The organism is Sanguibacter sp. Leaf3 (genome assembly GCF_001425965.1).
In the GTDB taxonomy this organism is placed as follows: domain Bacteria; phylum Actinomycetota; class Actinomycetes; order Actinomycetales; family Cellulomonadaceae; genus Sanguibacter; species Sanguibacter inulinus.
The window spans coordinates 857626-913424 of record NZ_LMRH01000001.1 but is presented as its reverse complement, the minus strand read 5'-3'; the positions used below and the strand labels follow the sequence as shown (position 1 = coordinate 913424).

Sequence of the window (55799 nt, the reverse complement as noted above, 5' to 3'; positions counted from 1 at the left end):
CCCAGCGTGGGGTCGACGACCTCCTCGACGAGGGCTACTCCCCGCCCGAGAGGCCGCGGAGCAACCACTTCGGCGAGACGGCTCTCGAGGAGATCCAGGGCGAGACCCTCGACCAGCGACTCGCCGAGGAAGAACCCGACATCTTCGACGCCCCGGACTCCGGCGCGACCCAGCCCGACCGCGCAGGACGCCTCGTGGCCGACCCCGACGCCCTCGACGGGCGGGTCAACGACACCTTCGCCGAAGACACCGGTGTCGACGGCGGAGCGGCGAGCGCCGAAGAGGCAGCCGTGCACATCGTCGAGGAGCCCTGAGCGCAGGGATCCCCGACCACCCGACGAGCGCGGCGACGCCGTCACGCTCTTCAGCACCGCAGGCCCGTCCGGCTCCGGACGGGCCTGCGGTGTCTCCGACGTCGTGCGGTGGGTACCGCGCTGCGCGGCGGCGCCCTCTCGAGCCGGGACCGTACGGCCTACTGCCAGATGTGCTCTTCGATCCTCCGGGCTCGTGAGCGCTCCGCCTGGGCGGCGACCTCGTCGTCGGAGGGGTAGAAGACCTCTTCGAGGGTGAGCCCGTGCGGGGGGACCACCCCGGCGAGGGGGTCGCGCACTCCCCCGCGCAAGATCTCCCCGGGCCACTCCACGGGGCGCTGGCCGTAGCCCACAGCCATCGATGCCCCCACGAGCGCGCGGACCATGTTGTGGCAGAACGCGTCCGACTGGACGCTCGCGACGACGAGCCCGTCGTCAGGCCCACCCACCCGGCGCTCCCACCGGAGCTCCTGCAGGTGCCGGATGGTCGTCGCGCCAGGCCTGGGACGGCAGAAGGCCGCGAAGTCCCGCACCCCCACGAGCGGCTCGGTGGCCGCGCGCATCGCGTCGACGTCGAGGGGCCGCCGGGACCACAGGGTCCAGTCGGCGCGCAAGGGGTCGCGCAGCTCGGCGCGGTCGACGATCCGATAGCTGTAGCGCCGCCACAGCGCACTGAACCTCGCGTCGAAGCCTGGCGGCGCGACTGTCACCGCCCGGACCACGACGTCGGCCGGCAGCACGCCGCTGATGCGGGAGAGCAGCGCCTGCTCGCTCGTCCTGTCTCCCCGACCCTCGAGCTTGATCCAGGTCTCGTCCGGGACGTCGATGTGCGTGACCTGCCCCCGGGAGTGCACGCCGGCGTCGGTGCGCCCGGCCACCGTCAGACGGACCCGGGTGCGCAAGACCTGGGCGAGACCGTCTTCGAGGGTCCCCTGGACCGTCCGCAGCCCAGGCTGGACAGCCCAGCCGGCAAAGTCTGTCCCCCTGTAGGAGATGTCTAGTCTGATGCGCATCACGTCCTCCATGATGACGCACCGCGGGCTGCCGGGCGGACCCAGGTGGGCCCTGCGCACAGCAGCACCTGGACAGCGGCAGCGAGGCCTGCGCCGCGGCAGCGGGACCAGGGCGACACCGGACCGAGGGACGTCACACCACCTGGCAGGGCCTCAGACCCGCCACGGGCGCAGCGACGGACGTATCCTGCACCTCATGTCTGCTTCCGGCTCTCCGGCCCCGCTCACGCTCTCCGTCGACTGCGGGGGCGGCGGCATCAAGGCTGCGGTGCTCGACGCCGCAGGGACGGCGCACGCGCCTGCGGTCCGGGTCCCGACGCCGTACCCGCTCTCGCCGGAGCTGCTCGTCGACACCGTCGCCGGCCTCGCCCGTGACCTGCCGCCCGCGGACAGGGTGAGCCTGGGGATGCCGGGGATGATCCGGCACGGTGTCGTGATCCACACGCCGCACTACATCACCCGGACAGGTCCTCGCTCGCGGATCGACCCCGAGCTGCGTGAGCTGTGGTCCGGCTTCGACGCGAGGGCCGCCCTCGAGGGGCGTCTGGGTGTCCCGGTCCTCGTGCTCAACGACGCGGAGATCCACGGCGCCGGCGTGGTCGCGGGGACAGGCCTCGAGCTCGTGCTGACCCTCGGGACCGGGCTCGGCAGCGCGCACTTCGACGGCGGCCGGGTAGCACCCCACCTCGAGCTCTCCCACGCACCCGTGCGACGCGGCACCACCTATGACGCGTACATCGGCGAGATCGAGCGGCACAGGCTCGGGGACGGTCTGTGGTCGAGGCGCGTCGCACGCGTCGTCGACGGCCTGCGGCCCGTGTTCCTGTGGGACCGGCTGTACATCGGCGGGGGCAACTCGCGCCGGATCACCCAGGCCGTGCTCGACAGGCTGGGCGACGAGGTCGTCATCGTGCCGAACTCGGCAGCCCTCGTCGGCGGCGCCAGGGCCTGGGACCTCTTCGGATAGCCGGTGCGCCAGGCGCGGGTGGGGGTGCTGCTCCCGGCCATCCGTGAGCCGCTCTGGCCGTCTAGGGCCGCGCAGACGGGTCGACAGCCTCGAGGGCCTCGAGCACGACCCGTGTGAAGGCGACGGGCGCGTCGAGGCTGACCAGGTGCCGGGCCCTCGGGACCACCACTGTCCGGACAGGCTGGCCAGAGCGCTCCGCGGCCCTGCGGAACGCTGCCTGCTGGGTGCGGAAGTGGTCGAGGGCGCCGTTGACGAGCCACACCGGGCACCGCGACCTCGGCAAGGAGCCGAGCGGGTCGAGGCCACCGACGGCATCGAGCGCCTCGGACATCACGCGGAGCGCGAAGCCGCCGGCCGCGATGTCGTCCTGTGCCTGCGGAGAGAGCGCCGCACGGACGACGAAGGCGTTCAACCGGGCCCCAGAGTCCGGTGTCCGCTCGATCCAGCGGGAGAGCCGCGCCCACGCGGCCCGCAGCGGCACCCGGGGGTCTGTGCAGCAGCCGGCGGCGACCAGCCCGCGCACGGCGTCAGGGTGCTTGTCCGCGAACTCGACCGACAAGAACCCACCGAGCGACAGCCCGACGAGGAGCACCTCGCCGCCCAGGTCGTCGACGGCCTCGGCGATCACGGCGTCGCAGGCGGCGAGCGTGAAGGGCTCCCCGAGGCGGGTGCCGTGCCCCGGGAGGTCGACCGCCCGGACACGACGCCCCGCGGCCTCGAGGGAGGCGACCTGCGCCCGCCACATGGTCGACGAGGTCCGGATGCCGTGGACCAGCACGACAGGGAGTCCGGCCTGCACCCCAGGCGCTGTCGGCACGTCAACCACAGGCCGTCAGCTCGTAGAGAGCGGCGTCCCCTGCCGTGGCGACGGGGACGAAGCCTGTCGACACGTCGACCTCAGACAGGGCTGGTCCGAGCGGGCTGCGCTTGGCGCCGTCGCGAGGCTTCGTCCGGTCGACGTAGAAGTGGGTCACCCCGAGCTCACGCACGGCCTCGCACACCCTCGGGTCTGTCGTGACGTCGTCGAAGTGGTCGACGAGGTACTGCCGGTCCGGGTCGAGCCCGGAGATGTTCAGCTGCGGGAGCACGACGTGGGTGCGCCCCACAGACCACGCGTAGGGCGCGCCGCTGAACGGGTCCCCCAGCACGACGGCGTCGTCACCGACGATCTCCGGCAGGTCGCGCATCAGCTCGAGCTCGTCGACGCTGAGCATGGTCCCCCACTGGATGCTCGCCGGGTCGTAGGCCTGGGCGAACCTCACGGCCCGCTGCGGGGCCTGGAAGGCCGCCGACGTCACGAAGGCGACCAGCAGCAGCGCGCCTGTCAGCGCGACCGGAGACCGGAGCCATGGCGCGCCGGGAGCCTTGTCCCGGACCCGTCCGCTCGCACGCACCCTGTCGACCACGGCCAGCGCGCCGACCGCCGCGAGGACCGCCGCAGGCACCGGGTAGAAAGCCTCGATCCGAGCTGCCTGGGTGTACCAGATCCCGGTGACCAGCCTCAGTGGGTTCTCCGGACCGGCGGCCAGGGCAGCGAGTGCCACGACGAGACCCGCGGAGACCACGAGCCAACGGTGCCGTCGCCGACGCAGGGGCACCACAGCCCCGACGACCACGAGCACCGACACCACGATGTTGCCGGGTACAGGGGTCAGGACAGTGTCGGTGAGGATCCGGGCGACCGACACGGGGATGCTCCGTTGCGGGGCCCGTGCGAAGCCGAAGACCATGTCGAGGACCGACGACCGGCTGAGCACGAGAGCAGCAGCCGTCACGAAGACCACCACGAAGACGGCCGGCACGAGCACCGCAGTCCTGCGCCCGCCGCGCCACGCGTCGCGGACGACGACGGCGAGCACCGTCACCACGAAGGGCGCGAGGACCACCGCCAACCCCACGAAGCCGCTCGGCTGTGCGAGTGCTACACCAGCAGCACTGCCCAGGGCCAGGGCCGTCAAGACCACAGAGGTCACCCGGGCGACAGGGGGCGAGGTCCGGTCCGCGCGGGACCGCCACGACCTCGTGGCCGTGACCACGGCGGCGGCCGCCCCAGGGATCAGCATGGTCGCGAGACCGTTGGGCCACTGCGCGAGGGTGGCCAGCTGCACGGTCGGGAACATCGAGAAGGCAGACACCGCCAGGGCCGAGAGCACGGTGACCGCAGGTCGGTGCGGGAGAACTGCGCGGGCGAAGGCCGCAGCGCCTAGGACCCACACGACACTCATGACGAGGGTCGAGGCATTCGCCGCAGCCGTGATCGACGACGCCGTCAGCGGACCGCCGAGGCTCACGACGAGCGACACCGCCGCGTGCCAGGCCGTCGGGTAGTAGACGCTCGCACCTGTGCCGTAGAGCCCGTTGAGCTGGCTCGCGTCCCCGGTCTCCTGGATCAGGGCGAGCCCGTTGAGGTGGTAGACGGCGTCCCACTGCTGGAGCGGGGCGTCCGGGGCCCCCATGCCGATCATGGTCGGGACGACAGTCACGACAGCGGACCCCGCGACCGCGGCACAGACCCACGCCCGCCACGACCACGTCGACGGTGCCCAGCGTCGGCCTGCGCCGCGAGACGAACCCTCTGACGGCGTCCCGGACCAGGCAGGCCCAGCACCGAGCCCGTCTGCGCCGGGCAGCAGACCGGTGACGCGCGCCCACCCAGAGCGGGTCGCGCGCCTGGCCAGGACGGCGACCGCAGCGACGACGACCAGGCACCCCAGCGCGAGAAGACCGACCGTCACGGGCGACCAGGCGACCCCGGACCTCGCGAGGACGACGGCGAGCACTGCGTAGAAGGCGACCGACAGTCCGGGGCCGGCACCAAGGGCCAGCCAGGCCGGGACGCCGGCGGCTCGCGCGACGAGCGCTCCAGGCGCGACCAGCACGGCCGCGCACGCCACGAAGGCTGGCACGAGCTCGATCCAGGACACGGACCGCTCCCCTCGTCGTCGTCTCTCGGCCCGTGGACGTGCTCGTGCACGCGCACCGGGGTCGACGTTAGCGCACGAGGCCCGGTCCGTGACGAGTCACGGACCGGGCCTCGTGGATGAAGCTCAGGCACTCGCCCCTGGGGACGAGGGCGGCGTCAGGCGTCCTTCTCGGACGACTCCTCTGCCGGTGCCTCGGCGTCAGCGGCCGGAGCCTCGGACGCGGGTGCCTCGTCAGCCTTGGCAGCCTTCGGGGCGGTCTTCTTCGCGGCCTTCTCGGCCTCGCGGACGACAGACTGCTTGGCGCTCACGGGCTCGAGGATGAGCTCGATGACGGCCATGGGGGCGTTGTCGCCCTTACGGTTGCCGACCTTCGTCACGCGGGTGTAGCCACCGTTGCGCTCGGACATGGCCGGGGCGATCTCGGTGATGAGGCGGTGCAGCGTGGTCGCAGCGTCGCCCTCTTCGCCGGGACGGTTGACCGTCTTGGAGTTGATGGTCTTGGCGACCTGGCGGATGTTGTGCAGGTCTCCGCGCTTCGCCTTCGAGATGAGGCGCTCGGCGAAGGGCTGCAGGCGCTTGGCCTTGGTCACCGTGGTGGTGATGCGGCCGTGCTCGAAGAGGCTCGTCGCGAGGTTCTTGAGGATGAGGCGCTCGTGGGACGGGCTTCCGCCGAGACGCGCACCCTTGGTGGGGGTAGGCATGGTGTGTGCTCCTAGAAAGGTGGGGGTGTGCCGGCCGCTCGCGCGGACGACTCAGACGTCAGGTGTACTGCTCGTCTTCCGTGTCGTCGCCGTCGTAGTAGTCGGCGGTCGAGGGGTCGAAGTCCAGCGGGGAGTCCTTGAGGGACAGGCCGAGCTCGGCGAGCTTGTCCTTGACCTCATTGATGGACTTCGCACCGAAGTTACGGATGTCGAGCAGGTCTGCCTCGCTGCGTGCCACGAGCTCACCCACGGCGTGGATGCCCTCGCGCTTGAGGCAGTTGTACGAACGGATCGTCAGCTGGAGGTCCTCGATCGGGAGCGCCAGGTCAGCGGCCAGCGCGGCGTCGGTCGGCGACGGGCCGATCTCGATGCCCTCGGCCTCGACGTTGAGCTCACGGGCCAGGCCGAACAGCTCGACCAGCGTCTTACCAGCCGACGCGAGCGCGTCGCGGGGGCTGATGGCCTGCTTGGTCTCGACGTCGACGATGAGCTTGTCGAAGTCGGTGCGCTGCTCGACACGGGTCGCCTCGACCTTGTACGTGACCTTGAGGACCGGCGAGTAGATCGAGTCGACCGGCACGCGGCCGATCTCGGCGTCGAAGGACTTGTTCTGCTGGGCAGAGACGTAGCCACGTCCACGCTCGACGGTGAGCTCGATCTCGAGCTTTCCCTTGTCGTTGAGGGTCGCGATGTGCAGATCGGGGTTGTGCACCTCGACGCCCGCCGGCGGGACGATGTCCGCGGCGGTGACCACACCGGAGCCCTGCTTGCGCAGGTACATCACGACGGGCTCGTCGTTCTCCGAGGAGACGACGAGGTTCTTGACGTTGAGGATGATCTCGGTGACGTCTTCCTTGACACCGGGGACGGTGGTGAACTCGTGGAGCACACCGTCGATCCGGATCGAGGTGACTGCAGCGCCGGGGATCGACGAGAGCAGCGTGCGACGGAGCGAGTTGCCGAGCGTGTAGCCGAAGCCAGGCTCGAGCGGCTCGATGGAGAAGCGGGAGCGGCTCTCCGAGATGACCTCTTCGGTCAGTGTGGGGCGCTGTGCGATAAGCACGTGGGTGTGTTCCTTTCAGCATGCGTCCGCTATATGACGCATCACGAACCCGGGACGAAGATCTCCTCGCCGGGACCTGCAGCTTGCTGCCGGGTGACGGTGCTCTGCCCACGTGCGGGGCACGTGGGCAGAGCACCGTCTCGGCGGTGACGACCGGTCAGGTCAGACGCGGCGGCGCTTGGGCGGGCGGCAGCCGTTGTGCGCCTGGGGGGTGACGTCCTGGATCGAGCCGACCTCGAGGCCAGCGGCCTGGAGGGAGCGGATCGCGGTCTCGCGCCCGGAGCCGGGGCCCTTGACGAAGACGTCGACCTTCTTCATGCCGTGCTCCTGCGCACGGCGTGCAGCGGCCTCGGCGGCGAGCTGCGCGGCGAACGGGGTCGACTTGCGCGAACCCTTGAAGCCGACCTGGCCGGAGGAGGCCCAGGAGATGACCGCACCGGACGGGTCCGTGATGGACACGATGGTGTTGTTGAAGGTGCTCTTGATGTGCGCCTGGCCGATGGCGACGTTCTTCTTGTCTTTACGGCGAGGCTTGCGTGCGCTCTGGGCGCCGCGAGTCTTGGGAGGCATGTGCTGTTTCTTTCCTTGCTCGAGGTCTTCGGATCGCGGGAGAGGTGTTCGGCGGCCGATGTAGAACCGCCGGCTCCCGGCGAACTACTGGCTGCTAGCGGGCCTTCTTCTTGCCGGCCACGGTGCGCTTGGGGCCCTTGCGGGTACGCGCGTTGGTCTTCGTGCGCTGTCCGCGCACGGGCAGGCCGCGGCGGTGGCGCAGACCCTCGTAGCAGCCGATCTCGACCTTGCGGCGGATGTCAGCAGCAACCTCACGGCGAAGGTCACCCTCGAGCTTGTAGTTGCCCTCGAGGTAGTCACGGAGCGAGACGAGCTCGGCGTCGCCGAGGTCCTTCACGCGGACGTCGGGGCTGATGCCCGTCGCTGCCAGCGTCTGCTGGGCGCGGGTACGGCCGACGCCGAAGATGTAGGTGAGTGCAACCTCGAGCCGCTTGTCGCGGGGGAGGTCGACACCGATAAGACGTGCCATGTGCCTTCCGGCTCCTGTACTGCATTCGGAGGTCTGCCGCACCATCTCTCGCGGATTTGCGAGCCCCGGCCTCCGAGCCGAGGGTGACGCCTGGTCACGGATCTCTCCGTGCCAGCCGTTGGTGGTGCGCTGGGTCGTGCGTGCCCGGTTGTTCAGCCCGCCGGACAGGCACTGGTCGATCTGTGAAGCATGTGCCCTAGAGCACCGAGGCCTCTCAGCCCTGGCGCTGCTTGTGACGCAGGTTCTCGCAGATGACCATGACGCGACCGTGCCGGCGGATCACCTTGCACTTGTCGCAGATCTTCTTGACGCTGGGCTTGACCTTCATCGTGGTTCCTCCGCCGCCGTGTGGCGCATGCGCGCAAGACAGCAGTTGATCGAGTGGTGGTTACTTGTAGCGGTAGACGATCCGGCCACGGGACAAGTCGTACGGGCTCAGCTCGACCACTACGCGGTCCTCGGGGAGGATCCGGATGTAGTGCTGTCGCATCTTGCCCGAGATGTGAGCGAGCACCTTGTGACCGTTGGCAAGCTCCACGCGAAACATCGCGTTCGGCAGCGCCTCGACCACGCTGCCCTCGATCTCGATGACACCGTCCTTCTTCGCCATATCCTCCGCTAACTCTCGTGACGAACATCCTGCCCACGGCCGCGTCGGCCACGCCCGGAACGGGTCCGGGAGACGTGGTCTGCAGCTGTTGCCAGCTGTCGAGACCGTGGGGTGGTGGTGGAAGTGCGCGAGCACTACACACCCAACGAAACATCCTACGGCACGAGACCCGAAACAGGAAAACTGTGCCGCACGTCATGCCATGTCGTCGTCGTCCTCGTAGTCAGCGTCGTCCTCGGCGTCGTCGTCCGGGCGCTCGTCGCCTGCACGCCCGGTGGGCGCGGCGCCCCTGCCGCCGCCCCTCCTCCCACGGCCGGCCGGCCCGCCTCGGCCGCCTGGTCCACCTCGCCGACCGGCATCCCCAGGGCCTCGCGCTCCCCCGGCGCCAGGTTCCCCGGCGGGGTCGTCGAGCAGCCCCAGGTCGCGCGCCTTCTCGACGGTCTCGACGCTCGAGTGCGTCCCGAGCTTCTGGTAGATGCTCCGCAGGTGCGTCTTGACGGTGTTGGCGGACAAGAACAACGAGCGGGCGACGCTCGCGAGCGACGGGCTCTCGGCCAGGCTGCGCAGCACCTGCATCTCGCGGCTGCTGAGCCTGGCGCGCGGCGACTCCCCGGGGAACACGCTGTCGCTCTCGGCGAAGCCCGGTGCGTCGAGGACAGCGCGGACCGCGGGGACCTGCGGAGCCAGGTCCTCCAGCACGTCGCGCGGGACCTTGAGGAAGCTGCGCAGCAGCCCGGTCGCCCGGAAGAGGGCGACAGCCTCTTCGAGCGCGACGGCAGCCTCGTGCCTGTGCCCGCGGCCGAGCTCGGCCGCGGCGAGCACCAGCAGCAGGTCGAGACGCATCCGCGGGCCGTTGAGGTGCGTGGCCAACCACGCAGTGCACCTGTCGACGGCGTCGTCCAGGTCCCCGGCGACGAGGTCTGTCCGGGCGCAGGCGATCGCGACGGCCTCGTACCGCCGGTCCATGCCCGCGACCGCTGCTCGGGCCCGCGAGACGTACCCGAGCCCGAGGTACAGCTCGACCGCTGCCCCTGCCAGGAGAGACTCCCGCAGGCTCCGTGACGCGCTGCTGCCCTCGAGAGCCTGACGCGCCGCCTCGACCTCCGCCAGAGCCTCGTAGTGGGTGCCGTCGCGCAGGGCGATCTGCGACCTCACAGCGATGACCACGACACCGAGCCCGGACGCAGCACCAGGATCGTCGGGCGGCAGCAGAGCGGTGCCGTCGGACGGTTCGAGGCGCTCGAGCGCGACGATCGCCCGGACCGTCTGGACCCCTCGTCCCTCCGCCGTGCGGCCTGCTGTGCTGGCCCGGCCGAGCTCCGAGACGACGGCGGGGACCTCGAGCAGCCACTCCTCAGCCTGCTCCAGATAGCCGAGCAGCGCACAGCACAGAGCGGCGCCGACCGCAGCCTCCCGCAGCACGAGCGGCCTGCCCGCGCTGCGTGCGAGACCAGCCCCCTGACGGAAGGCCGAGAGCGCGCCCTCGACGTCTCCGGCGAGGAACCGTGTCACCGCCCACTCGTAGAGCAGCGGCGCGAGCTCCCCCTGGGCGGCCGCGTCCGCCCCGTCGAGGATCGGCCCGACGCCCACCTGTGCCTGCTCGGCGAGGTGGGTCGCGGCGCCGTAGTCACCGGTGAGGCGCAGCGTGACGATCTGCGCCAGCCCCTCCTCCATCGAGCCGAGCGCCTGGGCCGCCGCGTCGGTCCCGTCGCCCTCGGTGGTCCCAGGCCCGGCTGCCCGCAGCCCGCGCGCGGCGTCGTGCGCCGCGCCACCAGGGTCGCCGCGCCGCGGGCGGAGCACGGGCAGCAGGTGCGCGTGCGCGATCCCGAGGCGAGGGTGGCGGGCCAGCACGGTCGCCGGCACCCGTTCGACCACGTCGGCGACGACCTCCGGGTGCTCCGCGACCAGGGTCGCCCAGTGACTGTCGACGAGCTCGGCACAGGCCTCCCAGGTCCGCGCCTCGAGCAGGTGCTCGACGGCCTCGCCGACCCGCCCCTGAGCCGTCCGCAGCCGTGCCATGCGGCGCTGCGCGACCCTGTACCGCCGCGGTTCCTCAGCACGGAAGATCTCCGTCGCCGCCAGGGCGACAGCCTCGACGTACCTGAGCCGCACCTGCGTGCCTGCGGTCTCCTGGACGAGCAGACCGACGTCGACGAGCCCGCAGACGATGTCCGCGCAGTCACGCAGGCCTGTGGTCCAGGTCGCGTCGTCGACCGTGAAAGGCCCGATGAAGCCCGTGAGCTGCACAAAACGCTTGAGCGCTGGGTCGGCGAGCTCGTCCCAGACCGATCTGAGATAGGGGAGCCCCGCCGAGAGGTCGAGCCTGTGGCCCGGCACTGCCGGTGTCGCCGGCACCACGGCCTGTCGACCTGTGGCCTCGACAGCAGGTCCGTCGGCCCGCGTCGCGAGGTCTGACCGGGACCGTCCTCCAGGGCGAGCCCGCGGACCAGAGCCGACGAGCACGGCACGCAGCAGCGCCGCCCATCCACCGGTCGCCCGGACGAGGGACCGGACCGACTCGCCCGAGAAGTCGTGACCGAGGGCCGCGACGAGGCGGGTGGTGTCGTCGACCCCGAGCAAGAGGTCCTGGGGTCCGAGGACCACCGAGTCGACGGTCGAGGCGAGGAGCGGCTCGGTGGTCCGCGGGCTCCGCGCCAGCACCACCACGTAGAGCAGGTCGAACCGCTGGACGAGCTCGAGGATCTCCCCGGCGACGTGCGGGTCAGGGTTGTCGTCGAAGTCGTCGACGACCACACAGAGCGGCTCGGTGCGTCCAGCGATCGCTGCGACCACGTCGCTCCGCCCGGGCACGAGGCCTGGCTCGACGGCGCTCAGCCCGGCGCGCCACAGCTCGGCCGCGAGCCGCGCCCAGAACGGGGCGGGCATCCCGTCCGCCAGGACCGACGGCAGCCTGCACGACACCCAGACGAGGTCGTGACCGAGGGTCCGTGCACGGGCCCACGAGCTGACGAGCGCCGTCTTGCCGTAGCCCTTGGGGGCGCAGATCACCGTGAGCGGCTCGTGGCGGTCGAGCAACGACGTCAGTGCGGGCTTGCCGACGAGGACCGAGGGCGCACGAGGGAGCCTCGGGGGGCGCGTGCCACCCCCAGCCCCCCGGTGCTCGGAATCCCACGACATCTGGTCGCCCTGCTCGTCGGTCCTTCTGCTCGAAGGACGGGAGGCCCTGGCTCGCCCAGGAATCGCGAGGCTACCGCCACGGCCTCGACGGTGGGAAGACGATCGGGCGGAGTTCGCCCGCCCGAACCGCGTCAGACCGGGGCGATCTCCACACCCAGGGCCGCAAGGCGGGCTGCGCCACCGTCTTCGGCCGTGAGGACCCAGAGCCCGTCCTCGAGGATCGCGACGGTGTGCTCCCAGTGGGCGGCCCTCGACCCGTCGCTCGAGACCACGGTCCAGTCGTCCTCGCAGACGTGGGTCAGCTGGTCGCCACGGGTGACCATGGGTTCGACCGCGAGGCACATCCCGGGGCGGATCTTCGCGCCGCGCTCTCGGGTGCGGTAATTCAGCACGTCCGGGGGCTGGTGCATCGCGGTACCGATACCGTGCCCGACGTAGTCCTCGACGATCCCGTAGCGGGCACCGTCACGCTCGGCGGCCTCGGTGATCGAGTCGTCGACAGCGTTCGCGACAGCGCTCAGACGCTCCCCCGACGCGAGAGCTGCCACGCCGGCCCACAACGCGTCGTCCGTGGCACGGATGAGCGCCAGGTCGCGCGGGTCTGCAGCGGCCTCTCCCCCGACGACGAAGGACACCGCGGCGTCGGCGTGCCAGCCGTCGACGATCGCTCCGCAGTCGACCGAGACCAGGTCCCCGTCGACCAGGACCCGGCCGCCGGGGATGCCGTGGATGACGGCGTCGTTGACCGAGACGCAGACCGTCGCCGGGAAGCCCTCGTACCCGAGGAAGGACGCCGTGGCACCAGCGTCGGCGATCACGGCCGCGGCCACGGCATCGAGATCTGCTGTGGTCAGGCCCGCAGCCGCAGCGTCTTCGACAGCCCTCAGGGCCGCAGCGACCACGAGCCCGGCCCTGCGCATGCACGACACCTGCTCAGGTGTCTTGTACTCGATCTTCTCGCGGCCGAACATCGTGGTCTTCTGTCTCTCAGGAGTGCAGCTGGTCGAGCGCACCGAGCAGGCGGGTGGTGACCTCGTCGACGGAACCGATGCCGTCAACCTGGGCCAGGGCGCCACGCTCGGCGTACAGCCGTGCGATCGGCGCCGTCTGCTCGGCGTAGACCGACAGACGGTGCCGGATGACGGGTTCGGTGTCGTCCGCACGACCCTCGATCTCCGCACGGCCCAGGAGCCGCTCGACGACGATCTCAGGGTCGGCGGTGATCTCGACGGCCCCGTCGAGCGTCAGCCCGAGGTCTGTGAGGATCGTGTCGAGCTCGGCCACCTGGGCCACGTTGCGCGGGTAGCCGTCGAGGATGAACCCCTGCTCCCCCGCAGCGACCTTGGAGGCGAGCTTGTCGCGCACCATGGCGTTGGTGACCTCGTCGGGGACGAGCTCGCCCTTCGCCGTGTACTGCTGGGCGAGCAGACCGAGCTCGGTCTCGCCCTTGATGTTCGAGCGGAAGATGTCGCCTGTCGAGATCGCCTCGATCTGGAGCGACTCGGCCAGGCGCGCGGCCTGGGTGCCCTTTCCCGCTCCGGGAGGGCCGAGGAGGACGATGCGTGCGCTCAACGGAGGAACCCTTCGTAGTGACGCTGCTGCAGCTGGGAGTCGATCTGCTTCACGGTCTCGAGACCGACACCGACGATGATGAGGATCGACGTACCACCGAACGGGATGTTGGTGCTGACGTCGAGCAGCAGGAACGTGATGGTCGGGATCAGCGCGATCAGAGCGAGGTAGATCGCTCCGGCCGAGGTGATCCTCGTGATGACGTAGTCGAGGTACTCGGCGGTCGGACGGCCGGCACGGATGCCGGGCACGAACCCGCCGTACTTCTTCATGTTGTCGGCGACCTCGTCCGGGTTGAACGTGATGGCCGTGTAGAAGAAGCAGAAGAAGAGGATGAGGAGCACGTAGAGCACGATGTGCAGAGGGGCCTCGGGCAGCGCGATGTTGCGCTGGACCCACTGCACCCAGCCGGCCTCGGGCGCCGCGAACTGGGCGATGAGTGCCGGGACCGCGAGCAGCGAGGACGCGAAGATCACGGGGATCACGCCGGCCATGTTGATCTTGATCGGGATGTACGTGGTCGAACCGCCGTACATCTTGCGACCGACCATGCGCTTGGCGTACTGGACCGGGATGCGTCGCTGGGACTGCTCGACGAAGACGACCAGCGCGACGACCACGAGGGTCACCAGGATGACGATGATGAACTTCTGCACGCCACCGGCACCGCCGGCGATCGAGAAGAGCGCGGGCGGGAAGCTCGCGGCGATCGACGTGAAGATCAGCAGCGACATACCGTTACCGACGCCACGCTCGCTGATGAGCTCACCGAGCCACATGATCAGGCCCGCGCCACCGGTCATCGTGATGACGATGAGCAGCGAGGTCATGAAGCTGTCGTTCGGGATGACGTCGCAGCCCGGCAGCAGCTGACCGTTGCGTGCCATGGTCACGTAGGTCGTGGCCTGCAAGACGGCGAGGCCGATGGTGAGGTAGCGGGTGTACTGCGTGAGCTTCGCTGTACCCGACTGGCCCTCCTTGTGGAGCGCCTCGAAGTGAGGGATCACGACGCGGAGCAGCTGGACGATGATGCTCGCGGTGATGTACGGCATGATGCCGAGCGCGAAGATCGACAGCTGCAGCAGCGCACCGCCGCTGAAGAGGTTCACCAGACCGAGGAGCTCTCCGCTGCCACCGTCGGCGAGGCAGGCCTGCACGTTCCCGTAGTCGATGCCCGGGGACGGCACGAAGGAGCCGACACGGAACAGCGCCATGATCGAGATCGTGAACAGCAGCTTGCGCCGCAGGTCGGGCGTGCGGAACGCCCTTGCGAATGCGCTGAGCACCAAGTCCTCCTGGTCCGCCGAGGCGGGAAGTCGTCACCGTCTGTGCGGCGTGTGGAGTCGGCACCGAGTGCTCGGCGCCTGTCGATCGCGTGCCGCTGACTCCAGCGGCGCGGGTGTGACTGGACGAGTCTAGTGGATGGCCTGGTCGGACCCGGACATCTGGACCCGCAGACGACAGCAGGGCCGGGAGCGCGTGTGCGCTGCCGGCCCTGCTGTGTGTGTCATGCCTGCGAGACGGAACCGCCAGCTGCAAGGATCTTGTCCTTGGCGGAGCCCGAGAGACGGTCGACCGTCACGTCGAGCTTCACGGTCAGCTCGCCCGTGCCGAGGACCTTGACGAGCTCGCCCTTGCGGACGGCGCCCTTCGCGACAAGGTCGTCCACCGTGACAGATCCACCCTCAGGGTAGAGCGCCGACAGCTTCTCCAGGTTCACGACCTGGTACTCGGTGCGGAACGGGTTCTTGAAGCCACGGAGCTTCGGAAGCCGCATGTGCAGCGGCATCTGTCCACCCTCGAAGCGCTCAGGAACCTGGTAGCGGGCCTTCTGGCCCTTGGTCCCGCGTCCAGCGGTCTTACCCTTGGACGCCTCACCACGACCCACGCGGGTCTTGGCGGTCTTGGCACCCGGAGCAGGACGCAGGTGGTGGACCTTGAGGGTCCCACCTGCACCGGCTGCGGCCACCGGCTCGACAGCCTCGGCCTTGGCGGCCTTGGTCGTCTTCGCCTTCGGGGCTGCCTTTGCGGGCGCCTCGGCTGCAGACTTCGCAGCAGGAGCCTTCTTGGCAGCCGTCTTCTTCACGGGTGCGTCGGTCTCGACGGCCGCGTCCTTCTTGTCTGACTTCTCAGCCATGATCACTCGACCTCCTCGACGGTGACGAGGTGCGCCACCGTGACGACCATCCCGCGGATCTCCGGGCGGTCTTCCTTCACGGCGGTGTCACCGATCCGCTTGAGGCCCAGAGTGCGCAGGGTGTCGCGCTGATTCTGCTTGCCGCCGATGGCGGACTTGACCTGGGTCACCTTGAGACGGGCCATCATGCACCTGCCTCTGCTGCCGGAGCCTTGCCCGCTGCCTGCGCACGGAGCATGGCCGCCGGGGCGACGTGCTCGAGCGGAAGGCCACGGCGAGCAGCAACCTGCTCGGGGAGCTCGAGGCCGCGGAGCGCCGCCACCGTCGCGTGGACGATGTTGATGGCGTTCGAGGACCCGAGGGACTTCGAGAGCACGTCGTGGATGCCGGCGCACTCCAGCACGGCGCGGACCGGTCCACCGGCGATCACACCGGTTCCCGGTGCGGCCGGACGGAGGAAGACGACACCAGCGGCTGCCTCGCCCGTGACGGGGTGAGGAACCGTGCCCTGGATGCGAGGAACCTTGAAGAAGTTCTTCTTGGCCTCTTCGACACCCTTGGCGATGGCCGCGGGAACTTCTTTGGCCTTGCCGTAGCCGACGCCGACGGTTCCGTCGCCGTCACCCACCACGACGAGAGCGGTGAAGCTGAAGCGACGACCACCCTTGACGACCTTGGCGACACGGTTGATGGTGACGACGCGCTCGACAAAAGCGCTCTTCTCAGCGGCGTCACCGCGACGACCGTCTCCGCCGCGGCCTCCGCCGCGACGGTCGTTCCTACGGTCGCTGTTGTTGTTCTCGGTGGTGGCGCCGCCCGTGGGGGCGCCGGTGGTGCTGCGCTGCCCTGCAGCCATCAGAGAGTCCTTTGCTTCGATGCGGAAGTGGTTCGCGTCATCACAGGGCCAGACCGCCTTCGCGGGCCCCGTCGGCGACTGCTGCCACTCGGCCGTGGTACTTGTTGCCCCCGCGGTCGAAGACGACTGCCTCGACACCAGCGGCCTTGGCACGCTCGGCGACGAGCTCGCCGATCTTGCGAGCCTTGGCGGTCTTGTCGCCGTCGAAGGCACGAAGGTCGGCCTCGAGGGTCGACGCCGAGGCGACGGTCTTGCCGACTGTGTCGTCCACGACCTGAGCGGTCATGTGACGAGCAGAGCGGGTAACCACGAGACGCGGCTGAGCAGCCGTGCCCGAGATCTTCTTGCGCAGGCGGAAGTGGCGGCGCTGACGCGCGACGGCCTTGCCCTTGCCCATGATCTTGAGAGCCATGGTTACTTACCAGCCTTTCCGGCCTTGCGACGGACGATCTCGCCCGCGTAACGCACACCCTTGCCCTTGTAAGGCTCGGGCTTGCGGATCTTGCGGATGTTCGCAGCGACCTCGCCCACCTGCTGCTTGTCGATGCCGCTGACCGAGAACTTGGTCGGGGCCTCGACGGCGAAGCTGATGCCCTCGGGGGCCGAGATGACCACCGGGTGGCTGAAGCCAAGTGCGAACTCGAGGTCGGAACCCTTTGCCGTCACGCGGTAACCGGTGCCGACGATCTCGAGCTTCTTCTCGTAGCCCTGGGTCACACCGGTGATGATGTTGGCCAGGAGCGTACGGGTGAGCCCGTGCAGGGCGCGTGAGGTGCGCTCGTCGTTGGGACGGGTGACCGCGAGGGCACCGTCCTCAGCGAGCGAGACCTCGATGGGGGCGGGGATGACGTGCTCGAGGGTTCCCTTGGGACCCTTGACCGTCACCAGCGCTCCGCTGATGCTGACGTCCACTCCGGAAGGAACCGGGACGGGGACTTTGCCGATACGGGACATGGCTATCTCCTCTCCGTCTTCCGATTACCAGACGTAGGCGAGGACTTCCCCACCCACGCCCTTCTGTGCGGCCTGCTTGTCGGTCAGGAGGCCTGAGGACGTGGACAGGATCGCCACACCCAGACCGCCGAGGACCTTCGGCAGGTTCGTGGACTTCGCGTACACACGAAGACCAGGCTTCGAGATACGGCGGATGCCGGCGAGCGAACGCTCGCGGCTCGGGCCGAACTTCAGCTGGATGGTGAGGTACTTGCCCACGGGCGCGTCCTCGACGGTCCAGCCGGAGATGTATCCCTCGGCCTGCAAAATCTCAGCAATGTGCGACTTCAGCTTCGAGAACGGCATCTGAACCGTCTCGTGGTAAGCCGAGTTCGCGTTACGCAGACGCGTGAGCATGTCTGCGATCGGGTCGGTCATCGTCATTGGGCTGTAGCCCTTCCTCGCCGGGGTATCCGGTCCGTGCCTCTACGGGCACCGTCCGGACCTACGACGTAGTTGTTACCAGCTGCTCTTGGTGACGCCGGGAAGCTCGCCGCGGTGCGCCATCTCGCGCACACAGATACGGCAGAGTCCGAACTTGCGGTACACAGAGTGCGGGCGACCGCACTTCTGGCACCGGGTGTAGGCACGAACCGCGAACTTGGGCTTTGCGGCTGCCTTGTTGACCAGGGCCTTCTTCGCCATGTCAGAGCTCCTTGAAGGGGAAGCCGAGACGCTTCAGGAGCGAACGGCCCTCAGCGTCGGTGGTCGCGGTCGTCACGATGGTGATGTCCATACCGCGAACGCGGTCGACCTTGTCGGGGTCGATCTCGTGGAACATGGACTGCTCGTTCAGACCGAACGTGTAGTTGCCGTGTCCGTCGAACTGCTTGGGCGAGAGCCCACGGAAGTCACGGATACGCGGGAGCGCGATCGACAGCAGACGGTCGGCGAACTCCCACATGCGGTCGCCGCGCAGCGTCACGTGGGCGCCGATGGGCATCCCCTCGCGAAGCTTGAACTGGGCGATCGACTTGCGGGCCTTCGTGACCTGCGGCTTCTGACCGGTGATGGCTGTGAGGTCGCGGATGGCGCCCTCGATCAGCTTGGCGTCCTTCGCAGCGTCTCCGACACCCATGTTGACGACGATCTTCGTGAGACCGGCGACCTGGTTGACGTTCTCGTGCGAGAACTCCTCGTGGAGCGCCGGGAGGATCTCCGCGGCGTAGCGGGCCTTGAGGCGAGGCTGTGCCTTCGCGTACGTCTCGGTGCTCATCAGATGTCCTTCGCGGTGTCGCCGTGACCGCGGGTCACGCGGACACGGACCGTACGAGTACGACCGTCTCGCTCGACCTGCTCGGTGCGGGCACCGATGCGCTTGCCGCGCTTTGCCTCGGCGTCGTAGAACTGCACGTTGCTGACGTGGATCGGAGCCTCGACAGACTCGATCCCGCCCGTGCGGGTCCCACGCTGGGTCTGGCCGACCTTGACGTGCTTGGTGACGCGCTGGACACCCTCGACGATGACGCGGTCGGAGTCCGTGAGGACCTCGAGGACGCGACCAGTCTTGCCCTTGTCACGACCGGCGATCACGATCACCGTGTCGCCCTTCTTGATCTTCGCCATGTTCAGAGCACCTCCATCGCCAGCGAGATGATCTTCATGAACTTCTTGTCGCGCAGCTCGCGGCCGACAGGGCCGAAGATGCGGGTTCCACGGGGCTCGCCGTCAGCCTTGAGGATGACAGCGGCGTTCTCGTCGAACTTGATGTAGGAACCGTCGGGACGACGGCGCTCCTTGGCGGTCCGGACGATGACGGCCTTGACCACGTCGCCCTTCTTGACGTTCCCGCCGGGGATCGCGTCCTTGACGGTTGCGACGATGGTGTCGCCGATACCGGCGTAGCGACGGCCCGACCCACCGAGAACGCGGATGCAGAGAATCTCCTTGGCACCCGTGTTGTCGGCGACTCGAAGTCGCGACTCCTGCTGAATCATGTGGTGAACTCCTGTCGTCGAGCTGGTTCTCGTCGTAACGAGCCTTGCCGAACGGATAGCTGACAAGCACTGTAGTAGCTCGTCTCACCCCTGTGGGGCGGACCCGTGGTGACCACAGGTCCGCCCCTCAGGCGTCAGATCTCTACTTCCAAGTGCTGGTGTTACTTGGCCTTCTCGAGGATCTCCACCAGTCGCCACCGCTTGGTAGCGGACAGCGGGCGGGTCTCCATGATGAGGACGAGGTCACCCGTACCAGCAGCATTCTGCTCGTCGTGCGCCTTGACCTTCGAGGTGCGTCGGATCACCTTACCGTAGAGCGGGTGCTTGACCCGGTCTTCGACCTCGATGACGACGGTCTTGTCCATCTTGTCGCTCACCACGTAGCCGCGCCGCGTCTTGCGGTTCGGCCGGCTGGCGGCGACGTCCTGCTCTGCAGCTGCCTCAGCAGTTGTCTTCTCGCTCATGTCAGCCTCACTCACTCACGCTCGGTGCGGTACGGATGCCGAGCTCGCGCTCACGCAGGATCGTGTAGATCCGCGCGATGTCGCGACGAACAGCCTTGAGCCGACCGTGGCTCTCCAGCTGGCCGGTGGCCGACTGGAAGCGGAGGTTGAAGAGCTCCTTCTTGGACTTCTCCAGCTCGGCGACAAGCTTCTCGTCGTCGAAGCCGTCCAGCTCGCTAGGAGCCAGATCCTTGGTTCCGAAAGCCATCAGTTGCCACCACCCTCGCGCACCACGAAACGGCACTTCATCGGGAGCTTGTGGATAGCGCGACGCATAGCCTCCCGGGCCAGCTCTTCCGGGACACCGGCGAGCTCGAAGACGATCCGGCCGGGCTTGACGTTCGCGATCCACCACTCGGGGGAACCCTTACCTGAACCCATTCGGGTCTCCGCAGGCTTCTTGGTCAGCGGACGGTCAGGGTAGATGTTGATCCAGACCTTGCCACCACGCTTGATGTGGCGGGTCATGGCGATACGAGCAGCCTCGATCTGACGGTTCGTGACGTAGGCCGGCTCGAGAGCCTGGATTCCGTACTCGCCGAACGCGATCGTGGTACCACCGGTCGCGGCGCCGGAGCGCCCCGGGTGGTGCTGCTTGCGGTGCTTCAGCCTGCGCGGGATCAGCATGCTCAGGCCTCCGTTCCGGTCGGAGCGGCCGGGGCAGCCTCTGCCGGAGCAGCAGCAGCCTGGTCGGCCTGGGCGGGCGCCTCGGCAGCGGCCGGACGCTCGTTACGACGGCCGCCACGAGCGGGACGCTCGCCGCGCGGGCCACCACGGGGCGCACGAGGCGCCTGGTTCGCCTGCGAAGCCGCGAACTCCTTCTCCGTCATGTCACCCTTGTAGATCCACACCTTGACGCCGATACGGCCGAAGGTGGTGCGGGCCTCGAAGAAGCCGTAGTCGATGTTCGCGCGGAGGGTGTGCAGCGGCACACGGCCTTCGCGGTAGAACTCGCTGCGGCTCATCTCTGCGCCACCGAGACGACCTGCGCACTGGACACGGATGCCCTTGGCGCCGGCGCGCTGGGCGGACTGCATGCCCTTGCGCATCGCACGGCGGAACGAGACGCGGCTCGCGAGCTGCTCGGCGATCCCCTGGGCCACGAGCTGAGCATCGATCTCAGCGTTCTTGACCTCGAGGATGTTGAGCTGGACCTGCTTGCCCGTGAGCTTCTCGAGCTCGCCGCGGATGCGGTCTGCCTCGGCGCCACGACGACCGATCACGATGCCCGGACGGGCAGTGTGGATGTCGACGCGGACGCGGTCGCGGGTGCGCTCGATCTCAACCTTCGAGATTCCAGCGCGCTCGAGACCGGTGCTCATGAGCTTGCGGATCTGGACGTCCTCACGGACGTAGTCGCGGTAGCGCTGACCGGGCTTGGTGCTGTCGGCGAACCACCGCGAGCGGTGGTCGGTCGTGATGCCGAGACGGTACCCGTGCGGGTGAACCTTCTGTCCCACTATCGGGCCCTTCCCTTCGTGTCTTCGCGCGGGGCGACAACCACGGTGATGTGGCTGGTCCGCTTGAGGATCTGGCTGGCTCGCCCCTGCGCACGGGGGCGGAACCGCTTGAGGGTCGGCCCCTCGTCGACGAACGCAGCCGTGACGACGAGCTGCTGCTCGTCGAAGGCCACGCTCGCGCGGTCTGCCTTGACCCGTGCATTCGCGATCGCGCTCTCCACGACCTTGCGAATCGGCTCGCTGGCGGCCTGCGGTGCAAACTTCAGCACCGCGACGGCCTCAGTGGCCTGCTTGCCACGGATGAGATCCACGACGCGCCGGGCCTTCTGGGGCGTGACGCGGATGAACCGCACCTGCGCCTTGGCTTCCATTGCTGTCCTGCCTTCTTGTCTGGTCATGACCAAGAGGTCCCTGTCGCTGCTGACCCGGGGGTCAGCGGCGACGGCCCTTCTTGTCGTCCTTCACGTGGCCACGGAAGGTGCGCGTCGGAGCGAACTCGCCGAGCTTGTGACCCACCATCGACTCGGTGACGAACACCGGGGTGTGCTTGCGTCCGTCGTGCACGGCAAACGTGTGACCGAGGAAGTCGGGCGTGATGACCGACCGACGGGACCAGGTCTTGATGACGTTCTTGGTCCCCTTCTCGTTCTGGACGTCCACCTTCTTCTGAAGGTGGCCGTCAACGAAGGGGCCCTTCTTGAGGCTACGAGGCATCTGTCAGGCTCCTTATCAACGCTTCTTGTTGCCGGTACGACGGCGACGGACGATGAGCTTGTCGCTCGCCTTGTTGGGACGACGGGTGCGACCCTCTGCCTGGCCCCAGGGGCTGACAGGGTGACGACCACCGGAGGTCTTCCCTTCACCACCACCGTGCGGGTGGTCGATCGGGTTCATGGCGACACCACGGACTGTCGGGCGCTTGCCCTTCCAGCGCATGCGGCCGGCCTTGCCCCAGTTGATGTTCGACTGCTCGGCGTTGCCGACCTCACCGATGGTGGCGCGGCAGCGCAGGTCGACGTTGCGGATCTCGCCGGACGGCATGCGCAGCTGCGCGAAGTTGCCGTCCTTGGCCACGAGCTGCACCGACACACCAGCCGAACGTGCGATCTTCGCGCCGCCGCCGGGCTTGAGCTCGATGGCGTGGATGACCGTACCGGTCGGGATGTTGCGAAGAGGCAGGTTGTTGCCGGGCTTGATGTCAGCACCGGCGCCGTTCTCGATCGCGTCACCCTGACGCAGCTTGTTCGGAGCGATGATGTAGCGCTTCTCGCCGTCCGCGTAGTGCAGCAGCGCGATGCGGGCGGTCCGGTTCGGGTCGTACTCGATGTGAGCGACCTTGGCGGGCACGCCGTCCTTGTCGTGGCGACGGAAGTCGATGACGCGGTACGCACGCTTGTGGCCACCACCCTTGTGACGGGTGGTGATACGGCCGGAGCTGTTACGGCCACCGGTCTTGTGGAGCGGGCGGATCAGCGACTTCTCCGGCTCCGAGCGCGTGATCTCGACGAAGTCGGCGACGCTGGCGCCGCGGCGTCCGGGCGTCGTCGGCTTGTACTTACGGATTCCCATGGGGATCTGTCCTCAATCTGCTCTCGGCCGGCTCAGCCGACCGGGCCACCGAACATGTCAATCGAACCCTCACGGAGGGAGACGATTGCACGCTTGGTGTCCTTGCGCTTGCCGATACCGAAACGGGTCCGCCGGGTCTTGCCCTTGCGGTTGATCGTGTTGACGGAGGCGACCTTGACATCGAAGATCTTCTCGATGGCGATCTTGATCTCCGTCTTGTTCGACCGCGGGTCGACGAGGAAGGTGTACTTCCCCTCGTCGAGCAGGCCGTAGCTCTTCTCCGAGAGGACCGGCGCGATCAGGATGTCGCGGGGGTCCTTCTGGACGGTGGTGCTCACTTGGCGTCCTCCTTCGCGAGCTGTGCCGACTCGGACTCGGTCGCGACGGCCTTGACCGAAGAACCTGTCGTGGGCCCGGCGAGGAACGCGTCGAGCGCGCCCTGCGTGAAGACCACGTCGTCAGAGACGAGCACGTCGTAGGTGTTGAGCTGGTCAGCGACCAGGAGGTGCACCTGCTCAGCGTTGCGGAGCGACTTCACCGTGAGCTCGTCACCGCGCTCGAGCACAACGAGGACGTTGCGGCGAGGAGCGAGGTTGGAGAGCGAGGTGAGAGCCTGCTTGGTCGACGGCACGCCGTCGACACCGAAACCGGTGACGACGTGGATGCGGCCTGCGCGAGCCCGGTCGGACAGGGCGCCGCGGAGAGCAGCAGCCTTCATCTTCTTGGGGGTGCGCTGCGAGTAGTCGCGAGGCGTGGGGCCGTGGACGACTCCACCACCGGCGAACTGAGGAGCACGGGTCGAGCCCTGACGGGCGCGGCCGGTCCCCTTCTGCTTGTACGGCTTGCGTCCACCACCGCGGACCTCGCCGCGGCTCTTGGTGTCGTGCGTACCCTGACGGGCTGCAGCGAGCTGCGCGACGACGACCTGGTGGATCAGCGGGATGTTCGTCTGGACGTCGAACACCTCGGCGGGGAGGTCGGTCGTGCCGGCCTTCTTGCCTGTGGCGTCGATGACGTCGACGGTGAGCGTTTCAGACATGTCTTCACGCACCCTTCGCGGCACTACGCACGAGGACGACGCCGCCCTTAGGTCCGGGAACTGCACCCTTGACGAGGAGCAGGCCCTTCTCGGCGTCGACCGCGTGAACGGTCAGGTTCTGCGTGGTCTGACGGTCAACACCCATCCGACCAGCCATGCGCACACCCTTGAACACGCGCGACGGGGTCGAGGCCCCACCGATCGAGCCGGGCTTGCGGTGGTTCTTGTGGGCACCGTGGGACGCGCCGACTCCGTGGAATCCGTGGCGCTTCATGACTCCTGCGAAGCCCTTACCCTTGGTGGTCCCGATGACGTCCACGACACTGCCGGAGGCGAAGGCCTCGGCGGTGAGCTCCTGGCCGAGCGTGAACTCGCCGGCGTCGGACGTACGGATCTCGGTCACGTGACGGCGCGGGGTGACCCCGGCCTTCTCGAAGTGACCCTTCAGCGGCTGCGAGACCTTGCGCGGGTCGATCTGGCCGTAGGCGAGCTGGACGGCTGCGTAGCCGTCGACCTCAGCTGTACGGACCTGGGTCACCACGTTGGTGCCGACCTGGACCACGGTCACGGGAACGAGGCGTCCTGCCTCGTCCCAGACCTGGGTCATCCCGAGCTTGGTTCCGAGCACGGCCGTGACGGGCCGTTCGTTCTGCTGGGTAGCCATAGTGATGTCCTCCCCCAGCCTCAGAGCTTGATCTCGATGTTCACGTCCGCGGGCAGGTCGAGACGCATGAGCGAGTCGACCGCCTTCGGCGTGGGATCGATGATGTCGATGAGCCGCTTGTGCGTGCGCATCTCAAAGTGCTCGCGGCTGTCCTTGTACTTGTGAGGCGAACGGATAACGCAGAACACGTTCTTCTCCGTCGGCAACGGCACCGGGCCCACGACCGTCGCACCAGCGCGTGTCACCGTGTCGACGATCTTGCGCGCCGAGCTGTCGATGACCTCGTGGTCGTAGGACTTGAGCCGGATGCGGATCTTCTGTCCCGCCATGGCGTCGTCTGACTCTTTCTCTCGAACTGTCCGACCCCCGCGCTCGGGCGTGTCGCTCTGGGCGACAACCTCTTGCGCTGCACCACTGCGTGGTACGGGGCCGTTGGAAATGTGAACCGCTGCTGATCGTGAGCACTGCGTGCCCGACGATGCCCAGCTGATCACAACGTCTTCTCACCTGTGTGGAACCGGGGTCCCGTGGCGCCTCGATCTGTCGAAGAACAGAGAGCTCAACACACGGCAACGGCCCTCCTCTGGGAGGACCCGCGGTTCAACACACTGTTCGACTTGAGAATGAGCGCGCCCGTAACAGGCAACTTGACTAGTCTGCCACGGCGAGGTGGAAAAGCCAACCCACGCCGGGTTGTGACCTGCACCGCCCCTCTGCCGGCAGGCTCAGGAGGTACCTCCAGGCACCTCCCCCGCCCCCAGACGCACGAAGACCCGGCAGCCACGAGGGCTGCCGGGTCTCCGGACGAGCTAGCTGGTCAGCTAGGCACTAGATCACTTGAGGATCTTGGTGACCTGGCCCGATCCAACGGTGCGGCCACCCTCACGGATAGCGAAGCCGAGGCCCTCTTCCATGGCGATCGGCTGGATGAGCTCGACCGTCATCTCGGTGTTGTCGCCAGGCATGACCATCTCGGTGCCCTCGGGCAGCGTGATGACGCCGGTGACGTCCGTGGTGCGGAAGTAGAACTGCGGACGGTAGTTCGAGTAGAACGGGTTGTGACGCCCGCCCTCGTCCTTGGCAAGGATGTAGACGCGAGCCTCGAACTCGGTGTGCGGCGTGATGGAGCCGGGCTTGACCACGACCTGGCCACGCTCGACGTCCTCGCGCTTGATGCCGCGGAGGAGGAGACCGGTGTTGTCGCCAGCCTGTGCCTCGTCCATGGACTTGTGGAACGTCTCGATGCCGGTGACGGTCGTCTTCTGCGCGGGGCGGATTCCGACGATCTCGACCTCAGAGTTGAGCGCGAGCGCTCCACGGTCGACCTTGCCGGTGACGACGGTTCCACGACCGGTGATCGTGAAGACGTCCTCGATCGGCATGAGGAAGGGCTTGTCGAGGTCGCGGACGGGGTCCGGGACGTTCTCGTCGACAGCTTCCATCAGGTCCTCGACGGACTTGACCCACTCAGCGTCGCCCTCGAGAGCCTTGAGGCCCGAGACGCGCATGACCGGGGCGTTGTCGCCGTCGAAGCCCTGAGCGGAGAGGAGCTCACGCACCTCCATCTCGACGAGCTCGAGGATCTCTTCGTCCTCGACCATGTCGGCCTTGTTCAGCGCGACCAGCAGGTAGGGGACACCAACCTGGCGGGCGAGCAGAACGTGCTCACGGGTCTGAGCCATCGGGCCGTCGGTCGCCGCGACCACGAGGATCGCGCCGTCCATCTGAGCGGCACCGGTGATCATGTTCTTGATGTAGTCAGCGTGACCGGGAGCGTCGACGTGCGCGTAGTGGCGCTTGCCCGTCTCGTACTCGATGTGCGCGATGTTGATCGTGATACCGCGCTGCTTCTCTTCCGGTGCCTTGTCGATCTCGTCGAACTTGAACTCAGGGTTCACGTCCGGGAACTTGTCGTGCAGCACCTTGGAGATCGCCGCCGTCAGCGTCGTCTTGCCGTGGTCAACGTGACCGATGGTTCCGATGTTGACGTGCGGTTTGGTCCGCTCGAACTTGGCCTTCGCCACTGGGGTCCTCCTGGGACTTGGGTAGTCGTGCCGAACGATGCAGATACTAGCTCGTTTCAGCGGTGTATCTGCGGGGCGTGCGGGTCGCTACAGGTTGATGGTGGTGATACTACGGTTCGACCTGTGGGGACTCACTCGCCCCGGGTCTTCTTGATGATCTCTTCGGCAACGTTCCGAGGAACCTCGGAGTAGCTGTCGAACTGCATCGAGTACACGGCACGACCCTGGGTCTTCGACCGAAGGTCACCGATGTACCCGAACATCTCTGACAACGGCACCTGGGCCCGGATGACCTTGACGCCTGTCGCGTCCTCCATCGACTGGATCATCCCGCGACGCGAGTTGATGTCGCCGATGACGTCACCCATGTACTCCTCAGGAGTACGGACCTCAACTGCCATGACCGGCTCAAGGATAACCGGGTCAGCCCGCTTGACGCCCTCCTTGAGGACCATCGAGCCGGCAATCTTGAACGCCATCTCCGAGGAGTCGACGTCGTGGTAGGCGCCGTCGATGACGGTGGCCTTGACACCCACGAGCGGGAAGCCTGCGAGGACACCCTGGCTCATCGCCGCCTGGATACCGGCGTCGATGCTGGGGATGTACTCGCGAGGGATACGACCACCCGTGACAGCGTTGACGAACTGGTACAGCTCGCCCTCGGCGGTCTCGAGGGGCTCGAAGGTGACCTGCACCTTGGCGAACTGACCCGATCCACCGGTCTGCTTCTTGTGTGTGTAGTCGATCTTCTCCGCCGTGCGGCGGATCGTCTCGCGGTAGGCCACCTGCGGCTTGCCGACGTTGGCCTCGACGTTGAACTCGCGACGCATACGGTCGACGAGGATGTCGAGGTGGAGCTCGCCCATGCCGCCGATGACGGTCTGGCCGGTCTCGTCGTCCAGCTTGACGCGGAACGTCGGGTCCTCTTCGGCGAGCTTCTGGATGGCGACCGAGAGCTTCTCCTGGTCGGCCTTCGTCTTCGGCTCGATGGCCACGTCGATGACGGGCTCGGGGAAGGTCATGGACTCGAGCACGACAGGGCTCGACACGTCGGTGAGGGTGTCACCCGTCGTGGTGTCCTTGAGGCCGATGACCGCGTAGATGTGACCCGCGCTCGCCGAGGCGACAGGGTTCTCCTTGTTGGAGTACATCTGGAAGATCTTGCCCAGGCGCTCCTTCTTCCCCTTGGAGGAGTTGAGGAGCTGTGCGCCGGGCTCGACCTTGCCGGAGTACACGCGGATGTACGTCAGCTTGCCGAAGAACGGGTGAGCCGCGACCTTGAAGGCGAGAGCCGCGAAGGGCTCCGTGGCGTCCGGGTGGCGCTCGATGACCTTCTCGAAGTCACGCACGTCGTGGGCGTCGATGGCCGGCACGTCGAGGGGCGACGGGAGGTAGTCGATGACGGCGTCGAGCATGGGCTGGACGCCCTTGTTCTTGAACGCCGAGCCGCAGAGGACCGGGAAGGCCTCGCCGGCGACGGTGAGCGCGCGGATCGCGGTCTTGATCTCGGGGATCGTGACCTCTTCGCCGCCGAGGTACTTCTCGAGGAGCTCTTCGCTCGACTCGGCGACGTCCTCGATGAGCTGGGCACGGTACTGCTGTGCCTTCTCGACGAGGTCGGCCGGGATCTCCTCGGTCGTGTACGCCTCGCCCATCTTGGTCTCACCGCGCCACATGAGGGCCTTCATCTCGAGCAGGTCCACCACGCCGGTGAACTCGCTCTCGGACCCGATGGGCAGCTGGATGACCAGCGGCTTCGCCTTGAGGCGGTTGATGATGGTGTCGACGGTGAAGTAGAAGTCCGCGCCGAGCTTGTCCATCTTGTTGACGAAGCAGATGCGGGGGACGTTGTACTTGTCGGCCTGGCGCCAGACCGTCTCGGACTGGGGCTCGACGCCCTCCTTGCCGTCGAAGACGGCGACAGCGCCGTCGAGGACGCGGAGCGAGCGCTCGACCTCGACCGTGAAGTCGACGTGTCCGGGCGTGTCGATGATGTTGATCTGGTTCTTGTTCCAGAAGCAGGTCACGGCCGCGGACGTGATGGTGATGCCGCGCTCCTTCTCCTGCTCCATCCAGTCAGTCGTCGATGCGCCGTCGTGGGTCTCACCGATCTTGTAGTTGACCCCGGTGTAGAACAGGATCCGCTCGGTGGTCGTCGTCTTGCCAGCATCGATGTGGGCCATGATGCCGATGTTGCGGACCTTGTTCAGGTCGGTGAGCACGTCCTGTGCCACGGTTTACCTCTTACTGATGGGGGACGGAGCGAGACAAGAGACTGCCGGCCCCGCGAGGGAGGGCAGCGGATGGCCCGGTGCCCCGAGGGAGTACCTCGGGGCACCGGTGCGCCATTACCAGCGGTAGTGCGCGAAGGCCTTGTTGGACTCGGCCATCTTGTGGATGTCCTCACGGCGCTTGACAGCGGCACCGAGGCCGTTGCTCGCGTCGAGGATCTCGTTCATGAGGCGCTCGGTCATCGTCTTCTCGCGACGGGCGCGGGAGTAGTCGGTGAGCCAGCGCAGGGCGAGCGTCGTGGCACGCGCGGGGCGGACCTCGACGGGGACCTGGTAGGTCGCTCCACCGACACGGCGCGAGCGCACCTCGAGGGCGGGGCGGACGTTCTCGAGCGCACGCTTGAGCACGACGACGGGGTCACCCGCGGTCTTCTCGCGCACACCTTCGAGGGCACCGTAGACGATCGCCTCAGCGGTCGACTTCTTGCCGTCGAGGAGAACCTTGTTGATCAGCTGCGTGACGACCGGCGATCCGTAGACCGGGTCGATGACGAGTGGCCGCTTCGGGGCCGGACCCTTACGAGGCATCTCAGCTCTTCTCCTTCTTCGCGCCATAACGGCTGCGAGCCTGCTTGCGGTTCTTGACACCCTGGGTGTCGAGTGCGCCGCGGATGACCTTGTAGCGAACACCGGGGAGGTCCTTCACACGACCGCCGCGGACGAGCACGATCGAGTGCTCCTGGAGGTTGTGGCCGACACCGGGGATGTAGGCGGTGACCTCGACGCCGGAGGAGAGCTTCACGCGGGCAACCTTGCGGAGCGCGGAGTTCGGCTTCTTCGGGGTCGTGGTGTAGACGCGGGTGCACACACCGCGTCGCTGGGGCGAGCCCTTGAGGGCGGGGGTCTTGGACTTCGAGACCTTAGATGTCCGCCCCTTGCGGACGAGCTGCTGAATCGTGGGCACTGCGTCTCCGTGTCTACTCGAGCCCACCGAGATGATCTCGGTGCTGGCTGTGGCATGCGTTGCTGGTCTGTGTCCGCGCTGGGTGCACGAGGGCACCGCAGCTTCAGCTGCACTACGCCACGTACCACCGGCTCGATGGTCCAGAGCGACGCCAGGCGCCGATCCGGAAAAGCCCGCCGCGTCGTCTGGCCGTCGTGGTCCGGTCGTGTCGACCGGCGACCCCTGGCCTCCACCCGTCGAGCCAGAGCAGCGAGCTGCTCGGCGATCAGCGGAGGACGTCTGGGACGCACGATGGCCCGAGAGCACGGGCACGGTGCTCAACACTACCCGGCGGAGCCCCGGAGGTCAACGTCGCTGGCCAGGGTCCCACGAGCCGCCGTGGAGCGAATGGCGGCCGCTCTCCCAGAACCCTGGTCGAGGAGCTCGCGACGCGCTGGAGAGCGCGGTCTTGCGCGCGTCTCTCCCCCACCGAGGACGCTCCGGGAGCCGTGCGCAGAGGCCTGCTGAGTGCGCCCCTCTCCCCCTCTGGCGGACGAGCAGGCCCACTCCCCCGACAGCACAGCAGGGCGGCTCCCGGAGGAGCCGCCCTGCTGTGTCAGACGGTCGAGATCAGATCTCGGTCAGCGGAAGTCCGGACCGAAGTCGATGTCCTCGAGCGGGATGGCCTCGCCCGAGCCCATGCCGAGCGCGGGGAAGTCGATCTCGTCGTACCCGAAGCTCGGGTACAGCTCGGCCTTCGCCTCTTCGGTCGGCTCGACGGTGACCTCGTGGTAGCGGGGCAGACCCGTACCGGCGGGGATGAGCTTTCCGAGGATGACGTTCTCCTTGAGGCCCAGCAGCGGGTCGCGGCGACCGCTCATGGCGGCCTCCGTGAGCACGCGGGTGGTCTCCTGGAAGGACGCCGCAGACAGCCACGAGTCGGTCGCGAGCGACGCCTTCGTGATGCCCATGAGCTCAGGACGACCCGAGGCCGGCTGACCACCCTCGGCGACAGCCTGGCGGTTGGCGTTCTCGAAGCGGCCACGCTCGGCGAGCTCGCCGGGCAGCAGGATCGAGTCACCCGAGTCGAGCACGGTCACGCGACGCAGCATCTGCCGGACGATGACCTCGATGTGCTTGTCGTGGATGTCCACACCCTGCGAGCCGTAGACCTCCTGGACCTCGTCCACCAGGTGCTTCTGGGTGGCACGCGGTCCGAGGATGCGCAGGACCTTCTTCGGGTCGACAGCACCCTGGACGAGCTGGGTGCCGACGACGACGTCCTGTCCGTCCTCGACAAGCAGGCGCGAACGCTTGGTGACCGGGTATGCGATCTCCTCGGAGCCGTCCTCGGGGGTGAGGACGATCCGACGGGTCCGCTCGGAGTCATCGATCGTGATCTTGCCGGAGTACTCCGCGATCGGGGCCTCACCCTTGGGGGTGCGGGCCTCGAAGAGCTCGGTGACACGGGGCAGACCCTGCGTGATGTCGTCGGCCGACGCCACACCACCGGTGTGGAAGGTACGCATGGTCAGCTGCGTACCGGGCTCACCGATCGACTGGGCCGCGATGATGCCGACGGCCTCGCCGATGTCCACGAGCTTGCCGGTCGCGAGCGAACGGCCGTAGCAGCGGGCGCAGGTACCGACGTGCGACTCGCAGGTGAGCACGGAGCGCACCTTGAGGGTCGTGACGCCCGCAGCGAGCAGCGCGTCGATGAGCACGTCTCCGACGTCGTCGCCCGACTTGCCGAGCACCTTGCCGTCGACCTCGACCGAGGCGGCCAGGGTGCGCGAGTAGATGCTCTGCTCGACCTTGGCGTGGCGCACGAGGCGACCGTCACCGAGGTCTTCGCCCACGGGGAGCGTGAGACCGCGCTCGGTCCCGCAGTCGTCCTCGCGGACGATGACGTCCTGCGAGACGTCGACGAGACGACGGGTCAGGTAGCCCGAGTCTGCTGTGCGCAGAGCCGTGTCGGCCAGACCCTTACGAGCACCGTGCGTGGCGATGAAGTACTCGAGGACCGAGAGGCCCTCACGGTAGTTGGACTTGATCGGGCGAGGGATGATCTCACCCTTCGGGTTCGCCACGAGACCACGCATACCGGCGATCTGACGGACCTGCATCCAGTTACCACGAGCACCCGAGCCGACCATCCTGTAGACCGTGTTGCGCGCAGGGAAGTTCTCCTGCATCGCCTTCGCGACCTTGTCGGTGGCCTGGGTCCAGATCTCGATGAGCTCCTGGCGGCGCTCGTCGTCGGTGATCAGACCCTTGTCGAACTGCTGCTGCACCTTGAGAGCACGAGCCTCGTGCGCCTCGAGGATGGCAGCCTTCTCGGCCTTCGGCGTCGCGACGTCGGAGATCGAGATGGTGATGCCCGAGCGGGTCGCCCAGCGGAAGCCGGCGGCCTTAAGAGCGTCGAGCGACTCGGCGACCTCGACCTTGGGGTAGGTCTCGGCCAGCTCGTTGACGATCTGCGACAGACGCTTCTTGTCCACGACCGAGTTCACGTACGGGTACGTGACAGGGAGCAGCTCGTTGAAGAGCGCGCGACCCAGGGTGGTGGTGAAGAGGAGCGGCTCGCCCTCGACCCAGCCCTCGGGAGCCTCGAAGCCGGAGACCGGCGGGACGAGACCCTCCATGCGGATCGTGACGACGGCGTTGAGGTCCAGGCTGCCCTGGTCGAAGGCCATGACGGCCTCGGACACGGAGCTGAACGCGCGGCCCTCGCCGATCGGGTCGACCTTGTCGCTCGTCAGGTGGTACAGACCGATGATCATGTCCTGCGAGGGCATGGTGACCGGACGACCGTCAGACGGCTTGAGGATGTTGTTGCTCGAGAGCATGAGGATGCGCGCCTCGGCCTGGGCCTCGGCGGACAGCGGCAGGTGGACAGCCATCTGGTCACCGTCGAAGTCGGCGTTGAACGCCGCGCAGACGAGCGGGTGCAGGTGGATGGCCTTGCCCTCGACGAGCTGAGGCTCGAAGGCCTGGATACCCAGGCGGTGCAGGGTGGGTGCACGGTTGAGCAGCACGGGGTGCTCGGTGATGACCTCTTCGAGGACGTCCCACACCGCGGACTTCGCGCGCTCGACCATGCGCTTGGCGCTCTTGATGTTCTGAGCGTGGTTGAGGTCGACGAGACGCTTCATGACGAAGGGCTTGAAGAGCTCGAGCGCCATCTGCTTCGGCAGGCCGCACTGGTGCAGCTTGAGCTGAGGACCGACCACGATGACCGAACGGCCCGAGTAGTCCACGCGCTTGCCGAGGAGGTTCTGGCGGAATCGACCCTGCTTGCCCTTGAGCATGTCGGAGATCGACTTGAGCGGGCGGTTGCCCGGTCCGGTGACCGGACGTCCACGACGACCGTTGTCGAACAGCGAGTCGACAGCCTCCTGGAGCATGCGCTTCTCGTTGTTGACGATGATCTCGGGTGCACCGAGGTCGAGGAGGCGCTTCAGGCGGTTGTTGCGGTTGATCACGCGGCGGTACAGGTCGTTGAGGTCGGACGTCGCAAAACGTCCACCGTCGAGCTGCACCATCGGACGCAGGTCCGGCGGGATGACCGGGACGGCGTCCAGGACCATGCCCGTGGGCGAGTTGGTCGTGGTGAGGAACGCGTTGACGACCTTGAGGCGCTTGAGGGCGCGGGTCTTCTTCTGGCCCTTGCCGGAGCGGATGATCTCGCGCAGCGAGGTCGCCTCGGCGTCGAGGTCGAAGTCCTGGAGCCGCTTCTGGATCGCGGCGGCACCCATCGAACCCTCGAAGTAGTTGCCGTAACGGTCCTGGAGGGCACGGTAGAGCATCTCGTCGCCTTCGAGGTCGGCGACCTTGAGGTTCTTGAACTTGTCCCAGACCTGCTCGAGGCGCTCGAGCTCGGCGTCAGCACGCTTGCGCAGCTGAGCCATCTCGCGCTCGGCCGAGTCGCGCACCTTGCGGCGTGCGTCGGCGCGGGCGCCCTCGGCCTCGAGCTCGGCGAGGTCGGCCTCGAGACGGCGTGCGCGCGTCTCGATGTCGTTGTCGCGACGGTCGGTGATCTCCTTCTTCTCCAGGTCGATCTCGTTCTGGAGGTTCGGGAGGTCTTCCTGGCGGCCGTCGACGTCGACCGACGTCACCATGTACGCGGCGAAGTAGATGACCTTCTCGAGGTCCTTCGGCGCGAGGTCGAGCAGGTAGCCGAGGCGGGACGGCACACCCTTGAAGAACCAGATGTGAGTGACGGGCGCGGCGAGCTCGATGTGGCCCATGCGCTCACGACGCACCTTCGAGCGCGTCACCTCGACGCCGCAGCGCTCACAGATGATGCCCTTGAAGCGCACGCGCTTGTACTTGCCGCAGTAGCACTCCCAGTCCCGGGTCGGACCGAAGATCTTCTCGCAGAAGAGTCCGTCCTTCTCGGGCTTGAGGGTGCGGTAGTTGATGGTCTCAGGCTTCTTGACCTCGCCATGCGACCAGGTGCGGATGTCGTCTGCCGTGGCCAGTCCGATACGCAGCTCGTCGAAGACATTGACGTCGAGCAAGGTGGTCCTACTTCCTTCGTCTGCCGGCCTGGTCGGGATGTGTCCCGTCACCGGCGCGGTGGAGGTGCTACAGGGTGTCGGATGGGGCAGGGGTGGAGGTCCCAGCAGGGACTACGCACCCCCGCCCGTCACCGAGATCAGATCTCGTCGATGCTCGCTGCTGCGTTGGGGCGACGCGACAGGTCGATACCGAGCTCTTCAGCGGCGCGGTACACGTCGTCGTCAGACTCGCGCATCTCGATCGAGGTGCCGTCGCTCGAGAGCACCTCGACGTTCAGGCACAGCGACTGCATCTCCTTGAGGAGGACCTTGAAGGACTCCGGGATGCCCGAGTCGGGGATGTTCTCGCCCTTGACGATCGCCTCGTAGACCTTGACACGGCCCGGGACGTCGTCCGACTTGATGGTCAGGAGCTCCTGCAGGGTGTACGCAGCTCCGTACGCCTCGAGGGCCCAGACCTCCATCTCACCGAAGCGCTGGCCACCGAACTGGGCCTTACCACCGAGCGGCTGCTGGGTGATCATCGAGTACGGACCCGTCGAGCGCGCGTGGATCTTGTCGTCCACCAGGTGGTGGAGCTTCAAGATGTACATGTAGCCGACAGCCACGGCCTCGGGGAACGGCTCGCCGGAGCGGCCGTCGAAGAGGCGTGCCTTGCCGTCGGGCTGCACCATGCGTGCGCCGTCGCGGTTCGGGAGGGTGCTCTGGAGCAGACCCGAGAGGGCGTTCTCCTGGAGACCGTCGAAGACCGGTGTCGCCACAGGGTTGCGCGGCTCGGAGGTCGCTGCGACCGCGGGGACGTTCTCCTTCCAGGAGAGGTCACCCTCAGTCGCGAGGTCGATGTCCCAGCCCTGCGCGGCGATCCACCCGAGGTGGACCTCGAGCACCTGACCGACGTTCATTCGTCCCGGGACACCCATCGGGTTGAGGACGATGTCGACGGGCGTGCCGTCCTCGAGGAACGGCATGTCCTCGACCGGGAGGATCGTCGAGATGACGCCCTTGTTCCCGTGACGGCCGGCGAGCTTGTCACCCGCGGTGATCTTGCGTCGCTGAGCGATGTACACGCGGACCAGCTCGTTGACGCCGGCGGGCAGCTCGTCGCCGTCCTCACGGTTGAACGTGCGGACCTCGATGACCGTGCCGGACTCGCCGTGGGGCACCTTGAGGGACGTGTCGCGGACCTCGCGGGCCTTCTCGCCGAAGATCGCGCGGAGCAGGCGCTCCTCCGGGGTGAGCTCGGTCTCGCCCTTGGGCGTGACCTTTCCGACGAGCACGTCGCCCGAGCTGACCTCGGCGCCGATGCGGATGATGCCGCGCTCGTCGAGGTCGGCGAGGACGTCCTCGGAGACGTTCGGGATGTCCCGGGTGATCTCCTCAGGGCCGAGCTTCGTGTCGCGGGCGTCGACCTCGTGCTCCTCGATGTGGATCGAGGAGAGGACGTCGTCCTGGACCAGACGCTGGCTGAGGATGATCGCGTCCTCGTAGTTGTGACCCTCCCACGACATGAACGCCACGAGCAGGTTGCGGCCGAGCGCGAGCTCGCCCTCGTCCGTCGCGGGGCCGTCGGCGAGCACCGAGCCGACCTCGACCCGGGCGCCCTCGTCGACCAGCACGCGCTGGTTGTAGGAGGTTCCCTGGTTGGAGCGGCGGAACTTCGCGGCGCGGTAGCTCGTGGTGGTCGCGTCGTCGTTGGCGACGACGATGAGGTCTGCGGAGACCTCGGTGACCACACCGGGCTTCGTGGCGACGATGACGTCACCGGCGTCGATCGCGGCACGACGCTCCATGCCGGTACCGACGAAGGGGGCCTCCGACCGGACCAGCGGGACAGCCTGGCGCTGCATGTTGGCACCCATGAGGGCGCGGTTGGCGTCGTCGTGCTCGAGGAACGGGATGAGGGCCGTCGCGACCGACACCATCTGGCGCGGCGAGACGTCCATGTAGTCCACGTTCGAGCCGAGGACGTCGTCGGTCTCTCCACCCTTGAGGCGGACCAGGACGCGCTCCTGACGGAACGAGCCGTCCTCGTTGAGCTCCGTGTTCGCCTGGGCGATGACGTAGCGGTCCTCGTCGTCAGCCGTGAGGTACACGACGTCGTCGGAGACCTTGCCGTTCTCGACCTTGCGGTACGGCGTCTCGATGAAGCCGAAGGGGTTGATACGACCGAAGGACGCGAGCGAGCCGATGAGGCCGATGTTCGGGCCCTCAGGGGTCTCGATCGGGCACATGCGGCCGTAGTGCGACGGGTGGACGTCACGGACCTCCATGCCGGCGCGGTCGCGGGACAGACCACCCGGGCCCAGCGCGGACAGACGACGCTTGTGCGTCAGACCGGCGAGGGGGTTGTTCTGGTCCATGAACTGCGAGAGCTGGGAGGTCCCGAAGAACTCCTTGATCGACGCCACGACGGGGCGGATGTTGATCAGGGTCTGCGGGGCGATCGCCTCGACGTCCTGCGTCGTCATGCGCTCGCGCACGACACGCTCCATCCGAGACAGGCCGGTACGGACCTGGTTCTGGATGAGCTCGCCGACGGCGCGGATACGACGGTTGCCGAAGTGGTCGATGTCGTCGGTCTCGACGCGGACCTCGACGGCCTCGCCGTTCTTGACGCCGTCGAGAGCGGTGACGTCGGCGTGCAGGGCTGCGAGGTACTTGATCGTCTTGACGATGTCGGTGACGGTCAGGACCGAGTCGGCCAGGGGCGCGTCGATGCCGAGCTTCTTGTTCACCTTGTAGCGGCCGACCTTCGCGAGGTCGTAGCGCTTGGAGTTGAAGTAGAAGTTCTCGAGGAGCGAGCGACCGGCCTCGACCGTGGGCGGCTCGCCCGGACGGATCTTGCGGTAGAGGTCGACGAGCGCCTCTTCCTCGGTCGTGACGTTGTCCTTCTCGAGGGTGTCGAGGATCGAGGGGAAGGCCGCGAACTCCTCGCGGATCTCCGACTCGGTCATGCCGAGGGCCTTGAGGAGGACCGTGACGGACTGCTTGCGCTTGCGGTCGACGCGGACGCCCACGGCGTCGCGCTTGTCGATCTCGAACTCGAGCCACGCACCACGCTGCGGGATGATCTTCGCGGAGAAGATGTCCTTGTCGCTGGTCTTGTCGGCGGCACGCTCGAAGTACACGCCGGGCGAACGGACGAGCTGCGAGACGACGACGCGCTCGGTGCCGTTGATGATGAAGGTGCCGCGCTCGGTCATCAGGGGGAAGTCACCCATGAAGACCGTCTGGCTCTTGATCTCGCCGGTGTTGTAGTTGAAGAACTCCGCCGTGACGAACAGCGGCGCCGCGTAGGTGAAGTCCTTCTCCTTGCACTCCTCGGCCGTGTGCTTCGGGGGCTCGAAGCGGTGGTTGGAGAACGAGAGAGACATCGAGGAGCCGAAGTCCTCGATCGGTGAGATCTCTTCGAAGATCTCTTCCAGGCCTGAGGTCTCCGGCACGTCCTGGGTCCCGAGCTTCATGGCTGCCGCAACACGCGCGCGCCACTTCTCGTTGCCCAGGAGCCAGTCGAAGCTGTCGGTCTGGAGGCCGAGGAGGTCAGGGACCTCGAGCGGCTCAAAAATCTTGGCGAAGGAGACGCGCCGAGATGCGGTGCGGTTCGCGATTGCGTCGGCGGACGGAGCAGAAGGGGTGCGCGAGGCAGCCAAGAGGGGTCCTTCCCTGCGGATCGAGTGCACGCTGTTGCGCTTGTGAGCCTGGTCGTCCACCCTTGTGGTGTCATCGACACCTGGGTCCCTGTCACAGCCGTGGTTTCACGGCAGCCCCGGGGGCTCACGGATCCTCAGGTCAGATGCCGAGACGGGCTCGGAGCTCTCTCCGAGGGTCGCGGACCGTTCCAGTCGGTTCCGTGAGTGGCTTCGCAGGCACACGCCAGCGCAAAGCGATAGCATAGCCGACCGGGCCAAGTACATGCAACCCGGTCGAGGCGCGCGCAGGATGGCCGGTTGGATGACCGGCGGACCGGTCCCGGCTGCGCGCGAGCGTGGACGACAAGAGTCGACCCCGCAGTCGCCCGGACCGTCGCTCTCGCGCGGCAGCCCGGAGCCCGGCGTCCCCCTGCGAGAGGTGCGGACCGGCGGAGCCGGTCCCGACGTCGAGCAGACGAGAAGGCCCGCACCCCTCGAGGGGGTGCGGGCCTTCTCGCACGATGTGGTCCGCGCAGACGCCAGGCGTCTAGGCGGCCCGAGCCCGGAGGCTCAGATCACTTGAGGGTGACCGTCGCGCCGGCGCCCTCGAGGGCAGCCTTTGCCTTCTCGGCGGTCTCCTTGTTGGCGGCCTCGAGGACCGGCTTCGGAGCACCGTCGACGAGGTCCTTGGCCTCCTTGAGACCGAGGCTCGTGAGGGCACGCACCTCCTTGATGACCTGGATCTTCTTGTCGCCAGCAGCCTCGAGGATGACGTCGAACTCGTCCTTCTCCTCCTCGGCCTCGGCGGCAGCAGCAGCCGGGCCAGCAACGGCGACAGCGGCCGGAGCAGCTGCGGTGACCTCGAAGGTCTCCTCGAATGCCTTCACGAACTCAGAGAGCTCGATGAGGGTGAGTTCCTTGAAAGCTCCGATGAGCTCTTCGGTGGTGAGCTTCGCCATGGTCGGCGTCCTTCCTAGTTGTCCTGCGTGAAGCAGAGGGTGATGTGTGTGCGTGGCCTGCGTCGTCCCGGAGGGGAAGACTCAGGCAGCGCTTTCCTGCGAAGCCTGCTTCTCGCGCAGGGCGTCGATGGTGCGCACAGCCTGTGAAGCGGGGGCCGTGAACAGGTAGGCCGCCTGGAAGAGCGAAGCCTTGAATGCGCCCGCGGCCTTGGCCAGGAGCACCTCGCGGGACTCGAGGTCCGCGAGCTTGTTGATGTCCTCAGCGGTCAGCGGGCGTCCGTCGAGGACTCCTGCCTTGATGACCAGCTGGGGGTTCGCCTTGGCGAAGTCACGCAGACCCTTGGCAGCCTCGACCGGGTCACCGGAGACGAAGGCGATTGCCGACGGACCAGCGAGGTCGGCGTCGAGTCCCTCGACACCGGCTTCCTTGGCCGCGATGGCGGTCAGCGTGTTCTTCACCACGGCGTAGGTTGCGTTGCCGCTGAGCGACCGACGCAGCTGCTTGAGCTGCGCGACGGTGAGCCCGCGGTACTCGGTCAGCACTGCAGCGTTGGACTCGCGGAACAGGTCCGTGAGCTCTGCGACTGCGGCTGCCTTGTCCGGCCTCGCCATGGCAATCCTTCCGATGGTGGTGCCGCACGTCTCGCCGGGAATCCGGCTCCCGCCCCGGACACAAAAAGAGCCCCGCGCAGGCGCGGGGCTCACAAGTTCCGGACCAGGTCCGACTCGATCACACTCACCTGCGCTGGCCTCCGTCTGCGACGGGACTTCGATCGGCATGTCCGCGAGCGGGCACGACCGACGACCTGCGGTCTTGGGTACAGATGAATACTACACGCCCCGAGGGGTGCTCACGACCATCGTGAGCCAGGCCATGTCACGGCGGCCGGCACCGGCCTGGCCTGACTGGCCTGACTGGCCGMCTGGCCGMCTGGCCGCCTGGCCGCCTGGCCGCCTGGCCGCCTGGCCGCCTGGCCGCCTGGCCGCCTGGCCGCCTGGCCGCCTGGCCGCCTCAGAGAGTGTCCAGACGCGGACGAGGCCGGACCCCCCAGCGGGGATCCGGCCTCGTCGTCGAGCTGAGAGGCTCAGGCCTCGTCGTTCTCGAGCAGCTTCGTCGTCTTCGACTGGTCCACGGGGATGCCGGGGCCCATCGTCGTCGTGAGCGTCGCCTTCGAGATGTAGCGGCCCTTGGAAGCGGACGGCTTCAGACGGAGGACCTCTTCGATCGCGGCTGCGTAGTTCTCCACGAGGGCTTCCTCGGAGAACGACACCTTGCCGATGATGAAGTGGAGGTTCGAGTGCTTGTCGACGCGGAACTCGATCTTTCCGCCCTTGATCTCCGAGACAGCCTTCGCGACGTCCATGGTCACGGTGCCCGTCTTGGGGTTCGGCATGAGGCCACGGGGTCCGAGGACCTTTCCGAGGCGGCCGACCTTGCCCATGAGGTCAGGGGTGGCGACAGCAGAGTCGAAGTCGGTGAAACCGGCTGCGACCTGGTCGATGAGTTCGTCGCCACCGACGACGTCGGCGCCGGCTGCGCGAGCCTGCTCGGCGCGCTCACCCGTGGCGAAGACCAGGACACGAGCGGTCTTGCCGGTGCCGTGCGGGAGGATGACGGTGCCACGGACCATCTGGTCGGCCTTGCGAGGGTCGACGCCGAGACGGAAGGCGACCTCGACGGTCGCGTCCCACTTGGTCACCGAGGTTTCCTTCGCGAGGCGGACGGCCTCGAGGGGGGTGTAGAGGTTGTCGCGGTCGATCTTCTCGGCCGCAGTGCGATATGCCTTGCTGCGCGTTGCCATCTGCTGGTTCTCCTAGCTGCAGTCGTGGTCTACGGGTCCGCGCGGACCCTGCCACTGGCCGCCGGCTGAGCCGACGGTCGATGAAAGATGAGGGAGAAGGCTTCTCAGCCTTCGACCTTGATGCCCATGGAGCGGGCGGTGCCGGCGATGATCTTCGACGCTGCGTCGATGTCGTTGGCGTTGAGGTCTTCGAGCTTGGTGGTGGCGATGTCACGGACCTGTGCGGACGTGAGGGTCGCGACCTTGACCGTGTGCGGGGTGGGCGAGCCCTTGTCCACGCCAGCGGCCTTCTTGATCAGCTCTGCTGCCGGCGGCGTCTTCGTGATGAAGGTGAAGGAACGGTCTTCGTAGACCGTGATCTCCACGGGCACCACGTTGCCGCGCTGCGACTCGGTGGCCGCGTTGTAGGCCTTGCAGAACTCCATGATGTTGACGCCGTGCTGTCCGAGCGCGGGGCCGATCGGGGGTGCCGGTGTGGCAGCACCGGCCTGGATCTGGAGCTTGATCAGCCCAGATACCTTCTTCTTGGGAGGCATATCGGGTCCTTCGTGTCTTCTGACTCAGTTGTTGACGGGAGCCTGGGTGGCACACGTCCCTCGCCGGACGGCTCAGATCTTGGCGACCTGGCTGAACGACAGCTCGACCGGGGTCTCCCGGCCGAAGATCGAGACCAGCACCTTGAGCTTCTGGCCCTCGGCGTTGATCTCGGAGATCGTGGCAGGCAGCGTGTCGAAAGGTCCGTCCGTGACGGTGACCGACTCGCCGACGGTGAAGTCGACCTCGATCGCCGGGGCGGAACCGCTGCCCTTGGCGCCGGCCTCTGCCTTGGGGGCGATGAGGGGCGCGAGCATCCCGAAGACCTCGTTCTGGGTCAGCGGGACAGGCTGGTGGGTGTGACCGACGAAGCCGGTGACACCGGGCGTGTGGCGCACGGCGCCCCACGACTCGTCGGTGAGGTCCATGCGGACGAGGACGTAACCGGGGATCCGGACGCGGCGGACGATCTTCTTCTGCGCGTTCTTGATCTCGGTGACCTCTTCCATCGGCACCTCGATCTGGAAGATGTAGTCCTCCATGTTGAGGCTCTGGATGCGGTTCTCGAGGTTCGCCTTCACGCGGTTCTCGTAGCCGGCGTAAGAGTGGATGACGTACCAGTCGCCGGGCTTGCCGCGCAGCTCGCGCTTGAAGGCCTCGACGGGGTCTTCGTCCTCGTCGTCGACAGCCGCCTCGGCGTCGGACGCGGACTCGTCGGCCGGGGACTCCTCGGCGATCTCGTCGCCGGCCGCCTCGGTCGGCTCCTCGGTCGAGGTCGCGTCGTCGTCGACGGACTCCTCGGTCGGCTGGTCGTCGAGCTCGGTGACCGCGACGTCCGCGTCGGCGCTCTCAGCGTCGCCCGCGACGGCGTCGACGATCTCCTCCGTCGGTTCGAACGACTCCTGAGACACGTGTCAACCTGCTTTCTACTGACGATCCGAGATGGGCCCGGACTACTACCTGATGGACGTGCGACGCGCGGTCACTCGAGAGCTCCGCGCGTCATGTTCTGGACCGCCCGCTGTCGCGCGACGGTCGCTCGGCCTAGCCGAAGATCCAGAAGACGCCCTTGTTGATGACGTAGTCGAGCGCGAGCACGAAGGCCATGCAGACGAGCACGAAGACGATCACGACGAGCGTGTAGTTCCAGAGCTCAGACCGCGTGGGGGTGACGACCTTCTTGAGCTCGGCGACCACCTGGCGGACGAAGAGAGCGATGCGAGCGAAGATGTTCGCCTTGGCAGGCGCACCCCTCGGGCTCTTCTTCTCGCCACCGACACCGGCGCTCTCAGCGCTGGCTGCTCCGGCTGCGGAATCGCTCACTGGTTCATCCCTACGTCGTGGCTTGCCTGTTCACGTGCCCATGACCCATCTCCTCGAATCAGACGAGGATGTGCCCAGGCCCGGTCGACGACCGACGAGGACACCAAGCAGGGCAGACAGGACTCGAACCTGCAACCTGCGGTTTTGGAGACCGCTGCGCTACCAATTGCGCCACTACCCTTCGACGGACTGCTCACCCTGACTGCCGCACCGGACCGACCCGTGAGGGTCGGAGGCACGCCCGATCAGGATGGACGTCATCCACCGAATGAATACTGTACGCGACGCAGGCGCTGGGGTCTAACCAGGTCTGTCTCAGGCCCTCGGACGGGCCGGCCGAGGGCGCTGCGACGGCCCGTCGAAGCGCGCCGTCCTCCGGACGGAGGACCCCCAGGTCGACCGCTCCGACTCTGGTGCGCAGACCGCCACCAGACCAGGCTCGAGCCATGACCACCAGCAGGCAGACAGGCAGGACCTCTCCGGCGATCGAGGTCGTGGGCCTCCACAAGCGCTACGGCTCCCACGCCGCCGTCGACGGTCTCGACCTGCGCGTCGAGCACGGCGAGACCGTCGCGATCCTGGGCCCCAACGGCGCCGGGAAGACGACCACCGTCGAGATCCTCGAGGGCTTCCGGCGGCCTGACGCGGGGACTGTGCGCGTGCTCGGCACAGACCCCTCGCACGCCGGTCGGCAGTGGCGGGACCGCATCGGTGTGGTGCTCCAGGACTCCCGGGACCAGGCCGAGCTCACGGTCCGGGAGATGGTCCGGCACTTCGCCGGCTACTACTCGGCGCCACGCGACCCTGACGAGGTGGTCGAGGCCGTCGGGCTCGCCGCCACGGCCGGGGCGCGAGCCCGGTCGCTCTCGGGCGGTCAGCGCCGCAGGCTCGACGTCGCCCTGGGGATCGTGGGGTCCCCCGAGCTGTTGTTCCTCGACGAGCCCACGACAGGCTTCGACCCCGAGGCACGCCGCTCGTTCTGGGAGCTGGTGCGCTCTCTGCGGGGTGACGGCACGACGGTCGTGCTGACCACCCACTATCTCGACGAGGCCGCGGCACTCGCCGACCGTGTGGTCGTGGTGACCGCGGGCCGCGTCGCCGCGGAGGGCACCCCCACCTCCCTCGGCGGGCCCGAGGCCCGTCGGCCTGTCGTGCACTGGACCCAGGACGGTGCCGCCCGGAGCGAACGGACCGCCCGGCCGACAGCCCTCGTGGCTGAGCTGGCCGCCAGCCTGGCCCTCGACGACGGAGAGGTCCCCGGGCTGAGGATCGAGACGCCGACCCTCGAAGACGTCTACCTCGACCTCGTCTCCGCGGGCCGCACCACCGACAGGCCCCCGGCGGCTGCGCCCGGACGACACCCAGACACCCATGACCTGACGACGACGGAGACGGCACGATGACCGCAGCGACGCACAGCACAGGTACGCACGGCCCAGGCACGCACCACCCAGGCACGACGCGGACGTCGACCCGGCGGCTCCCCGGGATCGTCGCGCTCGGCCTGAGCCGCACCCGGCTCGAGCTGGTGTCGTTCTTCCGAGAGCGCGACGCCGTCGTCTTCATCTTCGCGTACCCGATCCTCATGCTCGCGATCTTCGCGAGCGTCTTCGGTCAGGACGGCGCGACGGCGGGAGGCTCGGGCGAGGACGCCGTGAGCTTCGCCCAGTACTTCCTCCCCGGGATGATCGCCACGGGGATGATGCTCACGAGCTTCCAGGCGCTCGCCACGTCGCTCGCGGTCGAGCGCGACGACGGCTCGCTCAAACGCCTGCGGACCACTCCCCTGCCACCCGTCGCGTTCTTCCTCGGGAAGATCGGTCAGGTCCTGGTCGTCTCGCTCGCGCAGACCACTCTGCTCGTGGCTGCCGGGGCGGTGCTGTTCGGCATCGAGGTGCCCGGCTCCCTCGACGCCTGGGTCACCTTCGCCTGGGTGTTCGTGCTCGGGACCGCCGTCGGCACGGTGTGCGGCATCGCGTTCTCCTCGGTCCCACGCTCTGGCAGGTCGGTGACAGCAGTCGTCCTGCCCGTCGTGCTGGTCCTGCAGTTCACCTCCGGGGTGTTCTTCGTGTTCTCCGACCTGCCCACCTGGATGCAGAGGTTCGCGGAGGTCTTCCCGCTCAAGTGGATGGCGCAGGGCATGCGCTCGGTGTTCCTCCCCGACAGCGCCCAGGCGGCCGAGGTGTCCGGGTCCTGGCAGCACGGGCCGACAGCCGTCATCCTGGTGGCATGGTTGATCCTCGGGCTCGTCGTGTGCGTGCGCACCTTCCGCTGGCGCCGTCGTGACGACGGCTGAGCCGGCGGGCCTCACAGCCGACGGCGCGATCGACGCCGACGCACGCAGCTGGGCACGGGTCTTGAGGTTCTGGCACCTCGCCTTCTACCTGCTCGTCGGGTTCACCGTCGCGGGGATCCTGGTGAGCGACGACAGGGTCCTGGGCCGCAGCGGTCCCTCGCTCGTCGCCCTCGGCGTGCTCGTCCTGGCCTACGCGACCTTCGGCCAGCGGGCTGCGGCCCGGAGCCTGCACCACGGCCCCGACGCCGCGGTGTGGGCCTACCTCCTCGTGCTCTTCGTGGTCACCTGCGTCGTGACGTCCCTCGACCCACTGGGCACCATGCTGCTGTTCGTGGCGTACTCGCAGGTCTGGCTGCTCACGCCGAGCATCCGCGTCGGGGCGTGGTTGAGCGCGCTCCTCGCCCTCGTGAGCACCCTCGCGCTGCTGTTCAGGCTCCGAGACGTCGATGCGGCCTCGTGGGCCACCGTGTTCCAGATGGCGCTCGGTCTCGCCTTCAGCATGCTCATGGGCCTGTGGCTGCACTGGATCTTGCGGCAGGGGGCCCAGCGCGCCGAGCTGCTCCGATCGCTCCAGGAGGCCCAGGCCGAGCTGGGCCGCACCCAGCACGCCGCGGGCGTGGTCGCCGAGCGCGAGCGCGTCGCGCGCGAGATCCACGACACCCTCGCCCAGGGCTTCACGAGCGTGGTCATGCTCGCCCAGACCGCCGCCGCCGAGGCGCAGCACGGGGAGACCGGCCAGGTGCTGCGCCACCTCGACCTGATCGAGCGGACGGCGCGGGACAACCTCGCCGAGGCACGGGCCCTCGTCTCGGCGTCCTCCCCGGCGCCCCTCGACGCGTCGACGCTGCCGGAGGCCCTGGCACGGCTCGGAGCACGGCTCACCGAGGAGACCGGGATCGAGGTCAGCACGGTGTGCACGGGGAGCGACGCGCTCTCCTCGCCCGTCGAGGTCGCGCTGCTGCGGACGGTCCAGGAGGCGCTGTCCAACGTCCGCAGGCACTCGGGTGCTGCCCGGGTGCAGGTCAGCCTCGAGATCGGCCCCACGGACGCCGTGGTCACCGTGACGGACGACGGGACCGGCCGTGACGACGACGCCGTGGAAGGATTCGGGCTGCGCGGCATGCGTGAGCGCGTGAGAGCCCTAGGAGGACAGGTGCAGGTCGAAGACTGCAGAGCGGAGATCGGCGACGCGTCCACCGTGCCAGAGCACGTCGCAGCCGGACACGGGGCCCCGCAGGTCGCGGCGGGCCGCGGGACCCGGCTCGTCGCGCGCGTCCCGAGGATCCTCGCGTGAGCACCGCGTCAGGGCGTCCTGCAGGCGCACCCGCTCAACCGGGCACCGGGCTCGCGGCAGGGGTCGTCAGGGTCGTGGTCGCCGACGACCACCCTGTCGTGCGGGCCGGGATCGTGGGGATGCTCGGCGTCGAGCCTGACATCCAGGTCGTCGGCGAGGCCGAGGACGGCCGTCAGGCTGTCGACCTCGCGCGCGAGCTGGTCCCCGACGTGGTCGTGACAGACCTGCGCATGCCTGTGCTCGACGGGGTCGGCGCCACCCGCGAGATCGTCGCGCTGCCCGGCCGGACCCGCGTCGTCGTGCTGACGACCTACGAGACCGACGGTGAGATCCTGCGGGCCGTCGAGGCCGGTGCCACGGGCTATCTGCTCAAGGACACCCCGCGTGCTGAGCTGGTCGCCGGGATCCGCGACGCGGCGCGGGGCCAGACGGTGCTCACCCCCTCGGTCGCGACCCGCCTCGTCAGCCAGGTCGGCTCGCGGGCGGAACGGCTCACCCCGCGCGAGGTCGAGGTTCTCCGGGCGGTCGCCCGCGGCCTGAGCAACGCCGCGGTCGGGCAGGAGCTGTTCATCTCGGAGACCACGGTGAAGACCCACCTGATCCGCGCCTTCGGCAAGCTCGGCGTCAACGACAGGACCCATGCCGTGACCGTCGCGATCGAGCGCGGGCTGCTCGGCACCGCATGACGCGCTGCGCCGGGGTCAGACCGCGTCGGCGGTCTCGGCCACGAGCTCGGCGGCGACACCCTCGGCCCACGCCCTGACGGCATCCATGTCACGGCTGTCGCCGTACTTGCCGCGCGCTGCGAGGATGGCCGCGCGCTCGGCCAGGCTGAGCACGAGGACGTCGAGCTTGCCCGGGAAGTGCCTGTGGCCGCGAGCGCCGAGCGTCTCCATCCGGGCTGTCGTGGCTGGTGCGGAGTTGCCGCGCTTGCTCGGCTGGTCGGCGAGCCCGGAGGAGAACAACCAGACGGGCACCGAGCGCAGCTGGTCGGCGAGGCGGTCCACGAGGTCGCGCGCCTCGGGGAGCCACTGGCCGATGTACACAGCGGAGCCGACGACGACGGCGTCGTAGACGCTCACGTCCTTCACGTCTGCGGGTTCGACGACGTCGCACTCGAGCCCGGCCCGCTCGAAGGCCTGGGCGATCACCGACGCGATCTCCCGGGTCGACCCGTGCTTCGACGCTGCGCTGACCAAGACTCGCATCTGGCTCTCCCTCGCTGTGGTGCGCGAGACCCGGGGACCCGGTTCTCGGCACGCCGGGCGCACCTCGCCCGACCTGCACATCATCGACCGGGCCGACAGGGCGTCCGTGGGCCGGAAGTCCCCCGGGACGGCGCCGACCTGGCAGAATCCACAGATGCCTGACGAGACGCAGCAGCCCGGACCACTCGCTCACCCGGCACAGAGCACCGAGAGCACCCAGAGCAGCACCAATACCACTCACGCTGCTGAGACCGTCCGCACACCTCCCCCGAGCACGCCACCTGGCCGCAGAGACCTCGCCACCCTGCCCAAGGCACACCTGCACCTGCACTTCACAGGGTCGATGCGGCAGTCGACGCTCGCGGACCTCGCCGCCGCCCACGGGATGAGGCTGCCGAGCGCGCTGCTCGACCTCGACCCTCTCCGGGTGCCGGCCAACGAGCGCGGCTGGTTCAGGTTCCAGCGTCTGTACGACGCAGCCCGGGCGTGCGTGCGCACCGAGTCCGACATGCGCCGCATCATCCGCGAGGCCGCCGAGGACGACGCCGCCGAGGGGTCGGGCAGGCTCGAGATCCAGGTGGACCCGACGTCGTACGCCCCCTTCGTCGGTGGCATCACCCCGGCCCTCGAGATCGTCCTCGACGAGGCCAGGTCCGCGAGCGCGACGAGCGGCGTCGAGGTCGGGGTGATCGTCGCGTCCTCACGCATGCGCCACCCTCTCGACGCCCGCATCCTCGCGAGGCTTGCCGCCCTGCACGCCGGAGACGGACCGGGCGAGGTCATCGGCTTCGGGCTGAGCAACGACGAGCGGCGCGGTGACACGAGCGCCTTCGCCCCGGCCTTCCGCATCGCCCGCAAGGCCGGGCTGGCCTCTGTCCCCCACGGCGGCGAGCTGCTCGGGCCCGGGCACGTGTCCGAGGTGCTCGACACCCTGCAGCCGGACCGGCTGGGGCACGGCGTGCGGGCGGGCGAAGACCGTCGGGTGCTCGAGCGGATCGTCGAGCAGGACGTGTCGCTCGAGGTGTGCCCGGCGTCGAACGTCTCGCTCGGGGTGTACGCGGACGACGCGCAGGTGCCGCTGCGGGACCTCGTGGACGCGGGGGCGCGGGTCGCCCTCGGGGCCGACGACCCGCTGCTGTTCAGGTCCAGGCTCGTGGGGCAGTACGAGAGCGCGCGCGACGTGCACGGCTTCTCCGACGAAGAGCTCGCGGGTCTGGCCCGGTCCTCGATCCGTGCGAGCCTCGCCGCCGGGTCGACGCAGCGTCGGCTGCTGACCGAGGTCGACGAGTGGCTCGCCGCGCCGGCGCCCGGAGCAGGCGAGGTCGGCAAGGCGTGAGAGAAGGACCCGACCTGGCCCCCGGGGCTCGCACCCTGCTCGAGGTCGACAGGCTCGTCGAAGGATGCACGGCCTGCCCACGCCTCGTGGAGTTCCGCGAGAAGGTCTCGACGGAGCGTCGCGCAGCCTTCCGCGACCAGACGTACTGGGGCCGCGGCGTGCCGAGCTTCGGAGACGAGCAGGCGGGCGTCGTCGTCGTCGGTCTCGCCCCTGCGGCGCACGGCAGCAACCGGACCGGCCGGATGTTCACGGGCGACCGCAGCGGCCAGGTGCTCGTCGCCGCGATGCACAGGACGGGCTTCGCCTCTCAACCGACAGCGGTGTCGCGCGACGACGGGCTCGTGCTGACGGGGGCACGGATCGTCGCCCCCGTGCACTGCGTCCCCCCGGACAACAAGCCGACACCCGACGAGCGTCGCCGCTGCTCCCCCTACCTCGGACGCGAGCTCGAGCTGCTGGCAGCCACGGTCCGGGTCGCCGTGGTTCTCGGCGGGTTCGGATGGGTCGCGCTGCTCGCCACGCTGCGTGACCAGGGCTGGTCGGTGCCGCGGCCCCGACCGCGCTTCGGCCACGGCGCGAAGGTGAGGATCGGGCACCCCGACGGGCGCGAGCTCACGGTGCTCGGCTGCTTCCACGTGAGCCCCCACAACACGAGCACCGGGCGGCTGACACCGCAGATGGTCGACGACGTGCTGCTCGAGGCTCGACGCCTGGCCGGGCTGGACCTGCGGGAGGGCTGAGGTCCTGGTCGCCCACTCGGTGCCCGCCACGTGAGACGGGGGAAACTCCCCGTCGCGCGTGGGAACCTCCCGGGTGCGCGTGACGTTGAGCCATCATGCACACGGGTCGGTAGGTGGTGAACGGCACCACCTCGGCACGCACACTCGAAAGGACCCACATGGAGGTCTCTGGGCTCGTCTGGGGTCTGACGATCGTTCTGATCGTCGGGCTCCTGGCGTTCGACTTCATCTTCCACGTCCGCAAGGCACACATCCCGACGCTGCGAGAGGCAGCGATCTGGTCGTCGATCTACGTCGGGCTCGCGCTCGTCTTCGGCGTCGGCGTCCTCGTCTTCGGGGGATCGCAGATGGGGTCCGAGTACTTCGCCGGCTACATCACGGAGAAGGCTCTCTCGGTCGACAACCTGTTCGTCTTCCTCATCATCATGGCGAGCTTCAAGGTGCCGCGCGCAGACCAGCAGAAGGTGCTGCTCTTCGGCATCGTCTTCTCGCTCATCGCCCGCACAGCCTTCATCTTCGTCGGTGTCGCGCTCATCAACCGCTTCTCGGCGCTGTTCTACCTCTTCGGTCTGTTCCTGCTCTTCACGGCCATCAAGCTGCTCAAGCCCGAGGGCGAGGGCGAGGGCGACGAGGCGAACAACTTCATCATCCGGACGGCCAAGAAGCTGTTCCACACGACCGACGAGTACGACGGCGACAAGCTCTTCACCATGCACAACGGCAAGCGTGCCCTCACGCCGATGCTGCTCGTCATGGTCGCCATCGGCGGTACGGACATCCTCTTCGCCCTCGACTCGATCCCGGCGATCTTCGGTCTGACGCAGAACACCTTCATCGTGTTCACGGCCACGGCCTTCTCGCTCATGGGTCTGCGTCAGCTGTACTTCCTGGTGGACGGCCTGCTCGACCGCCTCATCTACCTGTCGTACGGTCTCGCCGCGATCCTCGGGTTCATCGGCATCAAGCTCGTGCTGCACGCCCTGCACGAGAACAACCTGCCGTTCATCAACGGCGGCGAGCACGTCGACGTCTTCGAGGTCAGCACCCCGCTGTCCCTCAGCGTCATCGTCGGTGTCCTGGCGATCACCGTCATCGCCTCGCTCATGTCCGACAAGGGCAAGGTGCAGAACCTCGTCAACGGCGCTCGCCGCGACGCGTCGCACTACGTGGACCTGTCCTACACGACAGACCCCGCAGAGCGTCACCGTCTCTACGTCGAGCTCCAGGAGACCGAGAGCCGCCTGCAGAAGATCGACCCCAAGTACGCCGACATGTACACCGAGGACGAGGAGCTCAAGGCTCTCATCGCCCAGGCGCACGAGGCGCACGGATCGTTCCGCTCGGAGCCCGACCGCACCTGAGGTCCGGTCCCCCGGCGGTCTGCCGGGCCAGCACGACGAAGCCCCTCACGCACCGCGGTGCGTGAGGGGCTTCGTCGTGCTGTGGCGCTGCCCCGTGGGGCGGGGGCGCACGATGCGGCCTCCCGGGGCCAGCAGACGGCGTCGTGCGGCTCGCTCTTCCGGTGTCAGGCAGCCAGGGCCTGCCGGAGCATCTCGAGAGCACCCTCGCGGGTCTCGGCCGCGGCGATGAACCCGGCCTTGTGGCAGAACACCGCGTCGGGCACGCCGGTCACCTCGGCGAGCTCGGCGCCGTTGAGGCCGCGCCAGGACTCGGGCAGCTCCTTGCGGGACCCGAACTGCGACGACTCGGGCCGGACGGTCTGGATCGTCCAGTGCCCGGTCGCGCCGGGGAAGACCGTGAAGAGCAGCTTCGACTGCTTGGTGGCGATGCCGCCGTGCGGGACGAACTTCTCGAGGACCACGTAGGTCTTCTTCGGGCTCGCGGCGTAGGCCTCGAGGAAGGTGCGCTCCGCGGCGATCGACGTCTCGTACTTGAGCCTGTAGCGCTGCAGCAGCGTGGTCGCGAGCGCGACGGCGACCTGGAACTGGGAGTCGAAGTCTTCGTCGTCGCCGAGCGGGTTGAACAGCCCGAGCACCTCGGACACGTCGAGCGGGGCGGCGCCGAAGTCGCTCACCGTGTACAGGTCCTGGCCGTTGTCGACGGCGTCGATGGCCTGCACGAGGCGGGAGTCGATCTTCTGCCACACGGCGTCGTCGCCGCAGTACTCCTTGCCGTAGTGCTGCCACAGCAGACCGAAGGCGGAGTAGAGGATCCCGTTGTCGCGGGCACCCGAGCTCAGCTGGTGGTGGTCGAAGCGCCGGGTCTCGACGTCGTAGACGCCGCCGACGTCGAGCACGACGTCGGCCGTCGCGAGGACCTCGGGGTCACGGGTGCGGACCACCTCGGCGTCCGGGAAGAGCTGGGTGAGGAGGGCGACGCCGAAGACGTCGTCTGCGTGGAACTTGCCGTTGTGGGTTGCGATGATCACACCCGACAGCCTACGGGGAGGGGCTGACGCGCCTCACGACCCGCGGTCCCCCGCCTGATCCGGCCGTCGAGGCCCTCTGTGCCCGCCCCATGACCCTCCCGTGACCACCCTGCGTGGTGCTCGTAGCGCCCACCAGACGAGAACGCACTGGCGGACCGGCTGACCCCGGTTAGCCTTGACCGGTGACTGACCACCAGAACGCCTCGTCGAACGACCTCCGCGAGGCCATCCCCGACGACCGTGACGACGCGCGGGACGAGATGCCGGAGAAGCTCCGCGCCGACGTCCGCCTCCTCGGCGACCTGCTCGGCACCATCCTCCGCGAGGCCGGCGGCCCTGACCTGCTCGACGACGTCGAGCGGCTCCGTGGGCTCGTCATCACGGCCCAGAAGGCCCCGGAGTCTGGAGCGATCGACGAGGCAGAAGCCCTCATCGACACCTTCAGCCCCGAGCGGGCCGAAGAGGTCTCCCGTGCCTTCAGCTGCTACTTCCACCTGGTGAACCTCGCCGAGGAGCACCACCGGGTGCGGGTGGTGCACGAGCACGAGGCCGAGCTCTCGCCCGCCGAGGCGCACGCCCAGGACTACCTGCCCGACGCGCTGCGTCGCCTCGAGGCCGAGCTCGGCCCGGACGAGACGCGCCGTCGCCTCGCCGGCCTCGAGTTCCGCCCCGTCTTCACCGCGCACCCGACCGAGGCGCGCCGACGCGCCATCGCCGCGTCGATCCGCCGGATCACCACGCTGCTCGCGGCACGCGACGAGTCCTCGCTCGCCGGGGTCTCGCGCCTGGAGAACACCGACCAGCTGCTCGCCGAGATCGACGGCCTGTGGCGCACCTCGCCGCTGCGCACCACCAAGCCCTCCCCCCTCGACGAGGTCCGCACGGCGATGGGCGTCTTCGACGAGACGCTGTTCAGCGTGCTCCCCGAGGTCTACCGCCGGCTCGACACCTGGGTGAACCGCGACGAGCCCGGGGTCTCGACCCCCGTCTCCCCGCCCTTCGTCCGTCTGGGCACATGGATCGGCGGAGACCGCGACGGCAACCCGAACGTCACGGCGTCGATCACCCGCACCGCGGCAGCGATCGCGAGCGAGCACGTGCTCATCGCGCTCGAGAACGTCGCCGAGCGCGTGGGCCGCACCATGACCCTCGACGCGACGACGACACCGGCCTCCGAGGCCCTCGACCAGCTGTGGCTCTCCCAGCGCCAGCTCGCCCCCGAGATCACCGCGGACATCTCGAGCCGCTCCCCCAACGAGCCGCACCGCCGCACGCTGCTCGTCGTCGCCGAGCGTCTTCGTGCGACGCGGCGCCGGGACGCCGACCTGGCCTACCCGACCGCGGCCGACCTGCTCGCCGACCTCCGCACGATCCAGGACTCCCTCGTCGCAGCCGGCGCCCGACGGGTCGCGTACTCCGACCTGCAGAAGTTCATCTGGCAGGTGCAGACCTTCGGCTTCCACCTCGCCGAGCTCGAGGTGCGCCAGCACTCCCAGGTGCACCGGGAGACCCTCGCCGAGATCGCCGAGCACGGCGCCGACAGCGCAGCGCTCAGCGAGCGCTCGGTCGAGGTCCTCGACACCTTCCGGGCGATCGCCGCGATCCAGAAGCGCCACGGGGTCGACGCGGCCCGCCGCTACGTCGTGTCCTTCACGACGAACGCCGAAGACCTCGCGAACGTCTACACCCTCGCCGCGCACGCGCTCGGCGGCCCCGAGCTCGCCCCCGTCCTCGACGTCGTGCCGCTCTTCGAGACCTTCGCCGACCTCCAGGCCGCTCCCGGTGTCCTCGCCGAGTACGTGAAGAACCCCCTCGTGGTCGAGCGCCTCGAGGCGACAGACCGCCGCCTCGAGGTCATGCTCGGCTACTCCGACTCCTCCAAGGACGTCGGGCCGGTCTCGGCGACCCTCGCCCTCTACGAGGCGCAGGACAAGATCGCTGCGTGGGCGCAGGACGCCGACATCACGCTCACGCTCTTCCACGGCCGTGGTGGTGCGCTCGGGCGCGGCGGCGGCCCCGCCAACCGTGCTGTGCTCGCCCAGCCCCCGGGCTCGGTCGACGGGCGCTTCAAGCTCACCGAGCAGGGTGAGGTCATCGCGGCCCGCTACGGCGACCCGACGATCGCCACCCGGCACATCGAGCAGGTCGCCGCGGCGACCCTGCTGCAGTCGATGCCCTCGGTCGGCGAGCACAACGCCCAGGCCGCCGAGAGGTTCACCGACGTCGCCGCGACGCTCGACGTGGAGTCGCGCAAGCGGTTCTTCGAGCTCGTGCACGCCGAGGGCTTCCCGCAGTGGTTCGCCCAGGTCACCCCGCAGGAGGAGATCGGTCTGCTGCCCCTCGGCTCGCGGCCCGCCAAGCGTGGGCTGTCGGTCAACTCCCTCGACGACCTCCGGGCGATCCCGTGGGTCTTCGCATGGACGCAGGCCCGCATCAACCTCACCGGGTGGTTCGGGCTGGGCACGGCCCTCGCGGCAGTCGGCGACGTCGACGAGCTCAAGCGGGCCTACGCCCAGTGGCCGCTCTTCTCGACGATGATCGACAACGTCGAGATGTCCCTCGCCAAGACCGACGTGCGGATCGCCGAGCGCTATCTCGCCCTCGGCGACCGCGACGACCTCGCGACGCTCGTCCTCGACGAGATGGCCCTCACCCGCGAGTGGGTCCTCAAGATCACCGGCAAGACGACCATGCTCGGCAACCTGCACGTCCTCGGGCGCGCGGTCCAGCTGCGCAGCCCGTACGTCGACGCGCTCTCGCTGATCCAGCTCCGCGCGCTGCGTGCCCTGCGCCGCGGTGCACCGCAGGAGCAGGTGCCGCAGCTGCAACGACTGCTGCTGCTGTCCGTCAACGGGATCGCCGCCGGGCTCCAGAACACCGGGTGACCCAGACCGACCCGTCCGACGCAGGCCCTCGACCGCACGTCTCGTGCTGTCGGGGGCCTGCGTCGTCTGCGTGGGGCTGCAGTGCCCTCCCCCGGCCTTCTGTCCCAGGCCGGGCCGCAGAGGGCGTGGGAGGATCATCGAGGAACAGTTCTCGATCCGGTCAGGTGATGACATGTCGACCACGTCCCCAGCACACCCCCCGAGCCCCCGGCAGACCGCCGACGAACGTCTGCCCTTCGCCTCGTCCCCCGACGCCGTGCTCGCAGACCTCGACGCGACTGCGGGTGGCCTCTCAGCAGACGACGCCGCACGCCGGCTCGAGACCGCTGGCCCGAACCGGCTGCCAGCGCCGAAGAAGACCAGCGCGATCCGCAGGCTGCTCGGGCACTTCGACGACATCCTCATCTACATCCTGCTCGCCTCGGCCGTCCTCAAGGCGATCCTCGGCGACTGGGTCGACTTCGCGGTGATCCTCGCCGTCGCCGTCATCAACGCGGCTGTCGGCTTCCTCCAGGAGGGGCAGGCGGAGAAGGCCCTCGACGGGATCCGCACCATGCTGTCCCTCGACGCCCAGGCCCTGCGGGACGGGGAGTGGAAGGTCGTCGACGCCGAAGACCTCGTCCCCGGTGACGTGGTGCGCGTGAGGTCCGGGGACAGGGTCCCCGCAGACCTGCGCCTCCTCGAGGCGACGAACCTCCAGGTCGAGGAGGCTGCGCTCACAGGCGAGTCCGTCCCGGCAGCCAAGCAGCTCGAGGCCGTGGGACCAGACGCCGGGATCGGCGACAGGTCGACGATGCTCTACTCCGGGACCATCGTCGCGGTCGGTCAGGGCGTCGGGGTCGTCACCGCGACGGGCGCCCAGACCGAGATCGGGCGCATCCAGTCGCTCATCGGCGAGGTCGACCACCTCGAGACGCCGCTGTCGAAGCAGCTCGCGTCCTTCGGCAAGGTGCTGTCCCTCGGGATCCTCGCGATGGCCGGGGTGATGCTCGTCATCGGGCGCGTGATCCACGACTTCGAGCTGCCCGAGCTGGTCTCGGCCGCGATCGGCTTCGCCGTCGCCGCGGTCCCCGAAGGCCTCCCGGCGCTGGTGACCGTGACGCTCGCCCTCGGTGTGCAGCAGATGGCCCGCCGCAACGCGATCACCCGCAAGCTCACGGCCGTCGAGGCGCTCGGCTCTGTCACGA

59 protein-coding genes and 1 tRNA gene (2 of these 60 only partly in view) are annotated in these 55799 nt (G+C 68.3%); 11 read left to right on the top strand and 49 right to left on the bottom strand.

The genetic code is table 11. From position 1 onward, the window contains the following. Window positions 1–314 carry the 3' portion of a DUF5709 domain-containing protein gene (locus ASG53_RS03935; protein ID WP_056128737.1) on the top strand. Its footprint begins 88 nt before the window's first position, so only the last 314 of its 402 coding nucleotides appear in the window; its start codon lies beyond the left edge, outside the window; it ends in the stop codon at window positions 312–314. A 158-nt stretch (window positions 315–472) separates the two neighbouring features. Here ASG53_RS03935 and truA read toward each other — a convergent pair whose 3' ends face one another. Further along, a complete protein-coding gene (truA, locus tag ASG53_RS03930) occupies window positions 473–1336 on the bottom strand; it encodes a tRNA pseudouridine(38-40) synthase TruA (protein WP_056130625.1) in 864 nt (287 codons plus the stop codon). 184 nt (window positions 1337–1520) lie between these two features. Here truA and ASG53_RS03925 point away from each other — a divergent pair, with 184 nt between their 5' ends. Further along, complete coding sequence (locus ASG53_RS03925; RefSeq protein WP_056128734.1) at window positions 1521–2291, top strand: ROK family protein; 771 nt, start codon at window positions 1521–1523, stop codon at window positions 2289–2291. 61 nt (window positions 2292–2352) lie between these two features. On the opposite strand, the gene ASG53_RS03920 is transcribed toward ASG53_RS03925, so the two are convergent. The 46 genes from ASG53_RS03920 to ASG53_RS03695 all read right to left on the bottom strand — a co-directional run bounded on the left by ASG53_RS03920 (window position 2353) and on the right by ASG53_RS03695 (window position 42645). Next, complete coding sequence (locus tag ASG53_RS03920) at window positions 2353–3090, bottom strand: alpha/beta fold hydrolase (protein WP_235533816.1); 738 nt, start codon at window positions 3088–3090, stop codon at window positions 2353–2355. A 19-nt stretch (window positions 3091–3109) separates the two neighbouring features. Continuing rightward, window positions 3110–5215 carry a DUF6541 family protein gene (locus ASG53_RS03915; RefSeq protein ID WP_056128731.1) on the bottom strand — a complete coding sequence of 702 codons (2106 nt, stop codon included), beginning with the start codon at window positions 5213–5215 and terminating at the stop codon, window positions 3110–3112. Window positions 5216–5370: 155 nt separating this feature from the next. Further along, window positions 5371–5916 (bottom strand): 50S ribosomal protein L17, encoded by a 546-nt coding sequence (gene rplQ, locus ASG53_RS03910; RefSeq protein WP_056128725.1) that lies wholly within the window; start codon window positions 5914–5916, stop codon window positions 5371–5373. Window positions 5917–5974: 58 nt separating this feature from the next. Further along, window positions 5975–6979, bottom strand: coding sequence for a DNA-directed RNA polymerase subunit alpha (locus ASG53_RS03905; protein WP_056128722.1), 1005 nt, complete (start codon window positions 6977–6979; stop codon window positions 5975–5977). Between the two features lie 162 nt (window positions 6980–7141). Then, entirely contained in the window at window positions 7142–7549 is a 408-nt protein-coding gene (rpsK, locus tag ASG53_RS03900; RefSeq protein ID WP_056128719.1) for a 30S ribosomal protein S11, read from the bottom strand. Window positions 7550–7643: 94 nt separating this feature from the next. Then, complete coding sequence (rpsM, locus tag ASG53_RS03895; RefSeq protein WP_056128718.1) at window positions 7644–8018, bottom strand: 30S ribosomal protein S13; 375 nt, start codon at window positions 8016–8018, stop codon at window positions 7644–7646. Between the two features lie 214 nt (window positions 8019–8232). Further along, window positions 8233–8346, bottom strand: coding sequence for a 50S ribosomal protein L36 (gene rpmJ, locus ASG53_RS03890; RefSeq protein WP_009740505.1), 114 nt, complete (start codon window positions 8344–8346; stop codon window positions 8233–8235). 60 nt (window positions 8347–8406) lie between these two features. Next, window positions 8407–8628: a translation initiation factor IF-1 gene (gene infA / locus ASG53_RS03885; protein WP_012867920.1), complete on the bottom strand. Its 222-nt coding sequence runs from the start codon at window positions 8626–8628 to the stop codon at window positions 8407–8409. Window positions 8629–8823: 195 nt separating this feature from the next. After that, a complete protein-coding gene (locus tag ASG53_RS03880; protein ID WP_056128715.1) occupies window positions 8824–11766 on the bottom strand; it encodes a LuxR C-terminal-related transcriptional regulator in 2943 nt (980 codons plus the stop codon). A 131-nt stretch (window positions 11767–11897) separates the two neighbouring features. Further along, a complete protein-coding gene (gene map / locus ASG53_RS03875; protein ID WP_056128714.1) occupies window positions 11898–12737 on the bottom strand; it encodes a type I methionyl aminopeptidase in 840 nt (279 codons plus the stop codon). Window positions 12738–12753: 16 nt separating this feature from the next. Then, on the bottom strand, window positions 12754–13338 hold the full coding sequence (locus ASG53_RS03870; protein WP_056128712.1) for an adenylate kinase: 585 nt from the start codon (window positions 13336–13338) through the stop codon (window positions 12754–12756). Beyond that, window positions 13335–14624, bottom strand: a complete 1290-nt coding sequence (gene secY, locus ASG53_RS03865) for a preprotein translocase subunit SecY (protein ID WP_056128707.1) — start codon at window positions 14622–14624, stop codon at window positions 13335–13337. Before secY ends, ASG53_RS03870 begins: the two co-directional genes overlap by 4 nt. Before the next feature lie 221 nt (window positions 14625–14845). Further along, window positions 14846–15475, bottom strand: coding sequence for a 50S ribosomal protein L15 (rplO, locus tag ASG53_RS03860; protein WP_179912126.1), 630 nt, complete (start codon window positions 15473–15475; stop codon window positions 14846–14848). Window positions 15476–15477: 2 nt separating this feature from the next. Further along, a complete protein-coding gene (gene rpmD, locus ASG53_RS03855; RefSeq protein WP_012867926.1) occupies window positions 15478–15660 on the bottom strand; it encodes a 50S ribosomal protein L30 in 183 nt (60 codons plus the stop codon). Further along, complete coding sequence (gene rpsE, locus ASG53_RS03850; RefSeq protein ID WP_056128705.1) at window positions 15660–16331, bottom strand: 30S ribosomal protein S5; 672 nt, start codon at window positions 16329–16331, stop codon at window positions 15660–15662. Before rpsE ends, rpmD begins: the two co-directional genes overlap by 1 nt. A gap of 40 nt (window positions 16332–16371) precedes the next feature. Next, on the bottom strand, window positions 16372–16743 hold the full coding sequence (rplR, locus tag ASG53_RS03845) for a 50S ribosomal protein L18 (protein ID WP_056128702.1): 372 nt from the start codon (window positions 16741–16743) through the stop codon (window positions 16372–16374). A gap of 2 nt (window positions 16744–16745) precedes the next feature. Then, on the bottom strand, window positions 16746–17285 hold the full coding sequence (rplF, locus tag ASG53_RS03840; RefSeq protein WP_056128700.1) for a 50S ribosomal protein L6: 540 nt from the start codon (window positions 17283–17285) through the stop codon (window positions 16746–16748). 24 nt (window positions 17286–17309) lie between these two features. Then, a complete protein-coding gene (gene rpsH / locus ASG53_RS03835) occupies window positions 17310–17708 on the bottom strand; it encodes a 30S ribosomal protein S8 (protein WP_012867930.1) in 399 nt (132 codons plus the stop codon). A 75-nt stretch (window positions 17709–17783) separates the two neighbouring features. Next, window positions 17784–17969 (bottom strand): type Z 30S ribosomal protein S14, encoded by a 186-nt coding sequence (locus tag ASG53_RS03830; RefSeq protein WP_012867931.1) that lies wholly within the window; start codon window positions 17967–17969, stop codon window positions 17784–17786. Between the two features lies 1 nt (window position 17970). Next, the gene (gene rplE, locus ASG53_RS03825) at window positions 17971–18540 is read right to left on the bottom strand and encodes a 50S ribosomal protein L5 (protein ID WP_012867932.1); all 570 of its coding nucleotides are present in this window, start codon (window positions 18538–18540) and stop codon (window positions 17971–17973) included. Continuing rightward, the gene (gene rplX, locus ASG53_RS03820) at window positions 18540–18890 is read right to left on the bottom strand and encodes a 50S ribosomal protein L24 (protein WP_012867933.1); all 351 of its coding nucleotides are present in this window, start codon (window positions 18888–18890) and stop codon (window positions 18540–18542) included. The genes rplE and rplX overlap by 1 nt, the downstream gene beginning before the upstream one ends. Before the next feature lie 2 nt (window positions 18891–18892). Beyond that, window positions 18893–19261 (bottom strand): 50S ribosomal protein L14, encoded by a 369-nt coding sequence (rplN, locus tag ASG53_RS03815; RefSeq protein WP_012867934.1) that lies wholly within the window; start codon window positions 19259–19261, stop codon window positions 18893–18895. A gap of 161 nt (window positions 19262–19422) precedes the next feature. Continuing rightward, window positions 19423–19725, bottom strand: coding sequence for a 30S ribosomal protein S17 (gene rpsQ, locus ASG53_RS03810; protein ID WP_056128698.1), 303 nt, complete (start codon window positions 19723–19725; stop codon window positions 19423–19425). A gap of 7 nt (window positions 19726–19732) precedes the next feature. After that, entirely contained in the window at window positions 19733–19972 is a 240-nt protein-coding gene (rpmC, locus tag ASG53_RS03805) for a 50S ribosomal protein L29 (RefSeq protein WP_056128695.1), read from the bottom strand. Next, window positions 19972–20391 (bottom strand): 50S ribosomal protein L16, encoded by a 420-nt coding sequence (rplP, locus tag ASG53_RS03800; RefSeq protein ID WP_012867937.1) that lies wholly within the window; start codon window positions 20389–20391, stop codon window positions 19972–19974. The genes rpmC and rplP overlap by 1 nt, the downstream gene beginning before the upstream one ends. Window positions 20392–20393: 2 nt before the next feature. Continuing rightward, window positions 20394–21224, bottom strand: a complete 831-nt coding sequence (gene rpsC / locus ASG53_RS03795; protein ID WP_012867938.1) for a 30S ribosomal protein S3 — start codon at window positions 21222–21224, stop codon at window positions 20394–20396. Beyond that, window positions 21224–21595: a 50S ribosomal protein L22 gene (rplV, locus tag ASG53_RS03790; RefSeq protein WP_012867939.1), complete on the bottom strand. Its 372-nt coding sequence runs from the start codon at window positions 21593–21595 to the stop codon at window positions 21224–21226. Before rplV ends, rpsC begins: the two co-directional genes overlap by 1 nt. A gap of 61 nt (window positions 21596–21656) precedes the next feature. Then, a complete protein-coding gene (gene rpsS / locus ASG53_RS03785) occupies window positions 21657–21938 on the bottom strand; it encodes a 30S ribosomal protein S19 (RefSeq protein ID WP_012867940.1) in 282 nt (93 codons plus the stop codon). Window positions 21939–21953: 15 nt separating this feature from the next. Continuing rightward, the gene (rplB, locus tag ASG53_RS03780; protein WP_056128683.1) at window positions 21954–22793 is read right to left on the bottom strand and encodes a 50S ribosomal protein L2; all 840 of its coding nucleotides are present in this window, start codon (window positions 22791–22793) and stop codon (window positions 21954–21956) included. A gap of 32 nt (window positions 22794–22825) precedes the next feature. Then, window positions 22826–23131 carry a 50S ribosomal protein L23 gene (gene rplW, locus ASG53_RS03775; RefSeq protein WP_056128680.1) on the bottom strand — a complete coding sequence of 102 codons (306 nt, stop codon included), beginning with the start codon at window positions 23129–23131 and terminating at the stop codon, window positions 22826–22828. Beyond that, window positions 23128–23832, bottom strand: coding sequence for a 50S ribosomal protein L4 (gene rplD / locus ASG53_RS03770; RefSeq protein WP_056130617.1), 705 nt, complete (start codon window positions 23830–23832; stop codon window positions 23128–23130). The genes rplW and rplD overlap by 4 nt, the downstream gene beginning before the upstream one ends. Window positions 23833–23836: 4 nt before the next feature. Next, window positions 23837–24496 (bottom strand): 50S ribosomal protein L3, encoded by a 660-nt coding sequence (gene rplC / locus ASG53_RS03765; RefSeq protein WP_056128676.1) that lies wholly within the window; start codon window positions 24494–24496, stop codon window positions 23837–23839. 20 nt (window positions 24497–24516) lie between these two features. Beyond that, window positions 24517–24825: a 30S ribosomal protein S10 gene (rpsJ, locus tag ASG53_RS03760; RefSeq protein ID WP_012867945.1), complete on the bottom strand. Its 309-nt coding sequence runs from the start codon at window positions 24823–24825 to the stop codon at window positions 24517–24519. Between the two features lie 504 nt (window positions 24826–25329). Further along, a complete protein-coding gene (gene tuf / locus ASG53_RS03755; RefSeq protein ID WP_056128674.1) occupies window positions 25330–26520 on the bottom strand; it encodes an elongation factor Tu in 1191 nt (396 codons plus the stop codon). Between the two features lie 131 nt (window positions 26521–26651). After that, the gene (gene fusA / locus ASG53_RS03750) at window positions 26652–28754 is read right to left on the bottom strand and encodes an elongation factor G (protein ID WP_056128660.1); all 2103 of its coding nucleotides are present in this window, start codon (window positions 28752–28754) and stop codon (window positions 26652–26654) included. A 114-nt stretch (window positions 28755–28868) separates the two neighbouring features. Next, window positions 28869–29339 carry a 30S ribosomal protein S7 gene (gene rpsG / locus ASG53_RS03745; protein WP_012867950.1) on the bottom strand — a complete coding sequence of 157 codons (471 nt, stop codon included), beginning with the start codon at window positions 29337–29339 and terminating at the stop codon, window positions 28869–28871. 1 nt (window position 29340) lies between these two features. Beyond that, complete coding sequence (rpsL, locus tag ASG53_RS03740) at window positions 29341–29715, bottom strand: 30S ribosomal protein S12 (RefSeq protein ID WP_012867951.1); 375 nt, start codon at window positions 29713–29715, stop codon at window positions 29341–29343. A 620-nt stretch (window positions 29716–30335) separates the two neighbouring features. Beyond that, on the bottom strand, window positions 30336–34217 hold the full coding sequence (locus ASG53_RS03735) for a DNA-directed RNA polymerase subunit beta' (RefSeq protein ID WP_056128657.1): 3882 nt from the start codon (window positions 34215–34217) through the stop codon (window positions 30336–30338). A gap of 137 nt (window positions 34218–34354) precedes the next feature. Then, window positions 34355–37867, bottom strand: coding sequence for a DNA-directed RNA polymerase subunit beta (rpoB, locus tag ASG53_RS03730; protein ID WP_056130614.1), 3513 nt, complete (start codon window positions 37865–37867; stop codon window positions 34355–34357). Window positions 37868–38421: 554 nt separating this feature from the next. After that, window positions 38422–38805: a 50S ribosomal protein L7/L12 gene (gene rplL / locus ASG53_RS03725; protein WP_056128654.1), complete on the bottom strand. Its 384-nt coding sequence runs from the start codon at window positions 38803–38805 to the stop codon at window positions 38422–38424. An 81-nt stretch (window positions 38806–38886) separates the two neighbouring features. Beyond that, the gene (gene rplJ / locus ASG53_RS03720; protein ID WP_012867955.1) at window positions 38887–39417 is read right to left on the bottom strand and encodes a 50S ribosomal protein L10; all 531 of its coding nucleotides are present in this window, start codon (window positions 39415–39417) and stop codon (window positions 38887–38889) included. 473 nt (window positions 39418–39890) lie between these two features. Next, a complete protein-coding gene (rplA, locus tag ASG53_RS03715; protein ID WP_056128651.1) occupies window positions 39891–40607 on the bottom strand; it encodes a 50S ribosomal protein L1 in 717 nt (238 codons plus the stop codon). A gap of 104 nt (window positions 40608–40711) precedes the next feature. After that, a complete protein-coding gene (rplK, locus tag ASG53_RS03710) occupies window positions 40712–41143 on the bottom strand; it encodes a 50S ribosomal protein L11 (protein ID WP_056128648.1) in 432 nt (143 codons plus the stop codon). A gap of 72 nt (window positions 41144–41215) precedes the next feature. Beyond that, entirely contained in the window at window positions 41216–42052 is an 837-nt protein-coding gene (gene nusG / locus ASG53_RS03705; RefSeq protein ID WP_056128645.1) for a transcription termination/antitermination protein NusG, read from the bottom strand. Window positions 42053–42185: 133 nt separating this feature from the next. After that, entirely contained in the window at window positions 42186–42464 is a 279-nt protein-coding gene (secE, locus tag ASG53_RS03700; protein WP_056128642.1) for a preprotein translocase subunit SecE, read from the bottom strand. Between the two features lie 108 nt (window positions 42465–42572). Then, window positions 42573–42645: transfer RNA gene (locus tag ASG53_RS03695), tRNA-Trp, on the bottom strand. Between the two features lie 265 nt (window positions 42646–42910). Between ASG53_RS03695 and ASG53_RS03690 the strand changes: the two genes are divergently transcribed. The 4 genes from ASG53_RS03690 to ASG53_RS03675 all read left to right on the top strand — a co-directional run bounded on the left by ASG53_RS03690 (window position 42911) and on the right by ASG53_RS03675 (window position 46740). Next, window positions 42911–43867 carry an ABC transporter ATP-binding protein gene (locus tag ASG53_RS03690; RefSeq protein WP_056128640.1) on the top strand — a complete coding sequence of 319 codons (957 nt, stop codon included), beginning with the start codon at window positions 42911–42913 and terminating at the stop codon, window positions 43865–43867. Further along, window positions 43864–44760 carry an ABC transporter permease gene (locus tag ASG53_RS03685; RefSeq protein WP_056128637.1) on the top strand — a complete coding sequence of 299 codons (897 nt, stop codon included), beginning with the start codon at window positions 43864–43866 and terminating at the stop codon, window positions 44758–44760. The genes ASG53_RS03690 and ASG53_RS03685 overlap by 4 nt, the downstream gene beginning before the upstream one ends. Continuing rightward, window positions 44747–46054, top strand: a complete 1308-nt coding sequence (locus ASG53_RS03680; RefSeq protein ID WP_056128632.1) for a sensor histidine kinase — start codon at window positions 44747–44749, stop codon at window positions 46052–46054. Before ASG53_RS03685 ends, ASG53_RS03680 begins: the two co-directional genes overlap by 14 nt. A 74-nt stretch (window positions 46055–46128) precedes the next feature. Next, window positions 46129–46740, top strand: a complete 612-nt coding sequence (locus ASG53_RS03675) for a response regulator (RefSeq protein WP_156382703.1) — start codon at window positions 46129–46131, stop codon at window positions 46738–46740. A gap of 15 nt (window positions 46741–46755) precedes the next feature. Here ASG53_RS03675 and ASG53_RS03670 read toward each other — a convergent pair whose 3' ends face one another. Further along, the gene (locus ASG53_RS03670; protein WP_056128629.1) at window positions 46756–47262 is read right to left on the bottom strand and encodes a flavodoxin domain-containing protein; all 507 of its coding nucleotides are present in this window, start codon (window positions 47260–47262) and stop codon (window positions 46756–46758) included. 154 nt (window positions 47263–47416) lie between these two features. On the opposite strand from ASG53_RS03670, the gene ASG53_RS03665 reads away from it, so the two are divergent. The 3 genes from ASG53_RS03665 to ASG53_RS03655 all read left to right on the top strand — a co-directional run bounded on the left by ASG53_RS03665 (window position 47417) and on the right by ASG53_RS03655 (window position 50699). Then, on the top strand, window positions 47417–48598 hold the full coding sequence (locus ASG53_RS03665; protein WP_082543870.1) for an adenosine deaminase: 1182 nt from the start codon (window positions 47417–47419) through the stop codon (window positions 48596–48598). Next, window positions 48595–49338 carry a uracil-DNA glycosylase gene (locus ASG53_RS03660; protein WP_056128626.1) on the top strand — a complete coding sequence of 248 codons (744 nt, stop codon included), beginning with the start codon at window positions 48595–48597 and terminating at the stop codon, window positions 49336–49338. Before ASG53_RS03665 ends, ASG53_RS03660 begins: the two co-directional genes overlap by 4 nt. Before the next feature lie 158 nt (window positions 49339–49496). Continuing rightward, window positions 49497–50699, top strand: a complete 1203-nt coding sequence (locus tag ASG53_RS03655; protein ID WP_056128624.1) for a TerC family protein — start codon at window positions 49497–49499, stop codon at window positions 50697–50699. 164 nt (window positions 50700–50863) lie between these two features. Here ASG53_RS03655 and ASG53_RS03650 read toward each other — a convergent pair whose 3' ends face one another. After that, the gene (locus ASG53_RS03650) at window positions 50864–51727 is read right to left on the bottom strand and encodes an MYG1 family protein (RefSeq protein ID WP_056128621.1); all 864 of its coding nucleotides are present in this window, start codon (window positions 51725–51727) and stop codon (window positions 50864–50866) included. 260 nt (window positions 51728–51987) lie between these two features. Here ASG53_RS03650 and ASG53_RS03645 point away from each other — a divergent pair, with 260 nt between their 5' ends. Continuing rightward, the gene (locus ASG53_RS03645; RefSeq protein ID WP_235533859.1) at window positions 51988–54612 is read left to right on the top strand and encodes a phosphoenolpyruvate carboxylase; all 2625 of its coding nucleotides are present in this window, start codon (window positions 51988–51990) and stop codon (window positions 54610–54612) included. A 172-nt stretch (window positions 54613–54784) separates the two neighbouring features. Continuing rightward, window positions 54785–55799: the start of a cation-translocating P-type ATPase gene (locus ASG53_RS03640; protein ID WP_056128619.1), read on the top strand. It continues 1751 nt past the right edge of the window; only the first 1015 of its 2766 coding nucleotides appear in the window; its start codon is at window positions 54785–54787; its stop codon lies off the right edge, out of view.

Coding starts and splice junctions, on each gene's coding strand:
- truA (WP_056130625.1), bottom strand. CDS start 1,336: ATGGAGGACGTGATGCGCATCAGACTAGACATCTCCTACAGGGGGACA.
- ASG53_RS03925 (WP_056128734.1), top strand. CDS start 1,521: ATGTCTGCTTCCGGCTCTCCGGCCCCGCTCACGCTCTCCGTCGACTGC.
- rplQ (WP_056128725.1), bottom strand. CDS start 5,916: ATGCCTACCCCCACCAAGGGTGCGCGTCTCGGCGGAAGCCCGTCCCAC.
- rpsK (WP_056128719.1), bottom strand. CDS start 7,549: ATGCCTCCCAAGACTCGCGGCGCCCAGAGCGCACGCAAGCCTCGCCGT.
- rpsM (WP_056128718.1), bottom strand. CDS start 8,018: ATGGCACGTCTTATCGGTGTCGACCTCCCCCGCGACAAGCGGCTCGAG.
- rpmJ (WP_009740505.1), bottom strand. CDS start 8,346: ATGAAGGTCAAGCCCAGCGTCAAGAAGATCTGCGACAAGTGCAAGGTG.
- infA (WP_012867920.1), bottom strand. CDS start 8,628: ATGGCGAAGAAGGACGGTGTCATCGAGATCGAGGGCAGCGTGGTCGAG.
- ASG53_RS03880 (WP_056128715.1), bottom strand. CDS start 11,766: ATGTCGTGGGATTCCGAGCACCGGGGGGCTGGGGGTGGCACGCGCCCC.
- map (WP_056128714.1), bottom strand. CDS start 12,737: ATGTTCGGCCGCGAGAAGATCGAGTACAAGACACCTGAGCAGGTGTCG.
- rplO (WP_179912126.1), bottom strand. CDS start 15,475: ATGGCTGAGAAGTCAGACAAGAAGGACGCGGCCGTCGAGACCGACGCA.
- rpmD (WP_012867926.1), bottom strand. CDS start 15,660: ATGGCCCGTCTCAAGGTGACCCAGGTCAAGTCCGCCATCGGCGGCAAG.
- rpsE (WP_056128705.1), bottom strand. CDS start 16,331: ATGGCTGCAGGGCAGCGCAGCACCACCGGCGCCCCCACGGGCGGCGCC.
- rplR (WP_056128702.1), bottom strand. CDS start 16,743: ATGGCTCTCAAGATCATGGGCAAGGGCAAGGCCGTCGCGCGTCAGCGC.
- rplF (WP_056128700.1), bottom strand. CDS start 17,285: ATGTCCCGTATCGGCAAAGTCCCCGTCCCGGTTCCTTCCGGAGTGGAC.
- rpsH (WP_012867930.1), bottom strand. CDS start 17,708: ATGACGATGACCGACCCGATCGCAGACATGCTCACGCGTCTGCGTAAC.
- ASG53_RS03830 (WP_012867931.1), bottom strand. CDS start 17,969: ATGGCGAAGAAGGCCCTGGTCAACAAGGCAGCCGCAAAGCCCAAGTTC.
- rplE (WP_012867932.1), bottom strand. CDS start 18,540: ATGAGCACCGAGACGTACGCGAAGGCACAGCCTCGCCTCAAGGCCCGC.
- rplX (WP_012867933.1), bottom strand. CDS start 18,890: ATGGCGAAGATCAAGAAGGGCGACACGGTGATCGTGATCGCCGGTCGT.
- rplN (WP_012867934.1), bottom strand. CDS start 19,261: ATGATTCAGCAGGAGTCGCGACTTCGAGTCGCCGACAACACGGGTGCC.
- rpsQ (WP_056128698.1), bottom strand. CDS start 19,725: ATGAGCGAGAAGACAACTGCTGAGGCAGCTGCAGAGCAGGACGTCGCC.
- rpmC (WP_056128695.1), bottom strand. CDS start 19,972: ATGGCTTTCGGAACCAAGGATCTGGCTCCTAGCGAGCTGGACGGCTTC.
- rplP (WP_012867937.1), bottom strand. CDS start 20,391: ATGCTGATCCCGCGCAGGCTGAAGCACCGCAAGCAGCACCACCCGGGG.
- rplV (WP_012867939.1), bottom strand. CDS start 21,595: ATGGAAGCCAAGGCGCAGGTGCGGTTCATCCGCGTCACGCCCCAGAAG.
- rpsS (WP_012867940.1), bottom strand. CDS start 21,938: ATGCCTCGTAGCCTCAAGAAGGGCCCCTTCGTTGACGGCCACCTTCAG.
- rplB (WP_056128683.1), bottom strand. CDS start 22,793: ATGGGAATCCGTAAGTACAAGCCGACGACGCCCGGACGCCGCGGCGCC.
- rplD (WP_056130617.1), bottom strand. CDS start 23,832: ATGTCTGAAACGCTCACCGTCGACGTCATCGACGCCACAGGCAAGAAG.
- rplC (WP_056128676.1), bottom strand. CDS start 24,496: ATGGCTACCCAGCAGAACGAACGGCCCGTCACGGCCGTGCTCGGAACC.
- rpsJ (WP_012867945.1), bottom strand. CDS start 24,825: ATGGCGGGACAGAAGATCCGCATCCGGCTCAAGTCCTACGACCACGAG.
- rpsG (WP_012867950.1), bottom strand. CDS start 29,339: ATGCCTCGTAAGGGTCCGGCCCCGAAGCGGCCACTCGTCATCGACCCG.
- rplL (WP_056128654.1), bottom strand. CDS start 38,805: ATGGCGAAGCTCACCACCGAAGAGCTCATCGGAGCTTTCAAGGAACTC.
- rplJ (WP_012867955.1), bottom strand. CDS start 39,417: ATGGCGAGGCCGGACAAGGCAGCCGCAGTCGCAGAGCTCACGGACCTG.
- rplA (WP_056128651.1), bottom strand. CDS start 40,607: ATGGCAACGCGCAGCAAGGCATATCGCACTGCGGCCGAGAAGATCGAC.
- rplK (WP_056128648.1), bottom strand. CDS start 41,143: ATGCCTCCCAAGAAGAAGGTATCTGGGCTGATCAAGCTCCAGATCCAG.
- ASG53_RS03690 (WP_056128640.1), top strand. CDS start 42,911: ATGACCACCAGCAGGCAGACAGGCAGGACCTCTCCGGCGATCGAGGTC.
- ASG53_RS03685 (WP_056128637.1), top strand. CDS start 43,864: ATGACCGCAGCGACGCACAGCACAGGTACGCACGGCCCAGGCACGCAC.
- ASG53_RS03670 (WP_056128629.1), bottom strand. CDS start 47,262: ATGCGAGTCTTGGTCAGCGCAGCGTCGAAGCACGGGTCGACCCGGGAG.
- ASG53_RS03665 (WP_082543870.1), top strand. CDS start 47,417: ATGCCTGACGAGACGCAGCAGCCCGGACCACTCGCTCACCCGGCACAG.
- ASG53_RS03655 (WP_056128624.1), top strand. CDS start 49,497: ATGGAGGTCTCTGGGCTCGTCTGGGGTCTGACGATCGTTCTGATCGTC.
- ASG53_RS03645 (WP_235533859.1), top strand. CDS start 51,988: ATGCCGGAGAAGCTCCGCGCCGACGTCCGCCTCCTCGGCGACCTGCTC.